At 63.7% G+C, this 57671-nt stretch carries 37 protein-coding genes and 1 tRNA gene (2 of these 38 cut by a window edge); 30 read left to right on the top strand and 8 right to left on the bottom strand.

What is annotated here, in order from left to right; genetic code table 11:
- Positions 1 to 22583, bottom strand: partial view of a BapA/Bap/LapF family large adhesin gene (locus ACIP1G_RS05845; protein ID WP_400734639.1) — the 5' portion only. It extends 5095 nt beyond the left edge of the window; the window shows 22583 of its 27678 coding nt (coding positions 1–22583); it begins with the start codon at positions 22581 to 22583; its stop codon lies off the left edge, out of view.
- Between the two features lie 190 nt (positions 22584 to 22773).
- Entirely contained in the window at positions 22774 to 24327 is a 1554-nt protein-coding gene (gene norR / locus ACIP1G_RS05840) for a nitric oxide reductase transcriptional regulator NorR (RefSeq protein ID WP_400734637.1), read from the bottom strand.
- Between the two features lie 154 nt (positions 24328 to 24481).
- Between norR and hmpA the strand changes: the two genes are divergently transcribed.
- From hmpA to ACIP1G_RS05765, 15 genes are all read left to right on the top strand, one after another.
- Positions 24482 to 25660, top strand: a complete 1179-nt coding sequence (gene hmpA / locus ACIP1G_RS05835; protein ID WP_400734636.1) for an NO-inducible flavohemoprotein — start codon at positions 24482 to 24484, stop codon at positions 25658 to 25660.
- Positions 25661 to 26217: 557 nt separating this feature from the next.
- Positions 26218 to 26724 (top strand): disulfide bond formation protein B, encoded by a 507-nt coding sequence (locus tag ACIP1G_RS05830; protein WP_400734634.1) that lies wholly within the window; start codon positions 26218 to 26220, stop codon positions 26722 to 26724.
- A gap of 559 nt (positions 26725 to 27283) precedes the next feature.
- Complete coding sequence (gene cyoA / locus ACIP1G_RS05825; RefSeq protein WP_400615125.1) at positions 27284 to 28228, top strand: ubiquinol oxidase subunit II; 945 nt, start codon at positions 27284 to 27286, stop codon at positions 28226 to 28228.
- Positions 28229 to 28231: 3 nt separating this feature from the next.
- The gene (cyoB, locus tag ACIP1G_RS05820) at positions 28232 to 30250 is read left to right on the top strand and encodes a cytochrome o ubiquinol oxidase subunit I (RefSeq protein WP_400734632.1); all 2019 of its coding nucleotides are present in this window, start codon (positions 28232 to 28234) and stop codon (positions 30248 to 30250) included.
- Between the two features lie 3 nt (positions 30251 to 30253).
- Positions 30254 to 30880, top strand: a complete 627-nt coding sequence (gene cyoC, locus ACIP1G_RS05815; protein ID WP_016484942.1) for a cytochrome o ubiquinol oxidase subunit III — start codon at positions 30254 to 30256, stop codon at positions 30878 to 30880.
- Positions 30880 to 31212 (top strand): cytochrome o ubiquinol oxidase subunit IV, encoded by a 333-nt coding sequence (cyoD, locus tag ACIP1G_RS05810; protein ID WP_306378959.1) that lies wholly within the window; start codon positions 30880 to 30882, stop codon positions 31210 to 31212. Before cyoC ends, cyoD begins: the two co-directional genes overlap by 1 nt.
- An 11-nt stretch (positions 31213 to 31223) precedes the next feature.
- The gene (cyoE, locus tag ACIP1G_RS05805; RefSeq protein ID WP_012270561.1) at positions 31224 to 32111 is read left to right on the top strand and encodes a heme o synthase; all 888 of its coding nucleotides are present in this window, start codon (positions 31224 to 31226) and stop codon (positions 32109 to 32111) included.
- Positions 32112 to 32427: 316 nt separating this feature from the next.
- Positions 32428 to 33636 carry an alanine transaminase gene (gene alaC, locus ACIP1G_RS05800; protein ID WP_400734629.1) on the top strand — a complete coding sequence of 403 codons (1209 nt, stop codon included), beginning with the start codon at positions 32428 to 32430 and terminating at the stop codon, positions 33634 to 33636.
- A gap of 212 nt (positions 33637 to 33848) precedes the next feature.
- Positions 33849 to 34976: a hypothetical protein gene (locus ACIP1G_RS05795; protein ID WP_400734628.1), complete on the top strand. Its 1128-nt coding sequence runs from the start codon at positions 33849 to 33851 to the stop codon at positions 34974 to 34976.
- A gap of 127 nt (positions 34977 to 35103) precedes the next feature.
- Positions 35104 to 35487, top strand: a complete 384-nt coding sequence (locus tag ACIP1G_RS05790) for a YkgJ family cysteine cluster protein (protein WP_400734626.1) — start codon at positions 35104 to 35106, stop codon at positions 35485 to 35487.
- A gap of 435 nt (positions 35488 to 35922) precedes the next feature.
- Entirely contained in the window at positions 35923 to 36144 is a 222-nt protein-coding gene (locus tag ACIP1G_RS05785) for a hypothetical protein (RefSeq protein ID WP_400734624.1), read from the top strand.
- Positions 36141 to 36392, top strand: coding sequence for a DUF3077 domain-containing protein (locus ACIP1G_RS05780; protein WP_400734622.1), 252 nt, complete (start codon positions 36141 to 36143; stop codon positions 36390 to 36392). Before ACIP1G_RS05785 ends, ACIP1G_RS05780 begins: the two co-directional genes overlap by 4 nt.
- 486 nt (positions 36393 to 36878) lie before the next feature.
- Positions 36879 to 37442, top strand: coding sequence for a GNAT family N-acetyltransferase (locus ACIP1G_RS05775; RefSeq protein ID WP_003248588.1), 564 nt, complete (start codon positions 36879 to 36881; stop codon positions 37440 to 37442).
- Positions 37443 to 37529: 87 nt separating this feature from the next.
- On the top strand, positions 37530 to 38069 hold the full coding sequence (locus ACIP1G_RS05770) for a hypothetical protein (protein WP_400734620.1): 540 nt from the start codon (positions 37530 to 37532) through the stop codon (positions 38067 to 38069).
- A 20-nt stretch (positions 38070 to 38089) separates the two neighbouring features.
- On the top strand, positions 38090 to 38476 hold the full coding sequence (locus ACIP1G_RS05765; RefSeq protein ID WP_400734618.1) for a lysozyme inhibitor LprI family protein: 387 nt from the start codon (positions 38090 to 38092) through the stop codon (positions 38474 to 38476).
- Positions 38477 to 38606: 130 nt separating this feature from the next.
- Here ACIP1G_RS05765 and mnmH read toward each other — a convergent pair whose 3' ends face one another.
- Positions 38607 to 39719 (bottom strand): tRNA 2-selenouridine(34) synthase MnmH, encoded by a 1113-nt coding sequence (mnmH, locus tag ACIP1G_RS05760; RefSeq protein ID WP_400734617.1) that lies wholly within the window; start codon positions 39717 to 39719, stop codon positions 38607 to 38609.
- Complete coding sequence (gene selD / locus ACIP1G_RS05755) at positions 39719 to 40753, bottom strand: selenide, water dikinase SelD (RefSeq protein ID WP_400734615.1); 1035 nt, start codon at positions 40751 to 40753, stop codon at positions 39719 to 39721. The genes mnmH and selD overlap by 1 nt, the downstream gene beginning before the upstream one ends.
- 126 nt (positions 40754 to 40879) lie before the next feature.
- Here selD and ACIP1G_RS05750 point away from each other — a divergent pair, with 126 nt between their 5' ends.
- From ACIP1G_RS05750 to phnE, 4 genes are read left to right on the top strand one after another with little or no spacing between them, the layout of a single operon-like run.
- Complete coding sequence (locus ACIP1G_RS05750; RefSeq protein WP_400734614.1) at positions 40880 to 41734, top strand: putative selenate ABC transporter substrate-binding protein; 855 nt, start codon at positions 40880 to 40882, stop codon at positions 41732 to 41734.
- A complete protein-coding gene (locus tag ACIP1G_RS05745) occupies positions 41731 to 42540 on the top strand; it encodes a phosphonate ABC transporter ATP-binding protein (protein ID WP_400734612.1) in 810 nt (269 codons plus the stop codon). The genes ACIP1G_RS05750 and ACIP1G_RS05745 overlap by 4 nt, the downstream gene beginning before the upstream one ends.
- The gene (locus tag ACIP1G_RS05740) at positions 42534 to 43361 is read left to right on the top strand and encodes a PhnE/PtxC family ABC transporter permease (RefSeq protein ID WP_400734611.1); all 828 of its coding nucleotides are present in this window, start codon (positions 42534 to 42536) and stop codon (positions 43359 to 43361) included. The genes ACIP1G_RS05745 and ACIP1G_RS05740 overlap by 7 nt, the downstream gene beginning before the upstream one ends.
- Positions 43358 to 44125, top strand: coding sequence for a phosphonate ABC transporter, permease protein PhnE (phnE, locus tag ACIP1G_RS05735; RefSeq protein ID WP_400734610.1), 768 nt, complete (start codon positions 43358 to 43360; stop codon positions 44123 to 44125). The genes ACIP1G_RS05740 and phnE overlap by 4 nt, the downstream gene beginning before the upstream one ends.
- Positions 44126 to 44150: 25 nt before the next feature.
- Here the strand turns inward: phnE and ACIP1G_RS05730 are convergent, their stop codons facing one another.
- Complete coding sequence (locus tag ACIP1G_RS05730) at positions 44151 to 45038, bottom strand: bestrophin family protein (RefSeq protein WP_400734608.1); 888 nt, start codon at positions 45036 to 45038, stop codon at positions 44151 to 44153.
- Between the two features lie 217 nt (positions 45039 to 45255).
- Here ACIP1G_RS05730 and ACIP1G_RS05725 point away from each other — a divergent pair, with 217 nt between their 5' ends.
- Together ACIP1G_RS05725 and ACIP1G_RS05720 are read left to right on the top strand one after the other, a co-directional pair.
- The gene (locus tag ACIP1G_RS05725) at positions 45256 to 45561 is read left to right on the top strand and encodes a type II toxin-antitoxin system RelE/ParE family toxin (protein ID WP_400734927.1); all 306 of its coding nucleotides are present in this window, start codon (positions 45256 to 45258) and stop codon (positions 45559 to 45561) included.
- Complete coding sequence (locus ACIP1G_RS05720) at positions 45546 to 45842, top strand: addiction module antidote protein (protein ID WP_400734607.1); 297 nt, start codon at positions 45546 to 45548, stop codon at positions 45840 to 45842. Before ACIP1G_RS05725 ends, ACIP1G_RS05720 begins: the two co-directional genes overlap by 16 nt.
- Here the strand turns inward: ACIP1G_RS05720 and ACIP1G_RS05715 are convergent.
- The gene (locus ACIP1G_RS05715) at positions 45839 to 46318 is read right to left on the bottom strand and encodes a GNAT family N-acetyltransferase (RefSeq protein WP_400734605.1); all 480 of its coding nucleotides are present in this window, start codon (positions 46316 to 46318) and stop codon (positions 45839 to 45841) included. The two genes, ACIP1G_RS05720 and ACIP1G_RS05715, sit on opposite strands and share 4 nt — an antisense overlap.
- Positions 46319 to 46495: 177 nt before the next feature.
- On the bottom strand, positions 46496 to 47143 hold the full coding sequence (locus ACIP1G_RS05710) for a trypsin-like peptidase domain-containing protein (protein ID WP_400734925.1): 648 nt from the start codon (positions 47141 to 47143) through the stop codon (positions 46496 to 46498).
- A gap of 372 nt (positions 47144 to 47515) precedes the next feature.
- Between ACIP1G_RS05710 and ACIP1G_RS05705 the strand changes: the two genes are divergently transcribed.
- The 5 genes from ACIP1G_RS05705 to ACIP1G_RS05685 all read left to right on the top strand — a co-directional run bounded on the left by ACIP1G_RS05705 (position 47516) and on the right by ACIP1G_RS05685 (position 53993).
- Positions 47516 to 48028, top strand: coding sequence for a sigma-70 family RNA polymerase sigma factor (locus ACIP1G_RS05705; RefSeq protein WP_400734603.1), 513 nt, complete (start codon positions 47516 to 47518; stop codon positions 48026 to 48028).
- A complete protein-coding gene (locus tag ACIP1G_RS05700) occupies positions 48028 to 48969 on the top strand; it encodes a FecR domain-containing protein (RefSeq protein WP_400734601.1) in 942 nt (313 codons plus the stop codon). The genes ACIP1G_RS05705 and ACIP1G_RS05700 overlap by 1 nt, the downstream gene beginning before the upstream one ends.
- Before the next feature lie 74 nt (positions 48970 to 49043).
- Complete coding sequence (locus ACIP1G_RS05695; RefSeq protein ID WP_400734599.1) at positions 49044 to 51566, top strand: TonB-dependent siderophore receptor; 2523 nt, start codon at positions 49044 to 49046, stop codon at positions 51564 to 51566.
- 433 nt (positions 51567 to 51999) lie between these two features.
- The gene (locus tag ACIP1G_RS05690) at positions 52000 to 53415 is read left to right on the top strand and encodes an NAD(P)/FAD-dependent oxidoreductase (RefSeq protein WP_400734598.1); all 1416 of its coding nucleotides are present in this window, start codon (positions 52000 to 52002) and stop codon (positions 53413 to 53415) included.
- Positions 53416 to 53495: 80 nt separating this feature from the next.
- Positions 53496 to 53993 (top strand): RidA family protein, encoded by a 498-nt coding sequence (locus ACIP1G_RS05685; protein WP_400734597.1) that lies wholly within the window; start codon positions 53496 to 53498, stop codon positions 53991 to 53993.
- 76 nt (positions 53994 to 54069) lie between these two features.
- Here the strand turns inward: ACIP1G_RS05685 and ACIP1G_RS05680 are convergent.
- Positions 54070 to 54154 (bottom strand) — tRNA-Leu (locus ACIP1G_RS05680).
- 106 nt (positions 54155 to 54260) lie between these two features.
- Here ACIP1G_RS05680 and queA point away from each other — a divergent pair.
- From queA to secD, 4 genes are all read left to right on the top strand, one after another.
- Positions 54261 to 55310, top strand: a complete 1050-nt coding sequence (gene queA, locus ACIP1G_RS05675) for a tRNA preQ1(34) S-adenosylmethionine ribosyltransferase-isomerase QueA (RefSeq protein WP_400734595.1) — start codon at positions 54261 to 54263, stop codon at positions 55308 to 55310.
- A gap of 14 nt (positions 55311 to 55324) precedes the next feature.
- The gene (gene tgt / locus ACIP1G_RS05670; RefSeq protein ID WP_077068621.1) at positions 55325 to 56440 is read left to right on the top strand and encodes a tRNA guanosine(34) transglycosylase Tgt; all 1116 of its coding nucleotides are present in this window, start codon (positions 55325 to 55327) and stop codon (positions 56438 to 56440) included.
- Positions 56441 to 56482: 42 nt separating this feature from the next.
- Positions 56483 to 56818, top strand: coding sequence for a preprotein translocase subunit YajC (gene yajC, locus ACIP1G_RS05665; protein WP_056795769.1), 336 nt, complete (start codon positions 56483 to 56485; stop codon positions 56816 to 56818).
- A 63-nt stretch (positions 56819 to 56881) separates the two neighbouring features.
- On the top strand, positions 56882 to 57671 hold the start of the coding sequence (gene secD / locus ACIP1G_RS05660) for a protein translocase subunit SecD (RefSeq protein WP_400734594.1). Its footprint extends 1073 nt past the window's final position; only the first 790 of its 1863 coding nucleotides appear in the window; it begins with the start codon at positions 56882 to 56884; its stop codon lies beyond the right edge, outside the window.

The raw sequence follows: 57671 nt of genomic DNA, 5'->3' as shown, positions 1-57671 counted from the left end.
CTGGCGGCATCCGGCGCCACGCGGTCGGGCGCGGTAAGGCTGACGCTGTTGGACTCGTTGCCGGTCGCATCCGCCTGGCTGGCGCTGAGCAGTTCGCCGTTGATCTGCGCGCTGTTCAGGTTGGCGCTGAAGTTGCCGTTGGCATCAACCACGGCGGTGCCCAGGTCGATACCGCCTTCACCGATCACGGTGACGGTGGCACCCGGTTCGCCGTGGCCACTGAGGACCAGGCCATCGTTGGACAGCACCAGGTTGCTCAGCGGTTGTGGTGCGGTGGTGTCCGGTGCCTGCAGCATCGCCGGCAGCGATACCCCGCCGTCGCTGCCAGTGGCGCTGACCTGCAGCACTTCGCCGTTGGCCTGGGCGCTGCCGAGGTTGACGGTGAAGGTACCGTCGTTGGCCACCGGGCTGCTGCCCAGCAACACGCCGTTCGGGCCATACACATTGACCGTGCTGCCCGCCGCAGCGGTACCGGTTACCGACAGGCCGTCGGCCGCCAGCACCAGGTTATCCGGCGTGGCCGGCGCCAGCACACCAGGTGCGGTCACGTTTTGCGCAGGCGATACGTTCTGCGCGGCGTCGGCCTGGACCACGCTCAGGCTTTCGCCGGTGATCGCGGCTGGCGACAGGCTGACGCTGAAGCGCCCGTCGGCGGCGACTGTGGCCGTGCCCAGCGCGGTGCCGTCTGGCGCCCGTACGGTGACCGTTGCACCGGCTTCGCCATTGCCCATCAGGGTGGCGCCGTCGGCGGACACCGCCAGGTTGCTCACCGCGGCTGGCGGCGTGGTATCGGCTGCAGTGTAAGGCGCAGCCGGCGACACGTTGCCCGCCGCATCGGTGGCGGTTACCTGCAAGGTCTGGCCATTGGTCTGGGCACTGTTCAGGGTGACCTGGAAGGTGCCGTTGCTGCTGGCCACCGTGGTACCCAGCACGTTGCCGCTGGCATCGCGCACGGTCACGGTGCTGCCGGCTTCGGCGTTACCGCTCAGTTGCAGCCCGGTAGCGGCCAGGGCCAATGCTGCAGGTGCCGCAGGTGCGGTGAAGTCCGGCGCGGTAACCGCCACGGCGGTGGAGGTGTTGTTGCCTGCGTCGGTCTGGGTCACGCTCAGGTGCTGGGCGTTGAGCTGGGCACTGGTGAGGGTGAGGCTGAAGCTGCCATTGGCCGCCACCAGGCCAGTGCCGATGATGGTGCCGTCCGGGCCACGCACGGTCACGCTGGCACCGGCTTCGCCGAGGCCGGTCAGGGTCAGGCCGTTGTTGTTCAGCACTACGTTGGTCAGTGGCGCTGGCGGGGTCAGGTCTGGTGTGGCGACGTTGACCGCCGGGGAGGTGTTGCCGGCGGCATCCACTTGCGTCACGCCGATGGCCTGGCCGGTGGCTTGCGGGGTATCGAAGGTCACTGTAAAGCGGCCATCGGCACCCACGGTTGCTGTGCCGAGCACAGCCCCCGCAGCATTCCGTACCTGTACGGTGGCGCCCACCTCGCCGCTACCGGACAGCTGCCGGCCGTCCTGGCTCAACAGCGGGTTGCTGATGGCGGCTGGCGGTGTACGGTCTGGCGTGGCCAGGCTGGCCGGGCCGGAGACGTTGCCGGCAGCGTCGCTGAGGGTGACCTGCAGCGCAGCACCGCTGGTCTGCGCGCTGGGCAGGGTGACCTGGAACTGACCACTCTGGTTAACCGTGCCGGTGGCCAGGATGGCGCCGCTGGCATCGCGTACGGTGACGCTGGCACCGGCTTCGCCCTGGCCGCTGAGCACGGTGGCCGCGCCATTGAGGCTGAGGTTGCTGGCCGCCAGCGGTGCCTGCAAGTCGGGTGCCTGCACGCTGGCTGCCAGCGACACGTTACCGGCAGCGTCGGCCTGGGTGACGATCAGGCTTTGGCCGTTGGCCGCGGCCGGGGTGAGGGTGACGCTGTACAAGCCATTGCTGGCGACCACGGCGGTACCAAGCAGGGTGCCCTGGGCGTCGGTGACCCGCACGGTAGCGCCCACTTCGCCCTGGCCGGTCAGCGTGCTGCCGGTGCGGTCGATGTCTGCAGTAGGTGCGTTTGGCGCGGTGGTGTCGTTGGCGACTACGGTGGCCGGAACCGATGGCTGGCCATCGGCGCCGATACGTGCGCTGACCTGCAAGGTCTGTGCATTGAGCTGGGCATTGCCGAAGAACACCCGGAAGGCGCCATCGCTGCCCACCGTGGCGGTGCCCAGGGTAGTGCCGCCGGACGTTACGGTAATCAGCGAGCCGACGGTGCCGGTGCCGGTCAGTACGAAGCCATCGGCGCTGATGGCCAGGCCCGCTGGTGTTGCTGCCTCGGTGCCGGTCGGGCCGGCCAGCGACACACCGTCGGACTCGTTGCCGGCAGGGTCGATGACCACCACGGTGACTTGATCGTCCGAAGTCAACGGCGGGTTGACCGGTATCACGAAGGTGCCATCCGGTCCCGCAGTGGTCGTGCCGAGGTCGTCGCCGGTGACCGGGTCGCGGATGACCACGGTGCTACCCGGTTCGGCGCTGCCGCCGACGGTGCTGCCATCCGGGCTCACGGTCACCCCGGTGGCAGGTTCCGGGTCGGTGTTGTCGGGTGCGGTGACGGTAACCGGCGCCGAGCTGTTGCCAGCCGGGTCGGTGACGATCACGGACACGGTTTCGCCGTTGTTCTGGGTGGTCGGCAGCGTCACGCTGAAGCTGCCGTCGGCATCGACCGGAACGGTGGTTTCCACGCCAGCGCCGTCACGCACGGTCACGAATTCTGCACCCGGCGCGTTGCCGTTGACGGTGGTGCCATCCGGGCTTACCACCACCCCGGTAGGCAGTGCCGGCGGGGTGATGTCCGGTGCAGTGATCGGGGTGTTGTCGGAGACGTTGCCCGCCGCATCGGTCAAGGTCACTTGCAGTGCCTGGCCATCCAGCTGCGCCGGGGCAATCGGCACGGTGAAGCTGCCGCCAGCCGGCACCACCACGCTGCCGAGCAGGTCGCCGCCAGCATTGCGTACCTCGACGGTGCTGCCTGCTTCACCCGTGCCCTGGATGGCGTTGCCGCCCGGGGTGATGGTGAGGCCGGCCGGTGCGCCCGGTGCGGTGGTGTCGTCGGCAGTGAAGGGGGTAGATGGCGAAGCGTTGCCGCCAGCATCGACCACCACCACCGACACGGTTTCGCCGTTGGTCTGGGCAGGGCTGAGCGGCACGCTGAAGCTGCCGTCTTCTTCCACCACGGCGGAGCCCAGCAGGTCGCCGGCGCCGTTGCGTACTTCCACGGTGCTGCCCGCTTCGGCCTGCCCGGTGAGCGCCGTGCCGGTGTCATTGATGCCCAGGCCTTGCGCCGGTACCGGCGCCTCGTGATCCGGCGCGGTCACACTGCCGGCGGTGGAGGTGTTGCCTGTAGTGTCCGCCTGGGTGACGGACAAGGTCTGGCCATTGAGTTGTGGTGGGTCGATGGTCACCTGGAAGGTGCCATCGGGCTGGACCGTGGCGGTGCCCAGCACTGCGCCGCCAGTGCCGGTGACGGTCACCTGCGCACCTGGCTCACCGCTGCCGCTGAGGCTGCTGCCATCGCCGGCCAGGGTCAGGCCGGTTGGTGAATCGGGCGCCTCGCTGTCCGGTGCCGACAGGTCGACTGCCGCCGACAGGTTGCCGGTCGGGTCGCGCTGTTCCACGGTCAGTGCCTGGCCGTTGGTCTGCGGCGTATCGAGGGTGATTTCGAATGCGCCGCCGGCGCCGACCACCACGCTGCCCAGCACGCTGCCGTCAGGCCCGCGCACGGTGACGGTAGCACCTGGTTCGCCGGTGCCGGTGACCGTGGTGCCACTGTCGTCGATGGTTGGGCTGGTGACCACTTGCGGCGGCGTCGAGTCTGGCGCGGTGAAGTCCACCGGCCCGGCGCTGTTGCCCTGGCTGTCGGTGGCTTCCACGGTCAGGCTTTCGCCATTGCGCTGTGGTGCGTTGAGGGTGATGTCGAAGCGGCCGTCGCCGCCTACGGTGGCGGTGCCCAGCACGTTGCCGTCGGCATCGCGCACGGTGACGGTAGAGCCGCTCTGGCCCTGGCCGGTGAGGTGGATGCCTGCACTATCGATGGCCAGCCCCGAAGGTTGCAGCGGGCCGTCCAGGTCTGGCGCGGTAATGGTCGCGGTCGAGCTGTTGCCGGTGGCGTCGCGCAGCACCACATCCAGTTCCTGGCCGTCGGTTTGCGCTGGGGTCAGGACCACACTGATCACACCGTCGGCACCGACCTGGCCATTGCCCAGCACGTTGCCCTGGGCATCGACCACCTGCACGGTGGTGCCCGGTTCGCCGCGGCCATTCAGTACGCTGCCATCGTTGCTCAGTTGCAGCTCGGTGGCCTCGTTGGGCGGGGTGATGTCCGGTGCATTGACCTGGGTTGGCAGCGAGCTGTTGCCATCCGCGTCGATCGCCACCACATCCAGCAGTTCGCCGTTGGCCTGGGCGGGTGTGAGGGGGATGGTGAAGGTGCCGTCGTTGCCGACCTGCACGCTGCCTACCACGCTGCCTTGGCCATCACGCACTTCCACCAGGCTACCCACAGGGGCGGTACCACTGACCGAGCTGCCGTCGGCAGCGACCACCACGCCGGCCGGGCTTTCAGGCAAGGCAGTGGCCGGTACGATGACCGTGAGGGCGACCGAGGGGTTGCCGGCGGCATCGGTCTGCTGCAGTACAACGGCGTCGCCTGCCGAAATCGGGCTGTCGAGATCGATCAGGAAGGTGCCATTCGCTGCGACCACGCCGGTGCCGATGACGGTGCCATTGGCGTCGCGAATTTCGACCGTGGCACCGACTTCGCCGCGGCCAGAGACGACCAGGCTGCCGGCACCCACCACGACGTTGCTGACGATTTGCGGGGGCGTGATGTCCGGGGTCACGTAGCTCAGCGGCACCGAGGTGTTGCCTGCCGCATCGGTCACCCTGACAGAAACGGTTTCGCCATTGGCCTGGGCGGGGTCAAGGGTAAGGCTGAAGGTGCCATCAGGCTCGGCGATAGTGCTGCCGATCAGGTTGCCCGAGGCATCGCGCACATCCACCCGTGCGCCGGCTTCGGCGTTACCGCTCAGGGTTACGCCATTGGCCAGTTCCAGGCCGCTTGGTTGCACTGGCGCCACATGGTCCGGCGCGGTCAGCGGGCTTGGGGTAGAAACGTTGCCAGCGGCATCGGTCAGGGTCACTTGCAGGGACGAGCCGTCAACCACCGCAGTTGGCAGCGTGACGTTGAAGCTGCCGTCTGGCTGCACGGTGCCGCTGGCCAGTACCTGGCCCTGGTCGTTGTGCACTTCCACGGTCGCGCCCACTTCGCCGCTGCCCGAGACGGTACGCCCGTCGTTGCTGATCACCAGGTTGCTGGCTGGCTCCGGTGGCGTGGTGTCGCCGCCGTTGTCGACGATCGGTGCGGTGATGGTGCCGGCCTGCGAGGCATTGCCGGTAACGTCGGTGGCGGTGACTTGCAGCTGTTCGCCCGCCACTTGCGCTGGGGTGAGGGTGATTTCGAAGGCACCGCTGGCGCCCACGACCACGTCACCCAGCTCGGTAGTGCCATCGGCAGCCAGCACACGCACGGTGCTGCCCGGTTCGGCTCGGCCGCTGACCACGGTGCCATCGGCGGCGATTGCTAGTTCGCTTGGCGCTAGCGGCGGGGTAATGTCTGGCGCGGTGACCTGCACCGGCAGAGACGAGGTGCCGTTGTTGTCGATGGCCACCACATCCAGCAATTCGCCATTGGCCTGCGCGGGGTCGAGCACCACGGTAAAGGTGCCCTCGGCGCCGACCACGATGCTGCCGACCAGCGTGCCGTTGGCATCGTGCACTTCAACGCGGCTGCCAGCCGGAGCAGCGCCACTGATGCTGGCGCCATCTTCGGCCACCACCAGCTCGCTCGGGCTGGTCGGGGTGACTACCAGTGGCACGTCGTAGGTCAGGGCTTCTGAGGCATTGCCGCTCGGGTCGGTCTGTACCAGGCTCAGGCGTTCACCCGGCAGTGCCGCCGGGTCGAGGTCGAGCAGGAAGGTGCCGTTCTCGGTCACCAGGCCACTGCCGATCAGAGTGCCATTGGCGTCACGCACTTCGACGGTGGCACCGGCTTCACCGCGGCCGGCCAGGGTCAGGCCGTCGGCACCCACCACAAGGTTATTGACCACGGCAGGCGGGGTGATGTCCGGGGCATCGAACTGCAATGGGGTGGAGACGTTGCCAGCGGCATCGACCAGACGGATGTCGAGTACTTCGCCATTGGCCTGGGCCGGCGACAGGGTAATGCTGAAGCTGCCGTCCTCGTTGACCACGTCGGTGCCGACCACGTTGCCCGCAGCATCGCGTACCTGCACCGTGGCGCCTGGCTCGCCGCTACCGGTCAGGGTAACGCCGTCGGCCAGGTCCAGGCCGGTCGGCTGGGTTGGCGCCTGCAGGTCCGGGGTAGCCACCGACGCTGGTGTGGAGGCATTGCCGGCGGCATCGGTCAGCACCACTTGCAAGGTGCTGCCGTCCTTGACTGCCGGGTCGAGGGTGACCTGGAAGGTGCCATCCGGGTTGACCATGCCGTTGGCCAGCACGTTGCCCTGGGCGTCGCGCACCTGCACGCTGGCACCGACCTCGCCGCGGCCGCTGAGCTGGGCGCCGGCCAGGCCGACGACCAGGTTGGTGGCGGATTCCGGTGGCGTGGTGTCGCCGCCGTCGATGTCCGGCGCGGTGATGTTGCCGGCAGTAGAGGCATTGCCGGCAGCGTCGGTAGCGGTGACTTGCAACACCTCACCATTCACTTGTGGCGGGTCGAGGGTGATGCTGAAGGTGCCGGTAGCGCCAACCACCACGCTGCCGAGCACGGTGGTGCCATCAGCGGCGAGCACGCGTACGGTGCTGCCGACTTCGGCACGGCCGGTGACCACGCTGCCGTCGGCATTGATCACCAGTTCGCTTGGGGCAACCGGCGGGGTGATGTCCGGGGCGGTGACTTGCACTGGCAGCGACGAAGCACCACTGCCATCGATGGCCACCACTTCCAGCTGTTCGCCGTTGGCCTGGGCCGGGTTGAGGATGACGGTGAAGGTGCCTTCGGCGCCTGCCACCACGCTGCCGACCAGCGTGCCATTGGCATCGTGTACTTCCACGCGGCTGCCGACCGGGGCGCTGCCGCTGATGCTGGTGCCGTCTTCGGCCACCTGCAGGTCGCTCGGGCTGGCCGGGGCGGTGGTTAGCGGAACGTCAAACTGCAGGGCCTCGGAGGCATTGCCAGCGGCGTCGGTTTGCACCAGGCTCAGCTGGGCACCCGGTTGCGCGGCTGGATCGAGATCGACCACGAAGGAACCGTTGGTGCCGACAGTAGCGGTGCCGATGACCGTGCCGCCGGCATCACGTACTTCTACGCTGGCACCGGCCTCGCCGCGACCACTCAGCACCAGGCCATCGGCGCCGACCACGATGTTGCTGACGGCGGCTGGCGGGGTGGTATCCGGTGCAGTGAACTCCAGCGGTGTCGAGCTGTTGCCGGCGGCGTCTACCACGCGAATGTCCAGCGCTTCACCATTAGCCTGGGCTGGGAACAGGGTGACGGTGAAAGTGCCGTCCTCGTTGACCAGGCTGCTGCCGATCACATCGCCAGCGGCATCGCGCACTTGCACGGTGGCGCCAGGTTCGCCGCGGCCGCTGAAGGTGACGCCATCGGCCAGGGCCAGTTCGGTGGGTTGTGCCGGGGCCTGCAGGTCTGGCGAGGTGACCGAGCCAGGTTGGGAGACGTTGCCGGCGGCGTCGGTCAGGGTTACTTGCAGGGTGCTGCCATCGGTGATGGCCGGGCTCAAGGTGATGGTGAAGGTGCCATCCGGATTGACCGAACCATCGGCAATCACATTGCCTGCGGCATCACGTACCTGGACGATGGCACCTGCCTCGCCACGACCGCTCAGTTGGCTGCCGGCCAGGCCGATCACCAGGGTGGTTGGCGCTTCCGGTGGAGTGGTGTCGCCGCCGTCGATGTCCGGTGCGGTGATGTTGCCGGCAGTGGAGGCATTGCCTGCGGCATCGGTGGCGGTGACTTGCAGCACCTCGCCGTTCACTTGTGGCGGGTCGAGGGTGATGCTGAAGCTGCCGGTAGCGCCGACTACCACGCTGCCGAGCACGGTGGTGCCATCAGCGGCGAGGACGCGTACTGTGCTGCCCACTTCGGCGCGACCAGTGACCACGCTGCCGTCACCGTTGATTACCAGCTCGCTCGGGGCAACCGGTGGGGTGATATCCGGGGCGGTGACTTGTACTGGCAGGGACGATGCGCCGCTGCCGTCGATGGCCACCACGTCCAGCAGCTCGCCATTGGCCTGGGCCGGGGCGAGGGTGACGGTGAAGGTGCCTTCGGCGCCTACCACCACGCTGCCGACCAGCGCACCGTTGGTATCATGTACTTCCACGCGGGTGCCAGCAGGCGCAGTGCCGCTGATGCTGCTGCCGTCTTCGGCGACCACCAGGCCGCTCGGGCTGGCGGGCGCAGTGGTGACCGGGACTTCGAACTGCAGCGCTTCGGAGGCGTTGCCGCTCGGGTCGGTTTGCACCAGGCTCAACTGAGCCCCCGGTTGTGCAGCAGGGTCGAGATCGACCACGAAGGTGCCGTTAGTGCCAACGATGGCCGTGCCGATCAAGGTGCCATTGGCATCTCGTACCTCTACGGTAGCACCGGCCTCGCCACGGCCACTGAGGGCCAGGCCATCGGCGCCGACCACGATATTGCTGACCGCAATTGGCGCAGTGGTGTCCGGTGCAGTGAACTCCAGCGGTGTCGAGTTGTTGCCGGCGGCATCCACCACGCGGATGTCCAGCGCTTCACCGTTGGCCTGGGCAGGCGACAGGGTGATGCTGAACAGGCCGTCTTCGCCGACCAGCCCGCTACCGATGAGAGTGCCAGCGGCATCGCGCACTTGCACGGTGGCGCCAGGTTCGCCGCGACCGCTGAAGGTGACGCCATCGACCAGGGCCAGTTCGGTGGGTTGTGCCGGGGCCTGCAGGTCTGGTGTTGCGACCGAGCCGGGTGGCGAAACGTTGCCGGCGGCGTCGGTCAAGGTTACTTGCAGGGTGCTGCCATCGGTGATGGTCGGGTTCAAGGTGATAGTAAAGGTGCCATCCGGGTTGACCGAACCGTCGGCAATCACATTGCCTGCGGCATCGCGCACCTGGACCGTGGCACCTCCCTCGCCACGACCGCTCAGCTGGCTACCGGCAGCGTTGACCAGCAGGCCGGTCGGGGCTTCCGGTGGCGTGGTGTCGCCGCCGTCGATGTCCGGTGCGGTGACGCTGCCGGCAGTGGAGGCATTGCCGGTCGCATCGGTGGCGGTGACTTGCAGCACCTCGCCGTTCACTTGTGGCGGGTCGAGGGTGATGCTGAAGCTGCCGGTAGCGCCGACTACCACGCTGCCGAGCACGGTGGTGCCATCAGCGGCGAGCACGCGTACTGTGCTGCCCACTTCGGCACGGCCGGTGACCACCCCGCCGTCACCGTTGATTACCAGTTCGCTCGGGGCAACCGGTGGAGTGATATCCGGTGCGCTGACCTGCACTGGCAAGGACGATGCGCCGCTGCCGTCGATGGCCACCACGTCCAGCAATTCGCCATTGGCCTGGGCCGGGGCGAGCGGCACGGTGAAGCTGCCATCGGCACCGGCGACGACACTGCCAACCAATGTGCCGTTGGCATCATGCACCTCCACGCGGGTGCCAGCAGGCGCGGTGCCGCTGATGCTGCTGCCGTCTTCGGCGACCACCAGGTCGCTTGGGCTGGCTGGCGCGGTGGTGACCGGGACTTCGAACTGCAGCGCTTCGGAGGCATTGCCGCTCGGGTCGGTCTGCACCAGGCTCAGTTGCTCGCCCGGCTGCACGGCTGGGGATAGGTCGACGAGGAAGGTGCCGTTGGCGCTGACGGTAGCGGTACCAATGACAGTGCCGTTTGCGTCGCGCACTTCAACGGTAGCGCCCGCTTCGCCGCGACCACTCAGGGCCAGGCCGTCGCCGCCGATGACGATGTTGCTGACGGCAGCAGGTGGGGTGATGTCTGGTGCAGTGAATTCCAGCGGCGTCGAGCTGTTGCCGGCGGCATCCACCACGCGGATGTCCAGTGCTTCACCGTTGGCCTGGGCAGGCGCCAGCGTGATGCTGAACAGGCCGTCTGCGCCGACCAGACCGCTACCTACGACAGTGCCGGCGGCATCGCGCACCTGCACGGTGGCGCCAGGTTCGCCGCGACCGCTGAAGGTGACACCATCAGCCAGGGTTAGCTCGGTTGGCTGGGTCGGGGCCTGCAAGTCCGGTGTAGCGACCGAGCCGGGTTGCGAAACGTTGCCGACGGCGTCGGTCAGGGTTACTTGCAGGGTACTGCCATCGGTGATGGCCGGATTCAGGGTGATGGTGAAGGTGCCATCCGGGTTGACCGAACCATCGGCAATCACATTGCCTGCGGCATCACGTACCTGGACGGTGGCACCTGCCTCGCCACGACCACTGAGTTGACTGCCGGCCAGGCCGACCAGCAAGCCGGTCGGCGCTTCCGGTGGCGTGGTGTCGCCGCCGTCGATGTCCGGTGCGGTGATGTTGCCGGCCGTGGAGGCATTGCCGGCAGCATCGGTGGCGGTGACTTGCAGCACCTCGCCGTTCACTTGTGGCGGGTCGAGGGTGATGCTGAAGCTGCCGGTGGCGCCAACCACCACGCTGCCGAGCACGGTGGTACCGTCGGCGGCCAGCACGCGTACGGTGCTGCCTACTTCGGCACGGCCGGTGACCACGCTGCCGTCGGCATTGATCACCAACTCGCTCGGGGCAACCGGTGGGGTGATGTCTGGGGCGGTGACTTGTACTGGCAGCGACGAAGCGCCGCTGCCATCGATGGCCACCACATCCAGCAGTTCGCCGTTGGCCTGGGCCGGGTCGAGGGTGACGGTGAAGCTGCCATCGGCACCGGCGACGACACTGCCAATCAGCGCACCGTTGGCATCATGCACTTCAACGCGGGTACCAGCAGGCGCGGTGCCGCTGATGCTGCTGCCATCTTCGGCGACCACCAGGTCGCTTGGGCTGGCTGGCGCAGTGGTGACCGGGACTTCGAACTGCAGCGCTTCGGAGGCATTGCCGCTCGGGTCGGTCTGCACCAGGCTCAGTTGCTCGCCCGGCTGCACGGCTGGGGTGAGGTCGATGAGGAAGGTGCCGTTGGCGCCGACGGTAGCGGTACCAATGACAGTGCCGTTTGCGTCGCGCACTTCGACGGTGGCACCGGCTTCGCCGCGACCACTCAGGGCCAGGCGGTCGCCGCCGATCACGATGTTGCTGACGGCAGCAGGCGGGGTGATGTCCGGTGCAGTGAACTCCAGCGGTGCCGAGCTGTTGCCAGCGGCATCCACCAGGCGGACATCCAGCGCCTCGCCGTTGGCCTGGGCAGGCGACAGGGACAGGCTGAACAGACCGTCGGCACCGACGATGGCGGTACCGATCACGGTACCGGCGGCATCGCGCACCTGTACGGTGGCACCCGGTTCGCCGCGGCCATTGAAGGTGACACCATTGAGCAGCACCAGCTCGGTGGGCTGCGCAGGCGGTTGCAGGTCTGGCGAGGTGACCGAGCCAGGCTGCGAAACGTTGCCGGCGGCGTCGGTGAGGGTGACTTGCAGGGCACTGCCGTCGTTCACGGCCGGGTCCAGGGTGATCGCGAAGCTGCCGTCTGCACCCACGGTGCCGGTGGCCAGCACATTGCCTGCCGCATCACGCACTTCTACGTTGGCGCCAGGCTCCCCGCGCCCGCTCAGTTGGCTGCCGGCCAGGCCGATGACCAGGTCGGTAGGCGCTGTTGGCGGCGTGGTATCGACACCATCGAGGTCTGGTGCGGTTATCGCATTGGTCGGTGAGGTGTTGCCAGCGGCGTCGATGGCGGTGACTTGCAGTACTTCACCGTCTATCTGTGGTGGGTTCAGGTCGATGCTGAACACGCCGGTCGGGCCGGCCACGGCAGTGCCCAGTTCGCTGCCATCGGCGGCGACGATGCGCACGGTGCTGCCTGGCTCGGCGCGGCCGGTGATGACGCTGCCGTCAGCGCTGACCGCCAGTTCGCTTGGCGCGGCCGGGGCGGTGATGTCGGGCGCGGTGATCTGCGTCGGGGTGGAGGAAACGCCATCGGCATCGATGGCCACTACATTCAGCAGCTCGCCGTTGGCCTGGGCAGGGTTGAGTTCAATGCTGAAGCTGCCGTCGGCGTTGACGGTGGCGCTGCCGATCAATGCGCCGCTGGCATCGTGTACTTCCACGCGGCTGCCGGCTGGCGCAGTACCGGTGAGGGTGGTGCCATCGGCATCGATGGTCAGCCCGCTCGGGCTGACGGGGGCGGTGGTCAACGGCACATCGTATTCGACGGCCACCGACGCGTTGCCGCTTGGGTCCACCTGCAACAGCGTCAGCTGGTCGCCGGGCTGTACGGCCGGGTCGAGGCTGATCAGGAAGGTGCCGTTGGCAGTGACTACGCCACGGCCCAACAGGTTGCCATCGGCATCGCGCACTTCCACGGAGGCACCGGCTTCACCGTGGCCACTCAGGGCTGTGCCGCCCGCGCCGACCAGGATGTCGCTCACGGCATCTGGCGGGGTGATGTCCGGGGCGTTGAATTGCAGGGGAGCGGAGCTGTTGCCGGCGGCATCCACCAGGCGTACGTCGAGCGCTTCGCCGTTGGCCTGTGCCGGGCCGAGGGTGATGCTGAACAGGCCATCGGCACCCACCAGGCCGCTACCGATGAGGGTGCCGGCGGCGTTGCGCACCTGCACGGTGGCACCTGGCTCGCCGCGACCGCTGAAGGTGATGCCATCGGCCAGGGCCAGTTCGGTTGGTTGGGCAGGGGCCAGCAAGTCTGGCGAGGCGACCGAGCCTGGCTGCGAAACGTTGCCGGCGGCGTCGGCGAGGGTGACTTGCAGGGTGCTGCCGTCTTTCACGGCAGGGTCCAGGGTGACTGCGAAGGTACCGTCTGCACCGACGGTGCCGCTGGCGACAAGGTTGCCGGCTGCGTCGCGCACCTGCACGGTGCTGCCGACTTCGCCACGGCCACTGAGTTGGCTGCCGGCCAGGCCGATGACCAGGTTGGTGGGTGCCAGCGGTGGCGTGGTATCGCCGCCGTCGATATCCGGCGCAGTGACCGAACTGGCCACCGAGGTGTTGCCTGCGGCATCGATGGCCGTGGCTTGCAGCACTTCGCCATCCACTTGTGCCGGGTTGAGGCCGATGCTGAACGCGCCGGTCGCGCCAACCACGGCGCTGCCCAGCTCGGTGCCATCCGCAGCGAGGATGCGCACGGTGCTGCCGGGCTCGGCGCGGCCCGTGACCACAGTGCCGTCAGCGCTGACGGCCAGTTCGGTGGGGGCAGCAGGCGCGGTGATATCAGGTGCGGTGATCTGCGCAGGCAGCGAAGAAACGCCGCTGTCATCGATGGCCACCACATCCAGCAGTTCGCCGTTGGCCTGGGCAGGGGCCAGCGCGATGCTGAAGGTGCCGTCGGCATTGGCGATGGCGCTGCCGATCAGGGTGCCGTTGGCATCATGCACTTCCACGCGGCTGCCTGCCGGTGCGCTACCTGTCAGGGTGGTGCCGTCGGCGTCGATAAGCAGGTTGCTTGGGCTATCAGGAGCTGTGGTCAGCGGAACGTCGTATTCCAGGGCAACCGAGGCATTGCCGCTCGGGTCGGTCTGCACCAGGTTCAGCTGGTCGCCAGGTTGTGCGGCCGGGTCGAGGTCGATCAGGAAGGTGCCATTGGCACCGACCACGCCGCTGCCGATCACGTTGCCATCGGCGTCACGCACTTCCACGGTGGCACCCGGTTCGCCACGGCCGCTCAGGGCCAGGCCACCGGCGCCGACGACGATGTTGCTCACGGCGTCAGGCGGGGTGATGTCCGGAGCATCGAACTGCAGCGGTGCGGATATATTGCCGGCTGCGTCGACCAGACGCACATCCAGTGCTTCGCCATTGGCCTGGGCAGGGGTGAGCGTGAGGCTGAAGGCGCCGTCTTCATTCACCACGCCCGTGCCGATGACCGTGCCGGCGGCATCGCGTACCTGCACGGTAGCGCCCGGTTCGCCGCGACCGGTGAAGGTCACACCGTCGGCCAAGGCCAGGTCGGTTGGCTGCGCTGGCGGCAGCAGGTCTGGCGAGGTTACCGAGCCGGGTGGCGATAGGTTGCCGGCGGCGTCGGTGAGGGTGACTTGCAAGGTGCTGCCGTCGTTCACGGCAGGGTCCAGGGCGATAACGAAACTGCCGTCCGCGCCGACCGTGCCGGTGGCGATGATATTGCCGGCAGCGTCACGCACTTGCACAGTGGTACCGGCTTCGCCGCGACCACTCAGTTGGTGGCCGGCCAGGCCGATGACCAGATCGGTGGGTGCCAGCGGTGGCGTGGTGTCACCGCCATCGATATCCGGCGCAGTGACCGAACTGGCGGTAGAGGTGTTGCCGGCGGCGTCGGACGCGGTGGCTTGCAGTACTTCACCGTCCACTTGAGGCGGATTGAGGGTGATGCTGAACACGCCAGTGGCACCCACTACAGTGGTGCCCAGCTCGGTGCCATCGGCGCCGACGATGCGCACGGTGCTGCCCGGTTCGGCACGGCCCGTGAGCACGGTGCCGTCAGCGCTGACGGCCAGCTCGGTCGGGGCGGCAGGGGCGGTGATATCCGGTGCGGTGATTTGCGCAGGCAGCGAGGAAAGGCCGCTGTCATCGATGGCCACGACATCCAGCAGTTCGCCGTTGGCCTGGGCAGGGCTCAGCTCGATGCTGAATGTGCCGTCCGCGTTGGCGATGGCGCTGCCGATCAAGGCGCCGTTGGCGTCATGTACTTCCACGCGGCTGCCAGCAGGCGCGGTACCGGTCAGGGTGGTGCCGTCGGCATCGATGGCCAGGTTGCTCGGGCTGTCGGGTGCGGTGGTCAGCGGTACGTCGTAGTCAACGGCCACGGACGCGTTGCCGCTTGGGTCGGTCTGTACCAGGCTCAGTTGGTCGCCTGGTTGTGCGGCCGGGTCAAGGTCGATCAGGAAGGTGCCGTTGGCGCCGACCACGCCGGTGCCGATCACGTTGCCATCGGCGTCACGTACTTCGACAGTGGCACCAGGTTCGCCGCGACCGCTCAGGGCCAGGCCACCGGCACCGACCACAATATTGCTCACGGCATCCGGTGGTGTGATGTCCGGAGCATCAAATTGCAGCGGCGCTGAAGTGTTGCCAGCCGCATCGACCTGACGCACATCCAACGCTTCGCCATTTGCTTGAGCGGGGGACAAGGTCAGGCTGAACGTGCCGTCTTCATTGACCACACCGGAACCGATGAGGTTACCGGCGGCATCGCGCACCTGTACGGTCGCGCCCGGCTCACCGCGACCGCTGAAGGTCACGCCATCGGCCAGGGCCAAGTCAGTGGGCTGGGCTGGTGGCAGCAGGTCGGCGGAAGTCACCGAGCCTGGCTGCGAAACGTTGCCAGCGGCATCGGTCAGGGTGACTTGCAGGGTGCTGCCGTCGATTACGGCAGGGGCCAACGTAATCAGGAAGCTGCCATCTGGCCCAACGGTGCCAGTGGCCAGCACGTTGCCATCGGCATCGCGGACTTGCACGGTGGTGCCCGCTTCGCCACGGCCGCTGAGCTGACTGCCGGCCAGGCCAATCATCAGGTCGGTCGGTGCTGCTGGTGGCGTGGTATCGACGCCGTCGATATCCGGCGCGGTGACCGAGCTGGCGGTAGAGGTGTTGCCGGCGGCGTCGGACGCGGTGGCTTGCAGTACTTCACCGTCCACTTGAGGCGGATTGAGGGTGATGCTGAACACGCCAGTGGCACCGACGACGGCAGTGCCCAGCTCGGTGCCATCGGCGCCCACGATGCGCACGGTGCTACCCGGTTCGGCACGACCGGTCAGGACAGTCCCGTCTGCGCTGACGGCCAGTTCGGTCGGGGCGGCAGGGGCGGTGATGTCCGGAGCAGTGATCTGGGCAGGCAGTGAAGAAACACCGCTGTCATCAATGGCCACGACATCCAGCAGCTCGCCGTTAGCCTGGGCTGGATTCAGCTCGATGCTGAAGGTGCCATCGGCGTTGGCGATGGCGCTGCCGATCAATGCGCCGTTGGCGTCATGTACTTCCACGCGGCTACCAGCAGGCGCGGTACCGGTCAGGGTGGTGCCATCAGCGTCGATGACCAGGTTGCTTGGGCTGTCTGGGGCAGTGGTCAGTGGTACGTCGTATTCGACGGCCACGGACGCGTTACCGCTTGGGTCGGTCTGCACCAGGCTCAGTTGGTCGCCTGGTTGTGCGGCCGGGTCGAGGTCGATCAGGAAGGTGCCGTTGGCACCGACCACGCCAGTGCCGATCACGTTGCCATCGGCATCACGCACTTCCACGGTGGCACCCGGTTCGCCGCGGCCACTCAGGGCGAGGCCACCGGCGCCGACGGCGATGTTGCTCACCGCGTCAGGCGGGGTGATATCCGGTGCATCGAATTGCAGCGGCGCCGAGCTGTTGCCTGCTGCGTCCACCAGGCGCACATCCAGCGCTTCGCCGTTGGCTTGGGCAGGGGACAGGGTCAGGCTGAACAGGCCATCGGCACCTACTACGCCGCTGCCGATAAGGTTGCCCGCGGCATCGCGCACTTGCACAGTGACGCCCGGTTCACCTCGACCGGTGAAGGTCACGCCATCGGCCAAGGCCAGTTCAGTCGGTTGTGCTGGTGGCAACAAGTCGGTGGAAGTCACCGAACCGGATGGCGACACGTTGCCAGCGGCATCGGTCAGGGTGACTTGCAAGGTGCTGCCGTCGATCACGGCAGGGTCCAGGGCGATAACGAAACTGCCGTCCGCGCCGACAGTGCCGATGGCGATGATATTGCCGGCAGCATCACGCACTTGCACAGTGGTACCGGCTTCGCCGCGACCACTCAGTTGGTGGCCGGCCAGGCCGATGACCAGGTCGGTGGGTGCCAGCGGTGGCGTGGTGTCACCGCCATCGATATCCGGCGCAGTAACCGAACTGGCAGTAGAGGTGTTGCCGGCGGCGTCGGACGCGGTGGCTTGCAGTACTTCACCGTCCACTTGAGGCGGATTGAGGGTGATGCTGAACACGCCGGTGGCACCCACTATAGCGGTGCCCAGTTCGGTGCCATCAGCGCCGACGATACGCACGGTGCTACCCGGTTCAGCACGGCCAGTGAGCGCAGTGCCGTCAGCGCTGACGGCCAGTTCGGTCGGTGCGGCAGGTGCAGTGATGTCCGGTGCGGTGATTTGCGCAGGCAGCGAGGAAACGCCGCTGTCATCGATGGCGACCACATCCAGCAGTTCGCCGTTGGCCTGGGCGGGGTTCAGCTCGATGCTGAAGCTGCCGTCCGCGTTGGTGATGGCGCTGCCGATCAACGCGCCGTTGGCGTCATGCACTTCCACGCGGCTGCCAGCAGGTGCGGTACCGCTGAGGGTGGTGCCGTCAGCGTCAATGGCCAGGTTGCTTGGGCTGTCTGGGGCAGTGGTCAGTGGTACGTCGTATTCGACGGCCACGGACGCGTTACCGCTCGGGTCGGTCTGCACCAGGCTCAGTTGGTCGCCTGGTTGTGCGGCCGGGTCGAGGTCGATCAGGAAGGTGCCGTTGGCACCGACCACGCCAGTGCCGATTACATTGCCATCGGCGTCACGTACTTCGACGGTGGCACCGGGTTCGCCGCGACCGCTCAGGGCCAGGCCACCGGCGCCGACGACGATGTTGCTCACGGCATCCGGTGGTGTGATGTCCGGAGCATCGAACTGCAGCGGCGCAGAGGTGTTGCCTGCTGCGTCCACCAGACGCACATCCAGCGCTTCGCCGTTGGCTTGGGCAGGGGACAGGGTAAGGCTGAACAGGCCATCGGCGCCGACGATGCCAGTGCCGATGATGGTGCCAGCGGCATCGCGTACTTGCACGGTCGCGCCCGGCTCACCGCGACCGCTGAAGGTCACGCCATCGGCTAGGGCCAAGTCAGTGGGCTGGGCTGGTGGCAACAGGTCGGCCGAAGTCACCGAGCCCGGCTGCGAAACGTTGCCAGCGGCATCGGTCAGGGTGACTTGCAAGGTGCTGCCGTCGATCACGGCCGGGTCAAGGGCGACGGTGAAGGTGCCGTCGGCACCGACGGTGCCGGTCGCCAGGATATTGCCTTCAGCGTCACGCACTTGCACGGTGGTGCCGGCTTCACCGCGACCACTCAGTTGGTGGCCGGCTAGGCCGATGACCAGATCGGTGGGTGCCAGCGGTGGCGTGGTGTCACCGCCATCGATATCCGGCGCAGTGACCGAACTGGCGGTAGAGGTGTTGCCGGCGGCATCGGACGCGGTGGCTTGCAGTACTTCACCGTCCACTTGAGGCGGATTGAGGGTGATGCTGAACACGCCAGTGGCACCCACTACAGTGGTGCCCAGCTCGGTGCCATCGGCGCCGACGATGCGCACGGTGCTGCCCGGTTCGGCACGGCCCGTGAGCACGGTGCCGTCAGCGCTGACGGCCAGCTCGGTCGGGGCGGCAGGGGCGGTGATATCCGGTGCGGTGATTTGCGCAGGCAGCGAGGAAACGCCTGCGTCATCGATGGCCACCACATCCAGCAGTTCGCCGTTGGCCTGGGCAGGGTTCAGCTCGATGCTGAAGGTGCCGTCGGCATTGGCGATGGCGCTGCCGATCAAGGTGCCGTTGGCGTCATGTACTTCCACGCGGCTGCCGGCAGGCGCGGTACCGGTCAGGGTGGTGCCATCGCCATCGATGGCCAGGTTGCTTGGGCTGTCTGGGGCAGTGGTTAGTGGTACATCGTACTCGACGGCCACGGAAGCGTTGCCGCTTGGGTCAGTCTGTACCAGGCTGAGCTGATCGCCCGGTTGGGCTGCCGGATCCAGGTCGATAAGGAAGGTGCCATTGGCACCCACCACGCCGGTGCCGATCAGGTTGCCACCAGCATCGCGCACTTCGACGGTGGCACCCGGTTCGCCTCGGCCGCTCAGGGCAAGGCCACCGGCGCCGACCACGATGTTGCTCACAGCATCGGGCGGGGTGATATCCGGCGCATCGAATTGCAGCGGCGTCGAGCTGTTGCCTGCTGCGTCCACCAGACGCACATCCAGCGCTTCGCCGTTGGCTTGGGCAGGGGACAGGGTCAGGCTGAACAGACCATCGGCACCCACTACGCCGCTGCCGATAAGGTTGCCCGCTGCATCGCGCACTTGCACAGTGGCGCCCGGCTCGCCGCGACCGCTGAAGGTCACGCCGTCGGCCAGGGCCAGGTCAGTCGGTTGAGCAGGCGGCAGCAAGTCGGCCGAAGTGACCGAGCCCGGCTGCGAAACGTTGCCGGCGGCATCGGTCAGGGTGACTTGCAGAGTACTGCCGTCAATCACGGCCGGGTCCAAGGTGACGATGAAGGTGCCATCAGCGCCGACGGTACCGGTCGCCAGGATATTGCCTTCACCGTCACGCACTTGAACGGTGGTGCCGGCTTCACCACGGCCGCTCAGTTGGCTGCCGGCGAGGCCGATCACCAGATCGGTCGGGGCTTCAGGTGGTGTGGTGTCGCCACCATCAATGTCTGGTGCGGTGACCGAGCTGGCTTGCGAGGTGTTGCCGGCGGTATCGGACGCGGTGGCTTGCAGTACCTCGCCGTCCACTTGTGGCGGATTGAGGGTGATACTGAAGACACCGGTGGCACCGACGACGGCAGTGCCCAGCTCGGTGCCATCGGCGCCAACGATGCGCACGGTGCTGCCCGGTTCGGCACGGCCTGTGAGCACGGTGCCGTCAGCGCTGACGGCCAGTTCGGTCGGGGCGGCAGGCGCAGTGATGTCCGGTGCGGTGATCTGCGCAGGCAGCGAGGAAACGCCTGCGTCATCGATGGCCACGACATCCAGCAGTTCGCCGTTGGCCTGGGCCGGATTCAGCTCGATGCTGAAGGTGCCGTCGGCGTTGGTGATGGCGCTTCCGATCAATGCGCCGTTGGCGTCATGGACTTCCACGCGGCTGCCAGCAGGTGCGGTACCGCTAAGGGTGGTGCCGTCAGCGTCGATGGCCAGGTTGCTTGGGCTGTCGGGTGCAGTGGTCAGTGGTACGTCGTATTCGACGGCCACGGACGCGTTGCCGCTTGGGTCGGTCTGCAGCAGGCTCAGTTGGTCGCCTGGTTGTGCGGCTGGATCAAGGTCGATGAGGAAGGTGCCGTTGGCACCGACTACGCCGCTGCCGATCACGTTGCCATCGGCATCACGCACTTCGACGGTGGCACCGGGTTCGCCGCGACCGCTCAGTGCCAGGCCACCGGCACCGACCACGATGTTGCTGACGGTATCCGGTGGAGTAATGTCCGGAGCATCGAACTGCAGCGGCGCAGAGGTGTTGCCGGCCGCATCGACCTGACGTACATCCAGAGCTTCGCCGTTTGCTTGAGCGGGGGACAGGGTCAGGCTGAAAGTCCCGTCTTCATTGACCTCGCCTGAACCGAGGAGGTTACCGGCGGCGTCACGCACCTGCACAGTGGCGCCCGGCTCACCGCGACCGCTGAAGGTCACGCCGTCAGCCAGGGCCAAGTCAGTGGGCTGGGCTGGTGGCAGCAGGTCGGCCGAAGCCACCGAGCCCGGCTGCGAAACATTGCCAGCGGCATCGGTCAGGGTGACTTGCAGGGTGCTGCCGTCGATCACGGCCGGGTCAAGGGCGACGGTGAAGGTGCCGTCGGCACCGACGGTGCCAGTCGCGATGATGTTGCCTTCAGCGTCACGCACTTGCACGGTGGCGCCCGCTTCACCACGGCCGGTCAGTTGCTTGCCAGCGAGGCCAATCACCAGGTCGGTCGGTGCTGCTGGTGGCGTGGTATCGACGCCATCGATATCCGGCGCAGTGACCGAACTGGCGGTAGAGGTGTTGCCGGCGGCGTCGGACGCGGTGGCTTGCAGTACTTCACCGTCCACTTGAGGCGGATTGAGGGTGATGCTGAACACGCCAGTGGCACCGGCGACGGCAGTGCCCAGCTCGGAGCCATCGGCGCCGACGATGCGCACGGTGCTACCTGGTTCGGCACGACCGGTCAGGACAGTCCCGTCAGCGCTGACGGCCAGCTCGGTCGGGGCGGCAGGGGCGGTGATATCCGGTGCGGTGATTTGCGCAGGTAGAGAGGAAACGCCTGCGTCATCGATGGCGACCACATCCAGCAGTTCGCCGTTGGCTTGTGCCGGATTCAGCTCGATGCTGAATGTGCCATCGGCATTGGCAATACCGCTGCCAATCAGCGTGCCATTGGCATCGTGCACTTCCACGCGGCTGCGGGCAGGCGCGGTACCGCTAAGGGTGGTGCCATCGCCATCAATGGCCAGGTTAGTCGGGCTGGCGGGGGCGCTGGTCAGCGGCACATCGTATTCGGTCACCGGCGAGGCGTTGCCACTGGGGTCCACTTGCACCAGGCTCAAGTGCTCACCCGACCGTACCGCAGGGTCGAGTTCGATCACGAAGCTACCGTTGACAGAGACGATGCCACGGCCCAGCAGGTTGCCAGCGGCATCGCGCACTTCGACAGTGGCACCGGCTTCGCCGCGACCGCTCAAGGCCGTGCCACCCGGGCCGACCAGGATGTTGCTGACAGCATCGGGCGGGGTGATGTCCGGGGCGGTGAATTCCAGCGGTATGGAGCTGTTGCCGGCGGCATCCACCTGGCGGATATCCAGGGCTTCGCCGTTGGCCTGGGCAGGCGAAAGGGTGAGGCTGAAGGTGCCGTCGGTGTTGACCAGGCCGCTACCGATGAGGTTGCCGGCGGCATCGCGCACCTGCACGGTGGCACCAGGCTCACCACGACCGGTAAGGGTCACACCGTTGGCCAGGGCCAGCTCGGTCGGGGCCAATGGCGCAGTCGCGTCGGGGGCTGTGACAGTGCCAGGCACCGAGACATTGCCAGCGCCATCGGTCAGGGTGACCTCAAGGTGTTCGTTGTTGATCTGCGGTGGGTTCAGCGCCACATCGAAGCTGCCGTCCGCCCCCACGACACCGCTGCCGATCAGGTTACCGGCAGCGTCGCGGATGTTCACCGTGCTGCCGGCTTCGCCACGGCCGCTCAGGCGCAGGCCATCTGGCGATACCAGCAGGTCGATGGGCGTGGCCGGTGCGCTGGTATCGGGGTTGGAGCCGCCACTGCTGCTGCCGCTGCTGTTGTTGTTTGCCGCCGCTGCCGCACCACCGACACCGAGCAGGCTCAGCCCGGCAATTGCCCAAGTCGGCATGGCACTGCCCGCAGTGCCGATACCTGCGACCAGCTCATCCAGCGAGGCAACGTCTTCGAAGGTGAAACCGGTGAACGCCGCTGCATCGTATTGGGCATGCCACAGGGTGCCGTCTTCGCCAACGAACACGATGTCACTGCCAACCCCAGCCTGGTCCACGGCGAAGAAGTTGCCGATGGTGACCTTTTCACCGGACTTCAGGGTAACGATCAGATCTTGCCCGCGTTGGGTGACGGTAGCCACCTTGTCGGGGGATACCGGCATCTGCACGACGCCAGGCCCTTTGAGATTGATATTGCCCCAGGCGCTCTGAGTGGCGACTTCGGTTTGCTTATCGGCAACGACGATGCTTTCCATGGATGCTCCCTGCTGGTATCCGGATCCCAGGCCCAAGTTATTCGGGCCACAACTGGCGCAACAGGGCCCTTGCAGGGGTATCGCGCACAGCCTCGACCAGGCAGTCGAGAATCGGGTGGTTAGGGAGATATAGCAGTCCAGCAGGCGCCAACCAGATGGCTTTCTGGGTTAATCCTTTTGTAGGTAAACCTCAGCGAAGCCCCAGCCGGCGGGCCAATCGGCTCAGGTTTGCGCGGTCCAGACCAAGCTCACGAGCAGCTGCTGCCCAGTTTTCTTCATGCCGTTGCAGGCAAGCTTCGATCACTTGGCGTTGGTAGATGTCGACGGCTTCGCGCAGGCCGCCTTCGGGCAGTGTTGCCGCCTGCAAGGGTGCGGCGGGGGAGGGCAGGGGGCCCGGCGTGGCCGTTACGCGCAGGTCCAGGTCTACGGCTTCCAGGGTGAGGATGCGTGGCCGATCGGGGTGCTGGCCCAGCGCCTTGAGTGCCGAGCGGCCAATCAGGTGTTCCAGTTCACGCACGTTGCCTGGCCAGTCGTAAGCCAGCAGTGCGGCCTGGGCTTCGCTGCTCAGGCGCAGGCTGTTCAGACCCAGGCGCGAACGGTTCTGTTCGAGGAAGTACCCGGCCAATAGCAGCACGTCTTTGCCACGTTCGCGCAACGGCGGCACGTGCAGCGGGTACACGCTGAGGCGGTGATAGAAGTCGGCGCGGAAGTTGCCGGTGCGTACTTCTGCTGCCAGGTCACGGTTGGTCGCGGCAATCAGGCGCACGTCCACGCGGTGCTCGCGGTCCGAGCCCAGGCGTTGCAGTTGGCCGCTCTGCAGCACGCGCAACAGCTTGGCCTGCACGGTCAGCGGTAGTTCGCCCACTTCATCGAGGAATAGCGTGCCGCCATTGGCCAGCTCGAACTTGCCGCGGCGCTCGCCGTGCGCGCCGGTGAAGGCACCGCGGACATGGCCGAACAGTTCGCTTTCCACCAAGGTGTCGGGCAGGGCGGCGCAGTTGAGGCTGACCAGCGGTTTGTCGGCGCGGCTACTGGCTTGGTGCAGGGCCTGGGCCACCAGTTCCTTGCCAACGCCGGTTTCGCCGGTGATCAGCACGGTCAGGTCGCTGCCACCGACCAGGCGGATCTCCTCTACCAGGCGTTTGTGTGCGGGGCTCTGGCCAATCAGCTCTTTATCCTGGCCGCTGGCCTGGCGGTAGATCTCGGCGCGGTGGTGTTCGTCCTCGGCGCGCAGGGCCAGGTGCTCGATGCGCTCGGCCACGGTGACTGTGGCGGCGGCCAGGCTGGCAAAGGCCTGCAGGGCATCCAGCTCCATGCTCTGGAACTGCCCCGGGGTGAGGGCATCGAGGGTGACCAGGCCCCACGGGCGCTCATCGACCATCAACGGGCAGCCCATGCAGTCGTGCACCTCCAGGTCGGCATCGGGGGCGTTGACCAAGCCATCGTAAGGGTCGGGCAGTTCGGAGTCACTGGCGAAACGGGTGGGGTGCGGGCTGCTGAGCAGAATCTGGAAGCGCGGGTGTTCGCTGACCCGAAAGCGCCGGCCCAAGGTGTCGGGGCTCAAGCCATCCACCGCCAACGGCACCAGCCACTCGCCGTCCAGGCGCAGCAGTGCGGCGGCATCGCACGGCAGCAGCCCACGCATGGCCTGCAGCAGGCGGCGGTAGCGTTCCTGGTCGGGCAAATCACGGGACAGGTCGCTGACCAGTGGCAGCAGGGTTGTGAGCAGGGGCTTTGTGGTCATAAGGACTCCAGTAGGTCGATACGACTATACGTCCGGCAGGGTCGTTTTGACATGACCTGCGTCAACCCCCTGATTTTGCTGGCGATAAAAGTTGGCACGATTGCTGTAATAGCAGGGGCAGTCATTTGAAGCCACAGGCTCAGGAGTTGTTGCAATGCTCAATGCCGAACAACGTGCAATCATCAAGGCCACCGTACCCCTGCTGGAAAGCGGCGGCGAAGCGCTGACCACCCACTTCTACAAGATGATGCTCAGCGAGTACCCAGAAGTGCGCCCGCTGTTCAACCAGGCCCACCAGGCCAGCGGTGACCAGCCGCGCGCCCTGGCCAACGGCGTGCTGATGTATGCCCGTCACATTGACCAGCTGGAGCAACTGGGCGGCCTGGTCGGTCAGATTATCAACAAGCACGTTGCCCTGCAGATTCTGCCGGAGCACTACCCGATCGTAGGCAGCTGCCTGCTGCGCGCTATCGAGGAAGTGCTGGGCAAGGAAATCGCTACCCCTGCGGTCATCGAGGCTTGGGGTGCGGCTTATGGCCAGCTGGCCGACATCCTGATCGGTGCAGAAGAAGGTTTGTATAAACAGAAGGAAGAGGCCGAGGGTGGCTGGCGCGGGACTCGCGAGTTCCGCCTGGTGCGCCGCGAGCAGGAAAGCAGCGAGATCGTTTCGTTCTACTTCGCCCCAGTGGATGGCAAGCCGGTACTCAAAGCTGAGCCTGGCCAGTACATCGGCCTGAAGCTGGACATCGACGGTGCCGAGCAGCGCCGCAATTATTCCCTGTCGGCGCTGTGTGACGGCAAGGAATATCGCATCAGCGTCAAGCGCGAAGAGGGCGGCAAGGTCTCCAACTACCTGCACGACGAGCTGGTGGTCGGCGAGACCCTGCAACTGTTCCCGCCTGCCGGTGACTTTACCCTGGCGGCCAGCGACAAGCCGCTGGTGCTGATCAGTGGCGGGGTGGGCATTACCCCGACCCTGGCGATGCTGCAGGCAGCACTGCAAACCCAGCGCGAGGTGCATTTCATTCACTGTGCGCGTAATGGTGGTGTGCATGCCTTCCGTGACTGGATCGATGGCTTGGCCGAGCGTCATCCGCAGCTCAAGCGCTTCTATTGCTATGAGGATCCTGAAGGTGGTGCTGCGGCCGATGCCGTGGGCCTGCTGAGCGAGGACCTGTTGGCCGAATGGTTGCCGCAGGAGCGTGATGTGGATGCCTACTTCCTTGGGCCCAAGGGCTTCATGGCGGCGGTCAAGCGCCAGCTGAAGGGCCTGGGTGTGCCGGAGCACCAGAGCCGCTACGAGTTCTTTGGGCCGGCGGCGGCGCTGGAGTGATGTAGCGCCTGTACTGGCCTCTTCGCGGGTAAACCCGCTCCCACAGGTATTGCACCGGTTTTGAATGTGGTGCGGTCCCTGTGGGAGCGGGTTTACCCGCGAAGAGGCTGGTACAGGCATAAGCAATCATCCCAGCCGCTGGCAAGCCAGCTCCCTCGCAGCACTGCTCCCGCCCGTGGGTAATCGAGAACGAAACGGTCGACCGCATTCGTCGCCTGGGGGCTGGCTTGCCAGCGGCTGGGCCGCACCTCACCTTCCTGCCTATATATAAAGGAGAGATGAAAGCGCCTGCGCAGCTTTCATCGTTAATCATCCTTTAATCACGGTATCCTTCACTCCCGGGTGTCGAGGGGCTTGCCCCTGCGCGGCACCCAGGCAGCCGTTTTTTGCCGCCCGATGTTGAACCGACGTCGCTGCGGCCGGTCTCAGCCACACCGGATAGCCCTGCGCAGTGCTATCGCGCCGCCTCCTCGGCACGCTCAAAGGCCCTGCCCAGCGTGTAGACTTGCGCCAAGGCAGGCGGACCACGCTGCCACTATCCATCGAAGGAACCGGCAATGAACGAACAAACATCGCGCCTGAATCGGGAACGGCGCTTTCTGGTGCTGTTGGGCCTGATCTGCCTGTCGCTGATTGGCGGCGCTCTCTACATGCAGGTGGTGCTGGGCGAGGCCCCTTGCCCGTTGTGCATCCTGCAGCGCTATGCGCTGCTGTTCATTGCCGTGTTCGCCTTTCTTGCCGCAGCAATGCCGGGGCGGCGCAGCCTGACCTTATTCGAAGTGCTGGTGGTACTTAGCGCAGTCGGCGGAATCGTTGCGGCTGGCAATCATGTGTATATACTCGCCAACCCCATGGTCAGTTGCGGTATCGACACCTTGCAACCAATCGTGGATGACCTGCCGCTGGCCAAGCTGTGGCCGCTGGCGTTCCAGGTCGACGGCTTCTGCAGCACGCCGTACCCACCGATCCTCGGTTTGTCGCTCGCGCAATGGGCGCTTGTGGCGTTTGTGCTGACCGCCATCCTGGTGCCGTTCTGCATCTACCGCAACCGACGCCAAGGTTAGACAAAAGTCCCGAATTGCATGGGGTCTTTTGCAGCGCATGAGAAGAGCGAAAAGTTGCCCTCCGCTTGATCCAGATCAACCCCAAGGCCTTGCAGAATGCGGCTTTGGGGCCTAGCAAGCGGGGTGCGACAAACTGTCGCGAAGTTGAATTATCGGACATCATTGTTACGTAATCTGTAAAAGACTGTTGCTCAATAAGTCATAGTCAAGGGTTGGCGACCTCACTACAATCGCCCCCAATTTCCGTTCGGCACTGCTTGCGAGTCGCAGGATTGAAGGAAGCCCCAGCGCTCCTTTTTGCTGACTTCGTCAAGTTTCGCCCAACGGCGATACCGGGCGGACCCCCCTCCGCGTTTTCCCGCACCAAATGGACTTGGTCTGAAGTACAGGCCTGTTGCCTACGAAACCATAAGCACCGTTAACACGTTTGAAGCCAAGGTCCTGCAGTCGGACCCCAGGCGGGAGCGAGTACGGGCGCGAAATGCCTCACTTGGCAGGACGAAGTGTTGGCTACCAAAACACAAATTGCATTGAAGCAAGCTGATCTAGAGGTCGTGAGATGAGTAAAAAGCGTTACCCCAGACTGTTTGGCATATTGCCCGTTTTAGGCATGCTTTTACTCAGTGGGTGCAACTGGACCCTGCTCGACCCGAAGGGCCAGGTCGGCATTGAGCAAAAGAACCTGATCCTGATCGCAACCGGCCTGATGCTGCTGGTGGTGATTCCCGTCATCATCATGACCCTGGCGTTCGCCTGGAAGTACCGTGCTTCCAACAAGGCAGCCACCTACACCCCTGACTGGTCGCACTCGACCAAGATCGAGGCCGCGGTGTGGATCATCCCGATCCTGATCATCATTGCCCTGGGTTACGTCACCTACAAGTCCACCCACAAGCTGGATCCGTACCGTCCGCTGGATTCGGACGTGAAGCCGATTCAGATCGACGTGGTCGCGCTGGACTGGAAGTGGCTGTTCATCTACCCGGAACAGGGCATTGCCACCGTCAACAAGATCAACTTCCCGGCTAACACCCCGGTGAACTTCCGCGTCACCTCCGACGCCGTGATGAACTCGTTCTTCATCCCGGGCCTGGGTGGCCAGATCTACGCCATGGCCGGCATGACCACCAAACTGCACCTGATCGCCAACGAGAACGGTGTTTTTGACGGTATCAGCGCCAACTACAGCGGTGCTGGTTTCACCGGCATGAAATTCAAGGCTACTGCCACCTCTCAGGAAGACTTCGACAAGTGGGTCGCCGAGGTCAAGCAGTCGCCGTTGAAACTGGGCAAAGCCGAGTACGAAGCTCTGGCCAAGCCTAGCGAATACAACCCAGTCGCGCTGTACAGCGAGGCGCCAGCAGAGCTGTTCCAGTCCATCGTCGACAAGTACGAAGGCATGAACCGCGGCAAGCCGGTCCACGAAGAAGCAGGCAGCAAAGATCTGGCCACAACCAAGGGTGTGGAATCGAGTATGCAACCAGCTGCCGGTGCAGAGGAGTAAGAGATGTTCGGTAAACTAAGCCTGGAGGCGATACCCTATCACGAGCCGATAGTCATGGTGACGCTTGCCATGATCGCGCTCGGCGGTATCGCTGTCGTCGGTCTTATCACCTATTTCCGCAAGTGGACCTACTTGTGGAGCGAGTGGCTGACTACTGTCGACCACAAAAAGATCGGCGTGATGTACATCATCGTCGCGATGGTCATGCTGCTGCGCGGCTTTGCCGACGCCATCATGATGCGTACCCAGCTGGCTGCCGCAACCGGTGGCTCCGAAGGCTACCTGCCGCCTGAACACTATGACCAGATCTTCACCGCTCACGGTGTGATCATGATCATCTTCATGGCGATGCCGTTCTTCACCGGCCTGATGAACCTGGCGGTTCCTCTGCAGATCGGTGCACGTGACGTTGCCTTCCCGTTCCTGAACTCCCTGAGCTTCTACCTGCTGCTGGCAGGCGTGCTGCTGGTCAACATCTCGCTGGGCGTTGGTGAATTCGCCAAGACCGGCTGGGTTGCCTATCCGCCGCTCGCGGGCATTCAGTACAGCCCTGGGGTGGGTGTCGACTACTACATCTGGGCGCTACAGCTATCCGGATTGGGTACGACGCTTACCGGCGTGAACTTCCTCGTCACCGTGATGAAGATGCGCGCACCTGGCATGAAGCTGATGGACATGCCGATCTTCACCTGGACCTGCACCTGGGCCAACGTACTGATCGTTGCTTCGTTCCCGATTCTGACTGCTGCACTCGCTCTGCTGACTGTTGACCGTTATCTGGACTTCCACATTTTCACCAACGAGCTTGGTGGGAACCCGATGATGTACGTCAACCTGTTCTGGGCGTGGGGTCACCCTGAGGTTTACATCCTGATCCTGCCGGCCTTCGGCGTGTTCTCGGAAGTTACCTCGACGTTCTCTGGCAAACGCCTGTTCGGCCACCACTCGATGATCTACGCATCGGGCGCGATCGCCATCCTCGGCTTTGCAGTATGGCTGCACCACTTCTTCACCATGGGTGCCGGCGCCAGCGTCAACACCTTCTTCGGCCTGGCGACGATGCTGATCTCCATCCCGACTGGTGTGAAGCTGTTCAACTGGCTGTTCACCATGTACCAAGGCCGTGTGCGCTTCACCGCACCGATGCTCTGGACCCTGGGCTTCATGGTCACCTTCTCCATCGGTGGCATGACCGGCGTACTGCTGGCCGTTCCAGGTGCTGACTTCGTCCTGCACAACAGCCTGTTCGTAATTGCGCACTTCCACAACGTGATCATCGGTGGCGCGGTATTCGGCTACATCGCCGGTTTCGCCTTCTGGTTCCCGAAAGCCTTCGGCTTCACCTTGAACGAGAAGTGGGGCAAAGCTGCCTTCTGGTTCTGGCTGTCGGGCTTCTACGTTGCGTTCATGCCGCTGTACGCCCTGGGCTTCATGGGCATGACCCGTCGTCTGAACCACTCCGACAACCCACTGTGGGAACCCTACCTGTACGTAGCCGTTGTCGGCGCCGTGCTGATCCTGTTCGGTATCGCTTGCCAGCTGATCCAGATCTTCGTTTCGGTTCGCGACCGCAAAGACAACATGGACGTCACTGGCGACCCATGGGGCGGCCGTACCATCGAGTGGTCCACTTCGTCGCCACCACCGTTCTACAACTTCGCTCACATGCCTGAGAAAGTTGGCCTGGACGCCTGGCACGAAGCCAAGGAAGCTGGCGTTGCGTACAAGGTTCCGGCCAAGTACGAAGCGATCCACATGCCGAGCAACACCTCCACCGGTCTGTTCATGGGTCTGTTCCTGACCGTGTTCGGCTTCGCCTTCATCTGGCACATCTGGTGGCTGGTGGGCGCGAGCCTGTTGGCAACCATCGCAGTCTTCGTTCGCCACGCTGCACGTGACGACCAGGGCTACATGGTTCCGGCCGAAGAAGTGGCGCGCATCGAAGGCGAGCGCATGAAAGCGCTGGCCAAAGCAGGTGTTCTGCCTGCCGGCGCACGTGTCGAATCGTTTGAGCGGGTGTAATCAATGTCCAGTCAAGTAATGCACGGCGGCGCTGCTCATGGTCACGACCATGGGCATGACGACCACCACCACGACTCGGGCCAGATGACCGTACTGGGCTTCTGGCTGTACCTGATGACCGACTGCATCCTGTTTGCGTCGCTCTTCGCCACCTACGCGGTGCTGTCCGGCAGTTTTGCCGGCGGCCCGTCGGGTCACGACATCTTCCAGCTCGATTTCGTAGCTGTTGAAACGCTGTTCCTGCTGCTGTCCTCGATCACCTTCGGCTTCGCCATGCTGAAGATGTTCGATGGCAAGAAAGCGGGTGTACTGGGCTGGTTGGCTGTGACCTTCCTGTTTGGTGCAGGCTTCATCGCGATGGAAATCTATGAATTCCATCACCTGATCAGCGAGGGCTTCGGCCCGCAGCGCAGTGGCTTCCTGTCGGCGTTCTTCGCCCTGGTAGGTACCCACGGCCTGCACGTGACTGCCGGCCTGATCTGGATGGCAATCATGATGTACCAGATCAACAAGCACGGCATCACGCCGACCGCCAAGACCCGCATGAGCTGCCTGAGCCTGTTCTGGCACTTCCTGGACGTAGTCTGGATCTGCGTATTCACCGTCGTCTACCTGCTGGGAGTTCTGTAATGGCTAGCGCACACGACACTCATCACGAAGGTAACCACGGCAGCGTCAAGTCGTACATGATCGGCTTCGTACTGTCGATCATCTTGACCGCGATCCCGTTCGGCCTGGCCATGACTGCCAGCCTGCCGAAGAACCTGACCGTTCTGATCATTGTTGCCATGGCCGTGATCCAGGTAGTTGTACACCTGGTTTACTTCCTGCACATGGACCGCTCGAAAGAGCAACGCAACAACGTGTCGACGTTCCTGTTCACCGTCCTGGTTATTGCACTGCTGGTCGGCCTGTCGCTGTGGATCATGTTCAACATCCACATCGAAATGATGGCCAAGTGAGGTAAGACTGCATGTCCGTTAAGCACTTTATCCAAATCACCAAACCGGGGATCATTTTCGGTAACGTGCTTTCCGTGGCAGGCGGTTTCTTCCTTGCCTCGAAGGGCCATGTGGATTTCGCCTTGTTCCTGGCGGTGGTGATCGGTACTTCGCTGGTGGTTGCGTCCGGATGCGTTTTCAACAACTGCATCGACCGTGACATCGACCACAAGATGGAGCGCACCAAGAACCGCGTCATGGTGCAAGGCGGCATGTCGCTGCCCCTCGCGCTGATCTACGCCACCCTGCTCGGGGTGGCGGGTTTCAGCCTGCTGTATGTTCAGGCCAACCCGCTGTCGGCGTTCTGCGCGCTGATTGGCTTCATTGTCTACGTCGGTTTCTACAGCCTGTGGCTGAAGCGTAAATCGGTGCACGGCACCTTGGTCGGCAGCCTGTCCGGTGCCATGCCTCCGGTGATCGGCTACTGCGCCGTAAGCAACAGCTTCGACCTGGCTGCAGTTACCCTGCTGGTGATGTTCAGCCTGTGGCAGATGCCGCACAGCTTTGCCATCGCCATCTTCCGCTTCAAGGACTACAGCGCTGCCAACATTCCGGTGTTGCCGGTGGCGCGCGGTGTTCTCGCGGCGAAGAAGCAGATCGTGCTGTACGTGCTGGCCTTCGTGCTCGCCACCTTGATGCTTACCCTCGGCGGTTACGCCGGCCTCGGCTACCTGGCCGTGGCAGCTGCCATGGGCCTGTACTGGCTGTACATGGCGTGGGGTGGTTACAAGGCCGAGGACGACAGCAAGTGGGCCCGCAAGGTGTTCGGCTTCTCCATCCTCACTGTCACTGCCCTGAGCGTGATGATGGGTGTGGACAGCCAGACCGCTGCGGACGTGCTGATGACATACGCACGCTGAAATTGCTGCCTGTTTCACGAAAACCCCGGCCATTGTGCCGGGGTTTTTTTATGGGTGTTTTCCTGTGCCGGCCTCTTCGCGGGTGAACCCGCTCCTACAACTGGGTCGCGGTCCTTGTAGGAGCGGGTTTACCCGCGAAAGGGCCGGCCCTGAAAACATGAATCCCTGATTTTCAAAAAATACATCTGAAAAATTCTAACAAAACAGGAAATTGTCCTTTACAGGCATCCTGTTTCAGCACTATCTTCTGATCCAGGCCGCCACATCGGCCAACGTCGCTCGGACGGTTCCGGGCGCTTACGTCTCAGAGGAAGCCATGGCCAACCCAGGTTCGCCGCGCCGCTTTGCGCGCATCGATCGTCTCCCCCCTTACGTCTTCAACATCACTGCCGAGCTCAAGATGGCTGCCCGCCGCCGTGGCGAGGACATCATCGACCTGAGCATGGGCAACCCCGATGGCGCCACCCCGCCGCACATCGTCGAGAAGCTGGTGCAGGTCGCCCAGCGTGAAGACACCCATGGCTACTCCACCTCGCGCGGCATCCCGCGCCTGCGCCGGGCCATCTCCAACTGGTACAAGGAACGCTACGAGGTCGACATCGACCCGGAAAGCGAAGCCATCGTTACCATCGGCTCCAAAGAAGGCCTGGCCCACCTGATGCTGGCCACCCTCGACCAGGGCGACACGGTGCTGGTGCCCAACCCCAGCTACCCGATCCACATCTACGGCGCAGTGATCGCCGGTGCCCAGGTGCGTTCGGTACCGCTGGTACCGGGTGTGGATTTCTTCAACGAACTTGAGCGGGCTATTCGCGAGTCGATCCCCAAGCCGAAGATGATGATCCTCGGCTTCCCGTCCAACCCCACGGCCCAGTGCGTGGAACTGGACTTCTTCGAGCGTGTGGTGGCTTTGGCCAAGCAATACAACGTGCTGGTGATCCACGACCTGGCCTATGCCGACATCGTCTACGACGGCTGGAAAGCCCCATCGATCATGCAGGTGCCGGGGGCCAAGGACATTGCGGTGGAATTCTTCACCCTGTCCAAGAGCTACAACATGGCGGGCTGGCGGATTGGCTTCATGGTCGGCAACCCCGAGCTGGTCAGCGCCCTGGCGCGGATCAAGAGCTACCACGACTACGGCACCTTCACCCCGCTGCAGGTGGCTGCGATTGCTGCGCTGGAAGGCGACCAGCAGTGCGTGCGCGATATTGCCGAGCAGTACCGCCAGCGCCGTAACCTGCTTGTGAAAGGCCTGCACGAGCTGGGCTGGATGGTCGAGAACCCCAAGGCATCGATGTACGTGTGGGCGAAGATCCCGCCGGAGTATGCACACCTGGGGTCGCTGGAGTTTTCCAAGAAGCTGCTGGCTGAGGCCAAGGTGTGCGTGTCGCCGGGGATCGGTTTTGGTGACTATGGTGATGACCATGTGCGCTTTGCCCTGATCGAGAACCAGGACCGTATCCGCCAGGCCATTCGCGGGATCCGGCAGATGTTCCGGGCTGACGGCTTGGCCCGCAAGTAGGCCATTGGGGCCGCTTCGCGGCCCATCGCGACGCAAGGCCGCTCCTACAGGGGACCGCGTAACATGCACTGACGCGGTCCCTTGTAGGAGCGGCCTTGTGTCGCGATGGGCTGCAAAGCAGCCCCCTACGGACTCAAAGGCTAGCTTTCCGCCTGCATTCCCCCGATCTGCCAACCTATCTTCAGCACTCATTTCTCACCAAAGAGATCCCCATGAGTGTCTTCACCGCCTATTTCTGCGGCACCGGCTCACACCGCTTCGACGACGCCAACCCCAACTTCTGGAATGGCGAGCTGGTCTCGACCCTGGCCAGCAACGACCAAGGCCGCGAATTCGCCCACTGGATCGCCGTGGACGGCCCCGGCAGCGGCAACCTTCAGGATGACAACCTGTTCGTCGAACCCGGCGGCTATTTCAACTGGACCGGCCAGCTGTTCGGACGCGGCTGGGAAGAAAACGTCAACCATGTGCTGCAAGTCATCAAAGGCGAAAGCAACTGGCAGCGCACCGAACTCAGCGAAGAAGAATACGAGCGCCTTAAAGCTGCCGGAGTGCCCATCCCGGATGCCTCGTCTACGGCCTCCTGGTTCTGGCGCACCTACAACTACGGCGAGCGCCACCCAACACCGCAGGAACTTCAGGAACGTATCATCAGCATGTTCCGCAAACCGCGCCTGCCCACTCAAATCAACCTGGTGGGCTGGAGCAGGGGAGGTATCAGCTGCCACATGCTGGCCAATGCCATGGCGCAAGACCCGGTATTGCGCGGCATACCGGTGAACATCTTTGCCATCGACCCGGTACCCGGGGTCGGCAATGTGCAAACCGAGCGCGTTACCTTGGCTGACAACGTCAGGGAGTACGTCGGCTTCTACTCGCGGGACGAACGTTCCAAAGGGTTTGCCTGCGTGATCCCTGCCGTCGCGCAACAGACGCGGATATGCATCTACCCGATGCCAGGCCGACATGCCACGCTGGTTGGCAATGCTTCGCTGGATGGCGCCAGTGACGGCAAGGTACTGGCGGAGCCGGGGCTAATCGTTCGGCATTTTGCCGAAGTGTGCCTGGCGCGCTGGGGAGTGCAGTTGGACAAGCGGCTGGCGCTGGATGACGGCCAATTAATGAAGTGCCACCAAATCATGGCGGCGGCTGACGAGCAATATCAGGCCATGCGCAGTGAGTCGTACACCGTACTCACCGAAGGTGAAGAACACGATCGGCTGGTGCACTGTGGCGAAGCGCGCACGCACTTCAGCAAGGTGCAGGGCGATGACTACGACCCAAGCGCGGGCCTTGCCTTGCAGCGTTGGGATGCCGCTACTTACAAAGCGATCTGCTAGCCATGGCGGGCGGCCGGATCAATGGCGATTTTTTTTGCATTGCCCCTCTATCCAGCCGCCCCTGCTTGGATTAAAAATGGCGCCGCGGGCTCAGCCCCGATAACAACAACCTTCCCTCCGTGGCCTCATGTCCGACTATAACCCTTGCCTTGACTGCGGCGCCTGCTGCGGGTACTTCCGTGTGTCCTTCTTCTGGGGCGAATGCCAGTCTGCCGGGGGCGTTGTGCCGGACGACCTGGTGGTACAGATCAACCCCACCCGCGTTGCCATGATCGGCACCGATGCCAAGCCCTGCCGCTGTGTCAGCCTTGCTGGCGAGATTGGTAAAGAGGTGGCTTGTACCATTTATGCCAACCGCTCCAGCCCGTGCCGCGAGTTTGATGCCTCGTGGGAGGGTGGGGTGCATAACCCTAGCTGTGATGATGCGCGGGCGGCGTATGGGCTGCCACCGCTGACCCCGCCAGAGGCCAACGAGCCGCATTGGCCGGATGATGGGGCTGAGGTGGCCTGATCGTACTTCAGTAGCCTGTACCGGCCCTTTCGCGGGTGAACCCGCTCCCACAGTGATCTCAGAATCTTGAAAAGGGTGCGGTCCCTGTGGGAGCGGGTTCACCCGCGAAAGGGCCATCAGCTGTAAGAAGATTCTGAACTTGAAACCAAATGCTTCAGGTTGCCAGGGATTAGGAATTATCCTACGACCTCAGTCGGATGCCGTCTGATAGGCAGGGAAGAATCACAGCGGTAACTTCGCCGTTCGCCCATATGGCGAGCGAGTGTGAGAACTCGTTGTTGGTGGTCTTCCTGTCAGTTCATGGCAGCTGTGCGCGTGCAGGCTTTGGCCTGCCCGTTGTGACTCCAACACGGGCTTCTCACCTCGCGCACGGCTGCCGCCCAAATCTGTGAGAAGGATTCAGGTGGTTGCTCCTATAACCTGTTGGAGTTAATCATGAATAAACTTGTACCTGATCCGCCCGTCGCAGACCTCACCTACCAAGCCGCCAAGTCCCAGGCCACCCAGGTCATGGACAACCTCTCCGGCATCATCATCCAATACCTCGACGCCGAAGCCCCAGCCCTGCGTTCCAGCCTGCTGGAGGCGATGTCAGCCCAAACCGACCAGCTACAGGCCCTGCTAGCCCACATGAAAGCGCAGGAGGCCAAGGCATGAGCGACCACCTCAAATCCCGCACCACCGCCGGCGTGGAAAAATTCCTCGAACTGTACCGGGTGGAGCCGGGCGTCCCGCTGGACCTAGCATTCGATGAATTGTCGGTGCTGATCGGCTGCATCAAGCACCTGAACGAAGAGGCCGAGATGGAGGGCGACAAGATCGCCGGCAGCGCGGCGCGGATTCTGAGTGCCATGGCCAAGGCGCTGATCAATGATATGGAAGTGGGGTTGAATCGCGGCGATTGAGTAATGGGCTGATGTGCCTGTCGGGCGGGCCAGTAGGGGCTGACGGGTGCATGCCTTGAGTTGTTCGGCGCCTATGAGATCGAGCGCCGCCCGCGCGGCGCTTCGCGGGGCAAGCCCGCTCCCACTGTCTGTTTCGGGCCAATCAATCCTGTGAAGGTCACCGCTGTCCGTCTTGTTTGTTCCCTTCGATATCGGTTGCGCCGCTGTTTCTAATCAATCTTCAGCCATGCACTCGGGTGCGGACACTAAAGGCACAGGAGTAATTGGCCCGAAACAGACAGTGGGAGCGGGCTTGCCCCGCGAAGCGCCGCGCGGGCGGCGCTCGATTTCCGCACCACCTCCAAACCCAAGACAGGCACCTCTCAAAAACATCTCCAAACCCAAGACAGGCACCTCTCAAAAACACCCCCAAACCCCAAGACCTGCCCCACCCACCCCACATGAAGTTAAACTGTCATCTCCCCAGCAATGGACAGGAGATCCGGCGTGACCCCACCCCGCAGTTTCCCCAGTGACCTCTGCCTCGATAGCCCGCGCCTGCAATTGCGCCCCATGCGCCATGCCGATGCCGCGCAATGGCTGGCGATCATGGCCGACCCCGAGGTCATGCGTTATTGGCACCATGCCCCCTGGCAAGACCTGGCCGAGGCCGAAAGCGCCCTGGCCGCCGACCGCGAAGCCTATGCCAATGGTGACCAGCTCAAGCTCGGCATGTACCGCCGCGACAACGGCGAGCTAATCGGCATGGTCCAGCTGTTCAACATCGACGACATTTCCCGCCGTGGCGAAATCGGCTATTGCCTGGCCAGCGCCGTGCAGGGCAGGGGCTACATGGATGAAGCGCTGACCTGCTTCATCGACTACCTCGCCCACACTCTGCACATGCGCCGCCTGGAAGGCGAAATCGACCCGCGTAACCAGGGCTCGGCACGTACTCTGGAGCGCCAGGGCTTCGTGCTCGAAGGCACCCTGCGGGCACGCTGGTGCGTTGCTGGTGAGCTGTCCGACTCAGGTATTTATGGTCTGCTGCTCGAACCACCGGTTGCGTGATCCGTGCAGCGGCCCTTTCAAGGTCTGGAAGCGGCGCAGGGCCTGGGTTAAGGTCGTAGCCTGTGCCGTTTCCCCCAGGAATAACCCTTGCCCGTTTTCTACCTGAGCATCAGCCTGCTGCTGTATCTGCTCGCCCTGTTCTTCGATGGTGCGCTGATGAGCGGCGGACGCCACATGCCGGCCCTGCAGATGCTGCTGTACGGGCCATGGGGCATGCCCTTCGGTTTGCACCAATGGTTTGCCAACCCGCTGCTGGCCCTGGCCGTCCTTGCCCATCGGCGCTTTCGCCGGCTGGCATTACTGGCCGGGTTGGCGGCGGTGTACCTGGCGGCCAGCAGCTTTGGCATCACCCGTTTGCCGGATAACCAGACTTATGAATTCCACGACTTGACCGGTTTCGGTGCTGGTTTCTACCTGTGGCTGGCGGCGATGGTGGTGTTCTGCATGGGCCAGGCGTGGCACTGCTGGAAGGCGCGTAGCGCCGACGACATGCCGGGCTGGAGCTGGCTCGACGTGGCGTTGATTGCGGCACTTGGCGTGGCCTTGTATACGGCGACGCAGATGCCCTCGTTGCGCTTCGAGCCGGGCAAGGTGCTGATGCCACCTGAGCAGCCGCAGACGCTGTGATATCCACAAGGAGGATTCGCATGATCAAGTATTACCTGACAGGTCTGGCACTGGCCTGCGTGCTGCCAATGGCGGTGGCGGACGACTACACGGCGGCCTATGGACAGTGCATGGACAAGGCCTCTACTACGGTAGACATGAGTGATTGCATCGGGGCCGAGACACACGTGCAGGACCAGCGCTTGAACCGTGTGTACAAGCAACTGATGGGCAAGCTGGATGCCGGGCAGCAGAAGAGCCTGCGCGATGTGCAGCGTAAGTGGCTGGCTTACCGCGATGGCAATTGCCAGTTCCATGTGCAGGCCAGTGGCGGGACCATGGCGCAGCTGGAAGGTGGTAGCTGCCTGATGGACATGACCCGCGATCGCGCGGCGGAGCTGGAACGGGTGCTTAGCCCGGGGCAGTGAGTTGTCTGTACCGGCCTCTTCGCGGGTGAACCCGCTCCCACAGGGACCGCACCGCGCTTGAGGGCAGTGCGATACCTGTGGGAGCGGGTTTATCGAGGCGTCGAACCGCCGCGAAGAGGGCGACGCGGTGTCAAAGATGACGCTCCCGTTGCGCCCGGGCCTTGAGGTATTCGCGCACTTCCACGGCATCCCCGGCAAACTCGATGCGCTCGGCCTTGGCATCGCGCTGGTAGGCATACATCGGGTCGTAATACTCGTTCAGCAAGCCTTCGATCCAGCCCCGGTGCAGGTCCACCGAGCCGCTGCGCTGCTGCTCTTCCAAGGCTTGGCGCAGGATCTCGGACAAGCGCTGATGGCGTTCTCCGCCCAAGCGCTTGTAGATGTTGGCCATGCTCTGCAGCATGCGCTCGGCAAACAATCGGCGGCCGTCTTCCTCGCCATGCACGCTGACGAACTCGGCACTCAGGTTGACCACGTAATCACGCAGGATGCGCTCAACGCGGTTGGCGAAGCTGTCTTCCAGCCATACCAGCGGATACTGCTGCATGCCCTGATACAACTCCAGCGGCACTGTGCAACTGCCGACAATGCGGCCTTCATCTTCCAGCACGAACTGCTCGACCCCACGGGCGCGCTTCTTCAGCACGTCGATGGCCAACTGGTTTTCGAAGTCGATCTGCGCCGGCTGCGCGGTGGCGCGCTTGCCGAAGCTGGAACCACGATGGTTGGCGTGGCCTTCCAGGTCCAGCACGTTGCCCAACTGGTGCAGCACATCGGTCTTGCCGGTGCCGGTCAGGCCGCCCACCAGCACGAAATCGCAGTGCGCCACCGCCTGCTGGGTGGTCTCCAGCAGGAAGGTACGCATGGCCTTGTAGCCACCTTTGACCCGCGGATACTGGATACCGGCCTCATCACGCAGCCAGCCCTGCACGATCTGCGAGCGCAGGCCACCACGGAAGCAGTATAGGTAGCCCTCTGGGTGGTCCTGGGCAAACGCCGCCCAGGCCTCCAGGCGGGCCTGCTTGGTGGCGCCGCTGACCAGCTGGTGGCCCAGGGCGATGGCGGCGGCCTGGCCCTGTTGCTTGTAGCAGGTGCCGACCTTCTGCCGCTCCTGGTCGTTCATCAGCGGCAGGTTGACCACGCCAGGGAAGGCGCCTTTGGCGAATTCGACGGGGGCGCGCATGTCCATCATCGGCACGTCGTCGAGGAACAGCTGGCGGAAGTCGGTGCAGTCGGGGCGCATCAGATCACCTCGACCGCGTGGCTCTGTCGCTCGACCAGCTTGCCGATCGGCGCCAGTTGCAGGCCCAGTTCGGCCGCCACGGCGAGAAACTCGGCTTCGCCTTCCGGGGTAACCGCCACCAGCAGGCCGCCGCTGGTCTGCGGGTCGCACAGCAGGTGCTTCTGGTCGTCGCTGAGCGCGCCGATCTTGTGCCCGTAGCTGTCGTAGTTGCGCAGGGTGCCGCCGGGGATGCAGCCCTCGGCCAGGTAGTGGTCGACGCTGGGCAGGCGCGGTACGGCGGCGTAGTCCAGGTGCGCGGTAAGGCCGCTGCCTTCAGCCAGTTCGACCAGGTGGCCGAGCAGGCCGAAGCCGGTGACGTCGGTCATGGCCTTGACCCCGTCCAGCTTGCCGAAGCGGCTGCCGGGGGTGTTGAGGGTGCACATCCAGTCGCGGGCCAGGCCTTGGTCTTGCGCGCGCAGCTTGGCCTTTTTCTCGGCAGTGGTGAGGATGCCGATGCCCAGTGGCTTGGTCAGGTACAGCTGGCAGCCAGCGCTGGCGGTGTCGTTGCGCTTGAGGTGGCGCTTGCTGACCACGCCGGTGACGGCCAGGCCGAAGATCGGCTCGGGGGCGTCGATGGAATGGCCGCCGGCCAGTGGAATACCAGCTTCGGCGCACACTGCACGACCACCGCGGATCACCTCGCGGGCCACTTCCGGCGGCAGCACGTTGACAGGCCAGCCGAGGATGGCGATGGCCATCAGCGGGTCGCCGCCCATGGCGTAGATGTCGCTGATGGCGTTGGTGGCGGCGATGCGGCCGAAGTCGTACGGGTCATCGACGATCGGCATGAAGAAGTCGGTGGTCGAGACCACGCCGCGCTCGTCGTCCAGCGCGTACACGGCGGCGTCATCGCGCGAAGCGTTGCCGACCCACAGTTTCGGGTCCAGGGCCTGGGTACCGCTTTCGGCGAGGATCACGTCCAGCACCTTGGGGGAGATCTTGCAGCCACAGCCGGCACCGTGGCTGTACTGGGTCAGGCGAATCGGCTCGCTCATGTGTACCTCGGCAGGTCAATTTGTTGCGCGATTGTAGCAAAGCTGGCCTTTGCGCCTGTGCCTCTTATAATTCCCGTTGTCGGCGCATAGGCCGGCCTTTCCCCGCTATTGAACCGGAGAACACCCATGCTCAAACGCCCCCTGGCGCTCGCCGCCGGCCTCGTGTTGTCCTGCTGTGCCGTTGTCGTCCAGGCTGCTGAAACCCTGCGGGTCAGCGCCATCCCCGACGAAGCGCCAACCGAACTGCAGCGCAAGTTCAAGCCATTGGGCGAGTACCTGGCCAAGCAGTTGGGCATGGAAGTGAAATTCGTCCCGGTGGCCGATTACCCGGCAGTGGTCGAGTCGTTGGCTGCCGACCGCCTGGACCTGGCCTGGCTGGGCGGCTTCACTTTCGTCCAGGTGCACCTGAAGGACCCGACTGCCACGCCACTGGTACAGCGTGAGCAGGACGCGCAGTTCACCTCCAAGTTCATCACCGCCAACCCTGACGTGAAAAGCCTGGGCGACCTCAAGGGCAAGTCGTTTGCCTTCGGTTCCATCTCGTCCACCTCGGGCAGCCTGATGCCGCGTTACTTCATGCTCAAGCAGGACAACATCAAGCCTGAAGAATACTTCAGCCGCGTGGCCTATTCCGGCGCGCATGACGCCACCGTGGCCTGGGTGCAGGCCGGCAAGGTCGATGGCGGCGTGCTGAATGCCAGCGTGTGGCAGAAGCTGGTGGATGCCGGCAAGGTCGATACCAGCAAGGTGAAAGTGTTCGCCACTACGCCGACCTACTTCGACTACAACTGGACCGTGCGCGGCAACATGGCCCCGGCGCTGAAAGACAAGATCAAGAAGGCCTTCCTCGACCTCGACCCGGCCAACCCGGAGCACAAGGCGATCCTCGACCTGCAGGCCGCCAGCCGCTTCATCGAGACCAAGCCTGAGAACTACCTGGGCACCGAACAAGCTGCACGCGAGGCCGGCCTGCTCAAGTGACAGCTTCGAACGTGGCAATCCATCTGCACGGTGCCGGGCTGCGCCATGGCCAGGTACGCGCGCTTGACGCGGTGAACCTGCGCATCGGGCAAGGCGAGCGGGTCGCTATCATCGGGCCATCGGGGGCGGGCAAGTCCAGCTTGTTGCACCTGATGGCCACGGCCGTTCAGCCCAGCAGCGGGCGCCTGGAGCTGCTCGGCGAGCAGCCTTGGGCGTTGTCGGCCAGGGCGCGCCAACACTTGCGCGCGCGGGTTGGCCTGGTGCATCAGGCGCCACCCTTGCCGCCGCGCCAGCGGGTGGTTACGGCGGTGCTGGCCGGGCGCCTGGGGCAGTGGGGGGTGCTGCGTGGTTTGCTTAACCTGCTGTACCCCAGCGATGTGCCGGGCGCGCGTCAGGCCTTGGCCGAGCTGGGCCTGGCCGACAAGCTGTTCGTGCAGTGCGGGCAATTGTCCGGTGGCCAGTTGCAGCGGGTGGGCATTGCCCGGGCGTTGTACCAACGGCCGCAGGTGTTGCTGACTGATGAGCCGGTGTCGGCCATGGACCCGGTGCTGGCCGACCACAGCCTGGCCTTGCTCAACCGCCATGCCCAGGCCAACGGCGTGACCCTGGTGGCGAGCCTGCATGCGGTAGAACTGGCGCTGGCGCACTTCCCGCGGGTGATCGGTATTCGCGATGGGCAGGTGGTGTTCGACTGCCCGGCCGCAGCCGTTACCGAGCAGTTGCTGGATGCGCTGTACGCCAACGAACAACTGGCTTCGCCGCCAACCCAGGGGCCGACCCTGACCGTGCAGATTCCGCGATGCTGAAAGCTGACACCCGCGACCCGGCCTTGTTGCCGCGGTTGCTGCTGACCCTGCTGGCCGTGGTGGTGCTGTGGCCGGGTATCCAGTTGAGCGAGCTGAATCCCGGGGTGCTGCTGCAGGCAGAGAATCGGCAGGAGATCGCCAGTTTCACCAGTGCCTTCTGGCCGCCGGCACACGATGCTGATTTCCTTGCGCTGCTGTATGAAGCCACGTTGCAGACCCTGGCCGTGGCCACCGCCGGCATGTCGCTGGCGCTGTTGCTGGCAATCCCTGCCGGCCTGCTGGCCAGCCGTGCCTTGTCGTTGCGTGCCGCCTCCCGCGGTGGCCGGGCCGGGTTCTGGTCACGGTTGTTGCGCCTGCCGGTGCGCGGGTTGCTGATTTTCCTGCGCAGCGTGCCGGAAATCGTCTGGGCGTTGCTGTTCGTGCGCGCCGTGGGGCTGGGGCCGACGGCGGGCGTGCTGGCCATCGCCATCACCTACAGCGGCATGCTCGGCAAGGTCTACGCCGAGATTTTCGAGTCGGTCGACCAGCGTCCTGCCCACGCCTTGTTGCAGGCGGGCAGTGGCCGGCTGGCGGCGTTTCTCTATGGCATCCTGCCTAATGCTGCATCCGAGGTGGTGTCGTACACCGTATACCGCTGGGAGTGCGCGGTGCGGGCTTCGGTGGTGATGGGCTTTGTCGGTGCTGGCGGGCTGGGCCAGCAGATCGACCTGTCGATGCGCATGTTCGCTGGCGCGGAGGTGGCGAGCATGCTGCTGACGTTCCTGGGGCTGGTGATATTGGCCGACCTGCTCAGCCGCCTGCTGCGCTGGAGGTTGGCATGAACCGGGCAATCAACCTGTTGCTGCTGGGCGCCATGGTGGCGGCGGTGGTGGCGTCGTTCGCCTATCTGGAGTTGGACCTGCGCGCGCTGGTCGGCAACGGTGGGCTAGGGCAGATGGGCGAGTACGCCGGTCGCTTCCTGCACCCGGACTTGTCTGCCGGGCACCTGAAGGCGGTATGGCGCGGGGCGCTGGAGACCTTGGCCATGTCTGGCCTGGGCACCTTGTTGGCGATGGTGCTGGGGATGTTGTTGGCACTGCCGGCAGCGGGGCGCTTCGGTTGGCCGTTGCAGGGGGCGGCGCGCTTGCTGCTGAATGCCCTGCGGGCCATTCCGGAACTGGTGTGGGCGGCGCTGACCGTGCTGGCGGCCGGGCTTGGGCCGAATGCCGGCACCCTGGCTTTGGCGCTGCACACCGCTGGCGTGTTGGGGCGGCTGTTTGCCGAAGCGCTGGAGAATGCCCCACCGGAGCCTGCTGCGGCGATCCGCTTGCAGGGCGGCAGCCAGGTGGCGGCGTTCTGCTTTGGTACCTTGCCCAACTTGTGGCCGCAATTGCTGGCCTACAGCTTGTACCGCTGGGAGAACAACATCCGCATGGCCAGCGTGCTGGGGTTTGTCGGGGCGGGTGGGTTGGGGCAGATGCTGTACACCACCTTGAGCCTGTTCCAGGAGGCCCAGGCCAGTACGGTGATCATCGGCATGCTGGTGCTGGTGTTGCTGGTGGATGTGTCGAGCGATATGTTGCGCCAGCGCTATGTGCGGGCCTGACCGATAGGGCCCTTGAGCTCATGTGCTAAGCCAGCTCCCCACACTGCGCCTCCCGCTGCATCGACTCCAGGTTGCGCTCAATGGTCTCGCAAATGGTATCCATCTGGATCTGGTGCTCACTGAACCGAAACGGGCTCTGCAAATCCGTGCCGATCCGCTCGATAGCCAGCAACATGAACCCCACAACCGTCGAAGCCAGCGGCGTGAACCAGCCCAGCGACTCCACCAGCCCCACCGGCACGATCAGGCAGAACAGGGTGATGAACAGCCGCGGAAAATACACATAGGGGTAGGGCAACGGCGTATTGGCAATCCGCTCCATGCCACCTTGGGCATTGGACAAGTCCACCAGCGTCGACTCCAGCCGCGCCAGGCGAATGCTGTCCAGCCGTCCGGCCTGGTATTCCCGCGCCAGCAAGGCCGCCGAGCCGCCAAGAATGTCATTGGCGAAGTTGTTCGAGCGGTTGCGCCGCTCGAACTCCGCCGGCGGGATAAAGGCCATGAGCTCATCCGGGCATGGCTCACCTTTCAGGTGCGCCGCCAGGCAGTTCACATAGGCGATATGCCGGCGCAGCAGGGTGGCCTTGACCGGGTTCAGGCCCTCGTCAGGGTCATCGATCAGGGTCAGCGTCTGCCGCGCGAAACTGCGCGAACCGTTCACCAACGCCCCCCACAACGTGCGCGCCTCCCACCAGCGGTTGTAGGCGCTGCTATTGCGGAAACTCACCAGTACCACCAGTGCCGAACCCAGCAAGGTCAACGGGATCAGCGGCAAGGTGAACTTGCTGTTGAAGAACAGCATGAAGTCGATGGTGACCAGCACATCCCAGATCAGCAGCCAGAAAAGCGACCAGCCAATGTAGCCGATGGTCTTCACCACCAGGCGGTACTTGCGGGTGATGACGTCTTTCACACGAGGTACCTCGAAATGCGGGGGATGCAGGATCGGACGTCGAGGGGCGTCGAAGGTTCGGGTGCCGAATGTTGCAAGGGATTTAGGGGCTGATTTGAAGAGAAAAGTCTGACCAAGAGAAGTGCCTGAATTCCCGTCACGGATGAGGAGCGACAGAGTTGAGCGCTTCAATACTTGAAAGGATGTATCCGTACGGATACGATTGGGTGAGCGTTTGGTGTTTCTTGTAGAACAGACGGAAAGTTCTGCAGCTTGGCTGTCCAGCTTGAGAGATTTAAGGGCTCAGCTTGCGATCGGTCGCAGACTGGAGCGAGCGGCGATGGGCAATCTTGGTGACTTCAAATGGCTTGGAGGCGGCATTGGTGAGCTTCGGGTCGATGTAGCAGCCGGGTATCGCGTCTATTTCACACAAAAGGGAAACAGGCTTGTTCTGTTGCTGGTTGGCGGCGACAAGTCCACACAAGCTGCCGATATTCTCAAGGCCAGAAAGCTGCTGAAGGAGATGAAATGCGTGAAAAAATGATTCCGTTTGATATAGCAGCGCTGTTGAACAGTAATGAGGCGATCAGTGAGTACCTTAGCCAGGTGCTATCAGATGGTGATACCGAGGAGATTATTCGAGCAGTGGGGCATATCGCACGGGCACGAGGGATGACCCAGATCGCTGCCGAAAGCGGCTTGGGCAGAGAAAGCCTTTACAAGGCACTGAGTCCTGGCGCAAAGCCGCGGTTTGACACTGTTTTGAAAGTCATCCGGGCCTTGGGTGTCGATCTTCTCGTTCAGCCTCATGCCGCGCCCCGTTAGCTGAACACCTGCTTCATCTGCACCAGCGCCACCCGCGTACCATCCCATGCCTGCCGTTCCTCGATGCCGAACGGCACGAAGCCCAGCTGTGGATAAAGCAGCAAGCCTGCGGTGTTGTGATTGAAGCATGACACCCACACCTCCCGGGCAGCGTATTGCTGGCGGGCGAGGTCGATCATGGCGGTGACCATGTAGCGTGCCACGCCTTGCCCGCGGGCGGCTGGGGCCACCACTACATTGCCGAGGGCGCACACGCCGCCGTGTTCGGCTTTGTAGAAGTTGGCGAAGGCCAAAATCGTGCCGTTGTCTTCCACCACCGTGGAGCCGCTGCGTTGGGCGATGGCGTCGCTCAGTTGGGCGGGGGTGAAGGGGTAGGTGGCTTTGGGGAACATGTAGAACAGCTCGTCCGGGCCCTGCGGGAAGTTGCAGATGGCTGGGATGTCGTCGGGCTGGATGGGGCGGTGGGTCAGGTGCATGGCAGGTCCTTCTTGCGCTGGCTGGGCGGGCCTCTTCGCGGGTAAACCCGCTCCTACAGGACCTCCACAGCCTCTGAGACCTGTGTGGTACCTGTGGGAGCGGGTTTACCCGCGAAAGGGCCATCAGCCTCGCATCATAAGCGGCTTTGTATCGACACATGCGACCTGCCACTCAACTCAAGGTTTGGCAACCACCGCCACGTAGCCTTTGACCGCAGCCGGCGCCTGCGGCTTGGCCTTGTGCGCCAGCAGGTACTGGTAGCGCCGCCATTCCTTGTCGATCTCGTTGAACGACATGAACACACTGATGCGCTCCTTGCCGACCAGGTCCGGGCGCTTGCCGGCGTCGATCTCGCGGGTGGGGATGATGGCGACGTTGATGCCCACCACCTTGCCGTCATCGGCAAACACCGGCCCGCCCGACATGCCCTTGGTAATCGGGCCGTCGTGTACCGAATAGAAGACGCTGCCCGGCGTGCCTTCAAGCCGCACCAGAGACGGCAGGGCATGGCCCTTGCCCTGCATCGGCATCATGAAACTGTTGAAGCCCACAGCCGTCACCGCCTCCCCGGGCACGTACTGGCGCCAGTGCGGCACGCTGCTGGCCTTGTGCTTGAAGAACACCACGTCACCGAGGCCCTCGTGGACCACGTTGCGCAAGAAGGGGGTGTGTTTGGCGGTTACTGCGTAATCCTCGTTCCACTGGATGGCGCTGGCCATCAGCAACATGGGCAGCGGGGCACCGGAAGTAACCACGAAAGCCTGGCTGTAGACGGGATCTGAAACGTACGACGTTGGCACTCCATTGCACCCACTGAGCAGCATCATTGCCGCCATGCAGGGCGCGATTGTTTTCATGTGTCACACAGGTCGTGGTGGGATGGGAGCGCAACTATGGCTAAGTGCTATTACGCTAACAATACTTTCGGCATATATCCGACGAATGACAGCTTAAGTGCTAGTCAGGTGGGCGGCCAATAGAATGCGGATATGGCTGCAGCGCTTGTAGCCATTGGTGTGCCGCCAAATTTTCCCTGTACTGGCCCTATCGCCGGCAGGCCGGCTTTCATAGGTGCAGCGCAGGACCTGAAGTGGGTGGAGACCCCGTGGCAAGCTGGCTTGCCGGCGATAGGGCCAGTACAGGAACAATTGATCTGATAATCGTTATCATCTAAGGTGCCAGCCTTGCCAGGAGGGATGCCCGTGATTAACGACGATCTGAGTCAGGTCTATGCCGAGCACAATGGGTGGCTCAAGCAGTGGCTGTACCGCCGGCTTGGCTGCTCGGCGCAAGCTGCTGACCTGGCACAGGACACCTTCCTGCGCATACTCCAGGCACAGCAGAAGGCGGGCGCCAGCCTCAGCCTGCAACGCCCCCGGGCCTACCTGGCAACGGTCAGCCGGCGCCTGGTCTACGACCATTTCCGCCGCCAGTCACTGGAACGCGCCTACCTGGAGATGCTCGCGCAACTGCCCGAGCTGTTCGCGCTGTCTGCCGAAGAACAGTGGTCCATGCGCGAAACCCTGCAGCAACTGGACGCACTGCTCGACACCTTCAAACCGGTGGTGCGCTCGGTGTTCCTGCTGGTGCAGCTGGAGGGCCTGACCTACATCGAGGTGGCGCGCCGCCTGGGCATTGGCGAGCGCACGGTCAAGCGGCACATGGCCAACGCCCTGGAAGCCTGCATCCTGTTCGACGAAGACTTCTGATGGCCGGCCCACAACCGCGTATTACCCCGGAAGTAGCTCGGCAGGCGGCCAACTGGCACATGCTGATGCTCGACGCAGCCGTAAGCCCGGCCCAGCGTGCTGCCTGCAACCGCTGGCGTGCGGCCGCGCCCGAACATGAACGGGCCTGGCAGAAAGCCTTGCGGGTGCAAGCCCAGCTTGGCCTGCTGCCGCAGCAACTGGCCATGGGCACTCTGAACCGCGAGCGTCGCCAGGTGATGAAGCAGATGCTGGCGCTGGCCATCGCCGCGCCGCTCGGCTACGTGGGTTATCGCCAGGTTGTACCTGAGGAGGCCTACGCCACTGGTGTTGGCCAGCACCAGCAGCTGACGCTGGCCGACGGTACGTTGCTGCAGTTGAATACCGACACTGCGGTAGATGTGGATTTCGACGCTGATCAGCGCCTGATCAGCCTGCGCCGTGGCGAGATCATGATCGACAGCGGGCCTGACGCCCACAGCGCCAAGCATCGGCCATTACGGGTCGCCAGCGAACAAGGCCTGATGGAGGCCCTGGGTACGCGCTTCCTGGTTCGCCAGCGCGAGGGTCTGACACAACTGGCCGTGTTCCAGGGGGCGGTAATGCTCATGCCCGCCCATGGTCCGCGGCAGACCCTTGATGCTGGCCAGCAGATTACCTTCGATGGCTGGGGGCAGGGCGACGTGGCAGCCGCTCGGGAACAGGACAGCCAGTGGACCCGTGGTCAACTGGTGGTCGACGAGATGCCGTTGAGCGAGTTCCTCAGCGAACTGGGGCGTTATCGGCCGGGCTGGCTGCGCTGCCACTCCGACGTGGGGCAACTGCTGATCAGCGGTGCGTTCCAGCTGCAAGACACCGACGCCATCCTTGCCGCGCTGCCGGCCACATTGCCGGTGCAGGTGGATTACCGCACCCGCTACTGGGTCACCGTGAACAAACGTTAATGAGAATTGGCCCGTTTTCCAGACTCATCAGTCCTTATCTGTGGAACTGCCACACATAAAGGGACAATTTCTCAATGATCCGCTCTTATTCACCGGTCGCCATGACCGATTTCACCATGGGTAAAGCTCGCACGCCTGGTTATCGACGGGTGCTCGCGCTCAGCGCACTGGCCCTCGCCTTGCAGGGTATTGGCGTACATGCCATGGCTGCGCCGGCCCAGGCGCCGCAAGCCTATAGCATCGCGTCTGGCAGCCTGGCCCAGGTGCTGGCCCGCTTCGCCAGTGAGGGAGGGTTTACCCTGCAGTACACCTCGGAGCTGACCCGTGGCATGTCCAGCCCGGGGTTGCAGGGGCAGTATGGTATCGAGGAAGGTTTCCAGCAATTGCTGGCGGGTACCGGCCTGCAAGCGGTGCGTCGCGGCAACAACGTCTACGGCCTGCAGCCTCTGCCGCTGAGCGCCGCTTCCGGTGGCGAGGCCCTGAACCTTGAGCCGTTGAACATCAACGGTATTCAGGACAATGCAACCACCGAAGGCTCGGGCAGCTACACCGCCAATGCCGTTACCATCGGCAAGGGCACCCACCGCCTCAAGGACATCCCGCAGTCGGTCAGCGTGGTCACGCGCAAGGCCATGGACGACCAGCGCCTCGACACCCTGGATGAAGTGCTGGAGAAGACCACCGGTATCACCACTTTGCAGAGCCCGTCGGGCGGCAAGTACATCTATTCGCGTGGTTTCGAGGTGGAAACCATTCAGTATGACGGCGTACCGCTCGACCGCCGCTACTACGCCATCGGCAGCAGTTTCACCTCCGACACCCTGCTGTATGACCGTGTCGAGATTCTGCGCGGCGCCAACGGCCTGCTGCAGGGCAGTGGTAACCCTGGCGCGGCGATCAACCTGGTGCGCAAGCGGCCCAAAGCCGAGCCATCGCTGTCGGTAACTGCCAGCGCCGGCTCCTGGGATACCTACCGCCAGACCATCGATGGCAGTGCCCCGCTCAATGCCGATGGCTCGCTGCGAGGCCGCCTGGTGGCCGGCCATGAAGACCAGAACTACTTCTACGACACCGCCGAAAGCCGCAAGAACGTGCTGTACGGCATTCTCGAATATGACCTTGGGGATGCCACCACGGTAGCGGCGGGGGCCAGCGTGGAAGACCTGCACGCCACGCCGTTCTTCAGCGGCCTGCCGCGCAACAAGGATGGCAGCGGCGTCAACGTCAGTCGTTCGACCTTCACCGGCGCCGACTGGAACAAGTGGGACAACAAGCAAACCACCTACTTCGCCGACGTTACCCACGATTTCAACGAAGACTGGCGGCTGAAAGCCTCCGGCAGCTACATGCGTGAAACCAACTACATCCTCTACAGCTTTGGCCGTGGCGCGGTGGAACCGGCCACTGGCGACGGCATGCGCTCGCGTGCCTACCTGTACGACTTCGAGAACATCAACAAGGGCGGCGACATCAACCTGACCGGCAAGTGGCGCGCGTTCGGCCGTGAGCACGAAGTGGTGGTGGGGGCCAACGCCAGCGACCTGCAGACGGATGACCTGCAGGGCGGGTTCATCAACCTGGGCCCGATGAATATCTACGATCCGGTCTCGCCACAGCGGCCGAGCATGGACCAGTTGCTGGGCGCAGAAGGCACCAATACCTACCCGGGTACCTCCAAGGGCAAGATCCGTCAGAGCGGCATCTATGCGGTAACCCGTTACAAGCTCAGCGACCCCTTGACCCTGGTGCTGGGCGGGCGCAGCAGCAATTACAGTTATGACTATGAATTGCACCGTTTCAACGGCACATCGCCAACCCCGGCCCACTCGCGCGAGTCCGGCGAGTTCACGCCGTATGGTGGCCTGATCTACGCACTGAACGATCAGTGGTCGGCCTACGTGAGCTACGCCGACATCTTCAAGCCGCAGACCGAACTGAGTGTGGATAACGCGCCGCTGAAGCCCATTGTCGGTTCCAACTATGAGATGGGCTTGAAAGGCGAGCTGTTCGACGGCCGGGTCAATACCAGCTTCGCGCTGTTCCAGGTAGACCAGGAAAACCGCGCCCAGGCCACCCTTTGCGGGGATAACGGTGGCGAGAACTGCTACGTAGCGGGCGGCAAGGTCCGCACCCAGGGCTTCGACGCCGAGATCAGCGGGGAAGTGCTGGACCGCCTGCAGCTGTTTGCCGGCTACACCTACACCCACACCGAGTACCGCAACGACCCGGCGGATGGAGAGTCGGAAGCTGGCGGTACCTTCAACACCTACACGCCACGTCACCTGCTGCGCTTCTGGGCTGATTACAACCTGTCGGGTGAGCTGGGCGCGTGGACCGTGGGCGGTGGTGCCAACATTCAGAGCCGCAACTATCACGGCAATTTTGGTGGTACCGACGGGATAGAGAAGATCGAACAGGGCGGGTATGCGATCTGGAATGCGCGGGTGGCTTACCAGATCAACAAGCACTTCAGTGTGTCGCTCAACGGCAACAACCTGTTCGACAAGAAGTACTACTCCAGTATCGGCTGGTTGTATGCGGCGAACTACTACGGCGATCCACGCAACTACAGCGTGACCCTGCGGGCGGATTTCTAACGGCTGGCCGGGTTCACCCGCGAATTCGATGGTGATTTTACCGACGTATTCGCGGGTAAACCCGCTCCTACAGGGGACGCGGTCTGTGTAGGAGCGGGTTCACCCGCGAAGCAGGCGCCGCGGTGCATGGCACCGGCTGTGCCGGTGTTCGCGGCTAAAGCCGCTCCTACGAACTTTCAAAACTAAGCAAACTTCCTCGCCAAACCAACTTCACTCTTTCAAGTAATGAGTGTCGCCATATTAACTATTTATGTCCCCTGCGTGATAGTTTCAAAATAGCTGAACTAAGTATTTGCCCACAGCGCTTTTTCCGGAAGCGGGTCGTCAACAAAATAGCCGCCCTTCAATTTTAACCATCCGCCTGACGCGATGGCCGCAAAGTTGACCGCGGCGGCTGGCGGCCAGGCATGTAACTCCAGGAAAGGAAAGTGTCATGGGAATGACGAGGCGTAAATTCTTGATCGGCGGCAGCGTCGTGGCTATCGCAGGTGGCGCAGGCATTCTGACCCCCTTGCTGACCCGCGAAGGCAGGTTGATCCCCGGCAAACCGCGGTTTGGCTTTGTACAAGGCACCGAAGGTGCACTTCCCAAGCAGGCAGACGTGGTAGTCGTTGGTGCTGGTATTCTGGGGCTCATGACCGCGATCAATCTCGTCGAACGTGGCCTCTCTGTCGTCATTGTTGAAAAAGGTGATATTGCCGGCGAGCAGTCCTGCAGGTTCTATGGTCAGGTCATGACCTACAAGATGCCTGATGCGACGTTCCAGTTGCACCATCTTGCCAAACAACGTTGGCGCGAGATGAATGCCAAAGTGGGTGCAGATACCAGCTATCGCACACAAGGCCGGGTCGAAGTTCCCTTTGATGAAGAAGACCTGGAAGGCGTCAGGAAGTGGATTGATGTTAAAAACCGGGAAGTCGCCGCGGACAATCCCTTCAAGACCCGGATCATTCAGGGTAATGAACTCGAACAGCGGCTGCGCGGCGCGTCGTCGAGCTGGAAAGTTGCAGGTTTCGAGGAAGACTCCGGTAGCCTGGACGCCGAGCGCGCATCGTTTGTCATGGCCGAGTACGCCAAGAAAGTGGGTGTGCGTATCTACACCCACTGCGCCGCAAGGGGCCTGGAAACCCAGGCCGGCGTCATCTCCGATGTGGTGACCGAGAAGGGCGCCATCAGGACTTCTCGCGTGGTCGTGGCCGGCGGCGCCTGGTCCAGGCTGTTCATGCAGAACCTGGGTGTCGATGTGCCTACCTTGCCTGCCTACCAGTCCCAGCAAATCATCAGCGCGGCACCCCGTGCACCGGGGGGCAACGTTGCATTGCCCGGGAACATCTACTTCCGCGAGCAGGCCGACGGTATATACGCCACCTCGCCGCGCGTCGTCGTTGCCCCGGTGGTCAAAGAGTCGTTCATGTATGGCTATAAATACTTGCCATTGCTGGCCATCCCCGACTTCCCGGTGCACATCTCACTCAACAGGCAACTGATCGATTCGTTCACTCAGCCCACGCAGTGGCGGCTGGACGAGGTATCGCCCTTCGAGAAAAACCGGCTGATGACGGCGGCCCCGGATATTCCAGAGCTGGATGCGTCGCTGGAAAAGCTCAAAGTCGAGTTCCCTGCCTTCAAGGATGCGAAGTTGATCGATCAGTGGAGCGGTGCCATGGCCATCGCCCCGGATGAGAACCCTATCATCTCGCAGGTAAACGAGTACCCAGGCCTGGTCATCAACACCGCGACCGGTTGGGGGATGACGGAAAGCCCGGTGTCGTCCGAGTTGACGGCGGACCTGCTGCTTGGAAAGGCGCCGGTGCTGGACCCAAAACCCTTCAGCCTGTACCGATTCTAAGTACACATACCGCAATGGAATGACCCGTACGCGCATCATTGGTGCGTGTACATTCTTGTATGAACAATCAGGAGAAAAGTATGAAATTCGCTTTCAAGACCGTTGCTGCATTGGCGTTGGGTTTAGCCGGTGTCGGCAGCGTTCATGCACAAGATATCGTGCGCCATGACGCAGGTAGCTTCCCGATATCGTCGGCAGTTGAAATTCCTGCCGGTAAGACGGTCGTCTATCTGAGTGGCTCGGTGCCGTCGGTTATCCATCCCGATGCGCCCAAGGATTCGCTGGACGCCTACGGTGATACCAAGGCACAAACCATCAATGTGCTCGAAAGCATCCAGCAGCAGCTGAAAGCGCTGGGTCTTGGCCTTACTGACGTGGTGAAAATGCAGGTGTTCCTGGTGGGCGGGCCGGAGAACGGCGGCAAGATGGATTTCGATGGTTTCATGGCCGGCTATACCCAATTCTTCGGGCCAACTGCCAAGCAGCCAGTACTTCCTGCGCGCTCGGCGTTCCAGATTGCGGGCCTGGCGCACCCAGCCTGGCGAGTTGAGATCGAGGTGACGGCGGTTCGTCCTTGACAGATCTTGTGCCCAGCCCGACAAAATCGTCGGGCACAAAAAAACCGACCATAAGGTCGGTTTTTTTACCGGATTTTGGTGCCCCGAGGGAGACTCGAACTCCCACTCCTTTCGAAAACGGATTTTGAATCCGCCGCGTCTACCAATTCCGCCATCAGGGCAGTGGCGCGCAGTATAGAGAGCTGCCGCTGGTCGGTCAATCGGCTTTCATGGTCAATTTTCACGCGTTGGGCTAAACTTCCCGGCCCTGCCGAACCGAACATCATCATGCGCGTCGCCGATTTTTCCTTCGAACTCCCCGATTCCCTGATCGCCCGCCACCCATTGGCCGAGCGCCATGGCAGCCGTCTGCTGGTCCTCGATGGGCCGAGCGGCGCGCTGGCGCATCAGCAATTTCCCGATTTGTTGGGCTACCTGCGCCCCGGCGACCTGATGGTGTTCAACAACACCCGGGTAATCCCGGCGCGGTTGTTTGGCCAGAAAGCCTCCGGCGGCAAGCTGGAAGTGCTGGTCGAGCGGGTGCTCGACAGCCACCGGGTACTGGCCCATGTGCGTGCCAGCAAGGCACCCAAGGTTGGTACGGTCATCCTCATCGATGGCGGTGGCGAGGCCGAAATGGTCGCGCGCCACGACACGCTGTTCGAGTTGCGCTTCACCGAAGAGGTGCTGCCACTGCTCGACCGCGTCGGCCACATGCCGTTGCCGCCGTACATCGACCGCCCCGACGAGGGCGCCGACCGTGAGCGCTACCAGACCGTGTACGCCCAGCGCGCCGGTGCGGTTGCCGCGCCCACCGCAGGCCTGCACTTCGACGAGGCGCTGCTGGAAAAGATCGCCGCCAAGGGCGTCGAGCGGGCCTTCGTCACCTTGCACGTGGGCGCGGGTACCTTCCAGCCGGTGCGGGTCGACAAGATCGAAGACCACCACATGCACAAAGAATGGCTCGAAGTGGGCCAGGATGTGGTCGATGCCATCGAGGCCTGTCGCGCCCGTGGCGGCCGGGTGATCGCGGTTGGCACCACCAGCGTGCGCTCGCTGGAAAGCGCCGCGCGCGACGGTGTGCTCAAGGCCTTCAGCGGCGACACCGACATCTTCATCTACCCAGGCCGGCCGTTCCACGTGGTCGATGCCCTGGTCACCAACTTCCACTTGCCGGAGTCCACGCTGCTGATGCTGGTTTCGGCCTTCGCCGGCTACCCCGAGACCATGGCCGCCTACGCGGCGGCGGTCGAGCAGGGGTACCGCTTCTTCAGTTACGGTGATGCCATGTTCATCACCCGCAATCCGGCGCCACGCGGCCCCGAGGATCAAGCATGAGTCGCACCTGTCGAATGTCCTTCGAACTGCTGGCCACCGACGGCAAGGCCCGTCGCGGTCGCATCACCTTCCCACGCGGCACCGTGGAAACCCCGGCGTTCATGCCGGTGGGCACCTATGGTACGGTCAAGGGCATGCTGCCACGCGATATCGAGGCCATTGGCGCCGAGATGATCCTCGGCAACACCTTCCACCTGTGGCTGCGCCCGGGCACCGAGGTGATCAAGAAGCACAACGGCCTGCACGACTTCATGCAGTGGAAAGGCCCGATCCTCACCGACTCCGGTGGCTTCCAGGTGTTCAGCCTGGGCGCCATGCGCAAGATCAAGGAAGAAGGCGTGACCTTCGCCTCGCCGGTCGATGGCTCCAAGGTGTTCATGGGCCCGGAAGAGTCGATGCAGGTACAGCGTGACCTGGGCTCGGACGTGGTGATGATCTTCGACGAGTGCACCCCGTACCCGGCCGAGCACGATGTGGCACGCACCTCCATGGAGCTGTCGCTGCGCTGGGCTCAGCGCTCGAAGAACGCTCACGCCGACAACACCGCGGCGCTGTTCGGTATCGTTCAGGGCGGCATGTACCAGGACCTGCGCATGCGCTCGCTGGAAGGCCTGGAAAACATCGGCTTCGACGGCCTGGCCATCGGCGGCCTGTCGGTGGGCGAGCCCAAGCACGAAATGATCAAAGTGCTGGATTACCTGCCGGACCAGATGCCTGCTGACAAACCTCGTTACCTTATGGGGGTAGGCAAACCGGAAGATCTCGTTGAGGGTGTGCGCCGCGGCGTCGACATGTTCGACTGCGTGATGCCAACGCGTAACGCGCGTAACGGTCATCTGTTCGTCGATACAGGGGTGATCAAGATCCGCAATGCGTTCCATCGCCACGATGAATCGCCGCTGGATCCGACCTGTGACTGCTATACCTGCACCAACTTCTCGCGCGCCTACCTCCATCACCTGGACAAGTGCGGCGAAATGCTGAGCAGCATGCTGAATACCATCCACAACTTGCGCCATTACCAGCGCTTGATGGCCGGTTTACGCGAGGCTATTCAACAGGGTAAATTGGCCGCCTTTGTCGACGCCTTCTACGCCAAGCGCGGGCTTCCCGTCCCGCCCTTGGGCTGACTGTCCGCATCCATTATTAGAAAATTACATTAGGAGTGCCCAATGAGCTTCTTGATCCCCGCCGCATACGCGGACGCTGCAGCACCTGCCGCTGGCCCAGCCGGTACCGGCTTTGAGTGGATTTTCCTGGTCGGTTTTCTGGTCATCTTCTACCTGATGATCTGGCGCCCACAGGCCAAACGTGCCAAAGAGCAGAAGAACCTGCTGGGCAACTTGCAGAAAGGTGACGAAGTTGTCACCAATGGCGGCATCGCCGGCAAGATTGTCAAGGTTTCCGATGACTTCGTGGTCCTGGAAGTTTCCGACACCGTCGAGCTGAAGTTCCAGAAGGGCGCGATTGCCGCGACCCTGCCAAAAGGTACGCTCAAGGCTATCTGAGTTACCGGTTTTATTTTCCAGTCGGGGCGCGCAAAGCGCCCCGCGTCTTGAACGGGCGGCGTGATGCTGAACAAATACCCTCTGTGGAAATATGCACTGATCGTGCTGGTACTGGTGGTCGGTTTCATTTATTCCGCTCCCAACCTCTACCCGGATGATCCGGCGGTGCAGATCAGTGGTGCCAGCTCGGCGCTGCAGGTAAACCAGGCCGACCTCGATCGCGTCAGCAAGGCGCTGGTCGATGCCAAGATCGCCGTAAAAGGCGCAAGCCTGGGTGAGAAGGGCAGCGGGTTGATCCGCCTGACCAATCAGGAAGACCAGCTGCCAGCCAAGGATGTAGTGCGCAAGGCACTGGGCGATGATTACGTCGTGGCCCTGAACCTGGCCCAGACTACCCCGCAATGGCTGCGTAACCTGGGTGCAAGCCCGATGAAGCTGGGCCTGGACCTGTCCGGTGGTGTGCACTTCCTGCTGGAAGTGGACATGGACAAGGCCATGAGCGCCCGCATGAAAGTCTACGAAGGCGAGGTCAAGACCTTGCTGCGCAAAGAGCGCATCCGCTACCGCAGCCTGCCTCAGCAGGATGGCGGCATCATGCTGGGCTTCGCTGACGATGCTACCCGCGAACAGGCACGTGCCCTGATCCGCAAGAATTTCAATGACTTCGACCTGACCACCACCGAGCGCAACGAGCTTGCGGTGCTGCGTCTGGCGCTGACTCAGGCGAAAGTCGCCGAGATCCGCGAATACTCGATCAAGCAGAACCTCACCACCGTGCGCAACCGCGTGAACGAGCTGGGCGTGGCTGAGCCGCTGGTACAGCGCCAGGGCGCCAACCGCATCGTGGTCGAGC

The organism is Pseudomonas sp. NPDC089392 (assembly GCF_044749595.1).
Classification (GTDB): domain Bacteria; phylum Pseudomonadota; class Gammaproteobacteria; order Pseudomonadales; family Pseudomonadaceae; genus Aquipseudomonas.
This window is presented reverse-complemented; position numbering and strand designations above follow the sequence as displayed.

What these genes read in the sequence shown, in the direction of transcription:
- ACIP1G_RS05750 (WP_400734614.1), top strand. Translation starts at nt 40,880, where the DNA reads ATGCTCAAACGCCCCCTGGCGCTCGCCGCCGGCCTCGTGTTGTCCTGC.
- cyoC (WP_016484942.1), top strand. Translation starts at nt 30,254, where the DNA reads ATGTCCAGTCAAGTAATGCACGGCGGCGCTGCTCATGGTCACGACCAT.
- ACIP1G_RS05720 (WP_400734607.1), top strand. Translation starts at nt 45,546, where the DNA reads ATGCGTGAAAAAATGATTCCGTTTGATATAGCAGCGCTGTTGAACAGT.
- yajC (WP_056795769.1), top strand. Translation starts at nt 56,483, where the DNA reads ATGAGCTTCTTGATCCCCGCCGCATACGCGGACGCTGCAGCACCTGCC.
- cyoB (WP_400734632.1), top strand. Translation starts at nt 28,232, where the DNA reads ATGTTCGGTAAACTAAGCCTGGAGGCGATACCCTATCACGAGCCGATA.
- queA (WP_400734595.1), top strand. Translation starts at nt 54,261, where the DNA reads ATGCGCGTCGCCGATTTTTCCTTCGAACTCCCCGATTCCCTGATCGCC.
- cyoE (WP_012270561.1), top strand. Translation starts at nt 31,224, where the DNA reads ATGTCCGTTAAGCACTTTATCCAAATCACCAAACCGGGGATCATTTTC.
- phnE (WP_400734610.1), top strand. Translation starts at nt 43,358, where the DNA reads ATGAACCGGGCAATCAACCTGTTGCTGCTGGGCGCCATGGTGGCGGCG.
- ACIP1G_RS05830 (WP_400734634.1), top strand. Translation starts at nt 26,218, where the DNA reads ATGAACGAACAAACATCGCGCCTGAATCGGGAACGGCGCTTTCTGGTG.
- ACIP1G_RS05715 (WP_400734605.1), bottom strand. Translation starts at nt 46,318, where the DNA reads ATGCACCTGACCCACCGCCCCATCCAGCCCGACGACATCCCAGCCATC.
- ACIP1G_RS05685 (WP_400734597.1), top strand. Translation starts at nt 53,496, where the DNA reads ATGAAATTCGCTTTCAAGACCGTTGCTGCATTGGCGTTGGGTTTAGCC.
- ACIP1G_RS05765 (WP_400734618.1), top strand. Translation starts at nt 38,090, where the DNA reads ATGATCAAGTATTACCTGACAGGTCTGGCACTGGCCTGCGTGCTGCCA.
- ACIP1G_RS05700 (WP_400734601.1), top strand. Translation starts at nt 48,028, where the DNA reads ATGGCCGGCCCACAACCGCGTATTACCCCGGAAGTAGCTCGGCAGGCG.
- ACIP1G_RS05780 (WP_400734622.1), top strand. Translation starts at nt 36,141, where the DNA reads ATGAGCGACCACCTCAAATCCCGCACCACCGCCGGCGTGGAAAAATTC.
- ACIP1G_RS05705 (WP_400734603.1), top strand. Translation starts at nt 47,516, where the DNA reads ATGCCCGTGATTAACGACGATCTGAGTCAGGTCTATGCCGAGCACAAT.
- norR (WP_400734637.1), bottom strand. Translation starts at nt 24,327, where the DNA reads ATGACCACAAAGCCCCTGCTCACAACCCTGCTGCCACTGGTCAGCGAC.
- ACIP1G_RS05795 (WP_400734628.1), top strand. Translation starts at nt 33,849, where the DNA reads ATGAGTGTCTTCACCGCCTATTTCTGCGGCACCGGCTCACACCGCTTC.
- ACIP1G_RS05740 (WP_400734611.1), top strand. Translation starts at nt 42,534, where the DNA reads ATGCTGAAAGCTGACACCCGCGACCCGGCCTTGTTGCCGCGGTTGCTG.
- alaC (WP_400734629.1), top strand. Translation starts at nt 32,428, where the DNA reads ATGGCCAACCCAGGTTCGCCGCGCCGCTTTGCGCGCATCGATCGTCTC.
- hmpA (WP_400734636.1), top strand. Translation starts at nt 24,482, where the DNA reads ATGCTCAATGCCGAACAACGTGCAATCATCAAGGCCACCGTACCCCTG.
- cyoD (WP_306378959.1), top strand. Translation starts at nt 30,880, where the DNA reads ATGGCTAGCGCACACGACACTCATCACGAAGGTAACCACGGCAGCGTC.
- ACIP1G_RS05785 (WP_400734624.1), top strand. Translation starts at nt 35,923, where the DNA reads ATGAATAAACTTGTACCTGATCCGCCCGTCGCAGACCTCACCTACCAA.
- ACIP1G_RS05790 (WP_400734626.1), top strand. Translation starts at nt 35,104, where the DNA reads ATGTCCGACTATAACCCTTGCCTTGACTGCGGCGCCTGCTGCGGGTAC.
- ACIP1G_RS05710 (WP_400734925.1), bottom strand. Translation starts at nt 47,143, where the DNA reads ATGCTGCTCAGTGGGTGCAATGGAGTGCCAACGTCGTACGTTTCAGAT.
- ACIP1G_RS05695 (WP_400734599.1), top strand. Translation starts at nt 49,044, where the DNA reads ATGATCCGCTCTTATTCACCGGTCGCCATGACCGATTTCACCATGGGT.
- cyoA (WP_400615125.1), top strand. Translation starts at nt 27,284, where the DNA reads ATGAGTAAAAAGCGTTACCCCAGACTGTTTGGCATATTGCCCGTTTTA.
- mnmH (WP_400734617.1), bottom strand. Translation starts at nt 39,719, where the DNA reads ATGCGCCCCGACTGCACCGACTTCCGCCAGCTGTTCCTCGACGACGTG.
- selD (WP_400734615.1), bottom strand. Translation starts at nt 40,753, where the DNA reads ATGAGCGAGCCGATTCGCCTGACCCAGTACAGCCACGGTGCCGGCTGT.
- ACIP1G_RS05690 (WP_400734598.1), top strand. Translation starts at nt 52,000, where the DNA reads ATGGGAATGACGAGGCGTAAATTCTTGATCGGCGGCAGCGTCGTGGCT.
- tgt (WP_077068621.1), top strand. Translation starts at nt 55,325, where the DNA reads ATGTCCTTCGAACTGCTGGCCACCGACGGCAAGGCCCGTCGCGGTCGC.